The organism is Micromonospora desertarenae, assembly GCF_056150265.1.
Window position 1 is genome coordinate 1 of the sequence record NZ_JAXCFQ010000002.1, and the last position, 57671, is coordinate 57671.

The 57671-nt window shown below is 73.8% G+C and carries 46 protein-coding genes, 2 tRNA genes, 2 rRNA genes and 1 other RNA gene (1 of these 51 running past the window's edge); 28 read left to right on the forward strand and 23 right to left on the reverse strand.

Annotation, left to right across the window (positions count from 1 at the left end; translation table 11 throughout):
* The 3 genes from SM577_RS02995 to SM577_RS03005 form a co-directional block, all read left to right on the forward strand.
* Positions 1-206, forward strand: a 23S ribosomal RNA gene (locus SM577_RS02995); the annotation flags it as partial.
* An 84-nt stretch (positions 207-290) separates the two neighbouring features.
* A 5S ribosomal RNA gene (rrf, locus tag SM577_RS03000) occupies positions 291-407 on the forward strand.
* A gap of 232 nt (positions 408-639) precedes the next feature.
* Entirely contained in the window at positions 640-1266 is a 627-nt protein-coding gene (locus SM577_RS03005) for an NADPH-dependent F420 reductase (protein ID WP_474586231.1), read from the forward strand.
* 73 nt (positions 1267-1339) lie between these two features.
* Here the strand turns inward: SM577_RS03005 and SM577_RS03010 are convergent, their stop codons facing one another.
* Complete coding sequence (locus tag SM577_RS03010; protein WP_474586232.1) at positions 1340-3145, reverse strand: VanW family protein; 1806 nt, start codon at positions 3143-3145, stop codon at positions 1340-1342.
* Positions 3146-3326: 181 nt separating this feature from the next.
* Here SM577_RS03010 and nudC point away from each other — a divergent pair, with 181 nt between their 5' ends.
* The gene (gene nudC, locus SM577_RS03015; RefSeq protein WP_474586233.1) at positions 3327-4259 is read left to right on the forward strand and encodes an NAD(+) diphosphatase; all 933 of its coding nucleotides are present in this window, start codon (positions 3327-3329) and stop codon (positions 4257-4259) included.
* On the opposite strand, the gene SM577_RS03020 is transcribed toward nudC, so the two are convergent.
* Both SM577_RS03020 and SM577_RS03025 read right to left on the reverse strand, forming a co-directional pair.
* Positions 4252-6714, reverse strand: a complete 2463-nt coding sequence (locus SM577_RS03020) for a fibronectin type III domain-containing protein (RefSeq protein ID WP_474586443.1) — start codon at positions 6712-6714, stop codon at positions 4252-4254. The two genes, nudC and SM577_RS03020, sit on opposite strands and share 8 nt — an antisense overlap.
* A gap of 83 nt (positions 6715-6797) precedes the next feature.
* Complete coding sequence (locus SM577_RS03025) at positions 6798-8057, reverse strand: polysaccharide biosynthesis protein (RefSeq protein ID WP_474586234.1); 1260 nt, start codon at positions 8055-8057, stop codon at positions 6798-6800.
* Between the two features lie 85 nt (positions 8058-8142).
* Here SM577_RS03025 and SM577_RS03030 point away from each other — a divergent pair, with 85 nt between their 5' ends.
* Positions 8143-9735 (forward strand): MmpA family trehalose lipid delivery protein, encoded by a 1593-nt coding sequence (locus SM577_RS03030; protein WP_474586235.1) that lies wholly within the window; start codon positions 8143-8145, stop codon positions 9733-9735.
* A gap of 116 nt (positions 9736-9851) precedes the next feature.
* Positions 9852-10046, forward strand: a complete 195-nt coding sequence (locus tag SM577_RS03035) for a hypothetical protein (protein WP_302920520.1) — start codon at positions 9852-9854, stop codon at positions 10044-10046.
* Here SM577_RS03035 and SM577_RS03040 read toward each other — a convergent pair.
* Positions 10031-11242 (reverse strand): glycosyltransferase family 4 protein, encoded by a 1212-nt coding sequence (locus SM577_RS03040; RefSeq protein WP_474586236.1) that lies wholly within the window; start codon positions 11240-11242, stop codon positions 10031-10033. The genes SM577_RS03035 and SM577_RS03040 overlap by 16 nt on opposite strands.
* 85 nt (positions 11243-11327) lie before the next feature.
* On the opposite strand from SM577_RS03040, the gene SM577_RS03045 reads away from it, so the two are divergent.
* The gene (locus SM577_RS03045; RefSeq protein WP_474586237.1) at positions 11328-15638 is read left to right on the forward strand and encodes an alpha-(1->3)-arabinofuranosyltransferase domain-containing protein; all 4311 of its coding nucleotides are present in this window, start codon (positions 11328-11330) and stop codon (positions 15636-15638) included.
* Here SM577_RS03045 and SM577_RS03050 read toward each other — a convergent pair.
* A complete protein-coding gene (locus SM577_RS03050) occupies positions 15530-16729 on the reverse strand; it encodes an acyltransferase family protein (RefSeq protein ID WP_302920523.1) in 1200 nt (399 codons plus the stop codon). The genes SM577_RS03045 and SM577_RS03050 overlap by 109 nt on opposite strands.
* Before the next feature lie 108 nt (positions 16730-16837).
* Here SM577_RS03050 and pgfA point away from each other — a divergent pair, with 108 nt between their 5' ends.
* The 3 genes from pgfA (at position 16838) to SM577_RS03065 (ending at position 20594) form a co-directional block, all read left to right on the forward strand.
* The gene (gene pgfA, locus SM577_RS03055) at positions 16838-17962 is read left to right on the forward strand and encodes a cell envelope lipid trafficking protein PgfA (protein ID WP_474586238.1); all 1125 of its coding nucleotides are present in this window, start codon (positions 16838-16840) and stop codon (positions 17960-17962) included.
* Positions 17963-18397: 435 nt separating this feature from the next.
* Entirely contained in the window at positions 18398-19009 is a 612-nt protein-coding gene (locus tag SM577_RS03060) for a DUF6230 family protein (RefSeq protein WP_474586239.1), read from the forward strand.
* A gap of 79 nt (positions 19010-19088) precedes the next feature.
* The gene (locus SM577_RS03065) at positions 19089-20594 is read left to right on the forward strand and encodes a DUF6114 domain-containing protein (RefSeq protein WP_474586240.1); all 1506 of its coding nucleotides are present in this window, start codon (positions 19089-19091) and stop codon (positions 20592-20594) included.
* Between the two features lie 62 nt (positions 20595-20656).
* Here SM577_RS03065 and SM577_RS03070 read toward each other — a convergent pair whose 3' ends face one another.
* Positions 20657-22327 carry a DUF885 domain-containing protein gene (locus SM577_RS03070; protein WP_302920527.1) on the reverse strand — a complete coding sequence of 557 codons (1671 nt, stop codon included), beginning with the start codon at positions 22325-22327 and terminating at the stop codon, positions 20657-20659.
* A gap of 268 nt (positions 22328-22595) precedes the next feature.
* Here SM577_RS03070 and SM577_RS03075 point away from each other — a divergent pair, with 268 nt between their 5' ends.
* On the forward strand, positions 22596-23582 hold the full coding sequence (locus SM577_RS03075; protein WP_302920528.1) for a DMT family transporter: 987 nt from the start codon (positions 22596-22598) through the stop codon (positions 23580-23582).
* A 15-nt stretch (positions 23583-23597) separates the two neighbouring features.
* Here the strand turns inward: SM577_RS03075 and SM577_RS03080 are convergent, their stop codons facing one another.
* The 3 genes from SM577_RS03080 to SM577_RS03090 form a co-directional block, all read right to left on the reverse strand.
* Complete coding sequence (locus SM577_RS03080) at positions 23598-24674, reverse strand: PHP domain-containing protein (protein ID WP_474586241.1); 1077 nt, start codon at positions 24672-24674, stop codon at positions 23598-23600.
* A 60-nt stretch (positions 24675-24734) separates the two neighbouring features.
* Positions 24735-27584: a glycosyl hydrolase gene (locus SM577_RS03085; RefSeq protein WP_474586242.1), complete on the reverse strand. Its 2850-nt coding sequence runs from the start codon at positions 27582-27584 to the stop codon at positions 24735-24737.
* 346 nt (positions 27585-27930) lie between these two features.
* On the reverse strand, positions 27931-28668 hold the full coding sequence (locus SM577_RS03090; RefSeq protein ID WP_474586243.1) for a M23 family metallopeptidase: 738 nt from the start codon (positions 28666-28668) through the stop codon (positions 27931-27933).
* Positions 28669-28777: 109 nt separating this feature from the next.
* On the opposite strand from SM577_RS03090, the gene SM577_RS03095 reads away from it, so the two are divergent.
* From SM577_RS03095 to SM577_RS03110, 4 genes are all read left to right on the forward strand, one after another.
* Positions 28778-29116, forward strand: coding sequence for a hypothetical protein (locus tag SM577_RS03095; RefSeq protein ID WP_302921006.1), 339 nt, complete (start codon positions 28778-28780; stop codon positions 29114-29116).
* A gap of 89 nt (positions 29117-29205) precedes the next feature.
* Entirely contained in the window at positions 29206-29373 is a 168-nt protein-coding gene (locus tag SM577_RS03100) for a hypothetical protein (protein ID WP_302920532.1), read from the forward strand.
* 129 nt (positions 29374-29502) lie between these two features.
* On the forward strand, positions 29503-30027 hold the full coding sequence (locus SM577_RS03105; protein WP_302920533.1) for a tRNA adenosine deaminase-associated protein: 525 nt from the start codon (positions 29503-29505) through the stop codon (positions 30025-30027).
* A 160-nt stretch (positions 30028-30187) separates the two neighbouring features.
* Positions 30188-30676 carry a nucleoside deaminase gene (locus tag SM577_RS03110; RefSeq protein WP_368050930.1) on the forward strand — a complete coding sequence of 163 codons (489 nt, stop codon included), beginning with the start codon at positions 30188-30190 and terminating at the stop codon, positions 30674-30676.
* A 75-nt stretch (positions 30677-30751) separates the two neighbouring features.
* Here the strand turns inward: SM577_RS03110 and SM577_RS03115 are convergent, their stop codons facing one another.
* Positions 30752-31915 (reverse strand): sensor histidine kinase, encoded by a 1164-nt coding sequence (locus SM577_RS03115; protein ID WP_474586244.1) that lies wholly within the window; start codon positions 31913-31915, stop codon positions 30752-30754.
* Positions 31912-32568: a response regulator transcription factor gene (locus SM577_RS03120; protein ID WP_302920535.1), complete on the reverse strand. Its 657-nt coding sequence runs from the start codon at positions 32566-32568 to the stop codon at positions 31912-31914. The genes SM577_RS03115 and SM577_RS03120 overlap by 4 nt, the downstream gene beginning before the upstream one ends.
* A gap of 158 nt (positions 32569-32726) precedes the next feature.
* Between SM577_RS03120 and SM577_RS03125 the strand changes: the two genes are divergently transcribed.
* The 4 genes from SM577_RS03125 to SM577_RS03140 are packed head-to-tail and all read left to right on the forward strand — an operon-like array spanning position 32727 to position 36272.
* On the forward strand, positions 32727-33254 hold the full coding sequence (locus tag SM577_RS03125; RefSeq protein WP_474586245.1) for a hypothetical protein: 528 nt from the start codon (positions 32727-32729) through the stop codon (positions 33252-33254).
* Positions 33251-34333: an efflux RND transporter periplasmic adaptor subunit gene (locus tag SM577_RS03130; RefSeq protein WP_474586246.1), complete on the forward strand. Its 1083-nt coding sequence runs from the start codon at positions 33251-33253 to the stop codon at positions 34331-34333. Before SM577_RS03125 ends, SM577_RS03130 begins: the two co-directional genes overlap by 4 nt.
* The gene (locus SM577_RS03135; protein ID WP_474586247.1) at positions 34330-35028 is read left to right on the forward strand and encodes an ABC transporter ATP-binding protein; all 699 of its coding nucleotides are present in this window, start codon (positions 34330-34332) and stop codon (positions 35026-35028) included. The genes SM577_RS03130 and SM577_RS03135 overlap by 4 nt, the downstream gene beginning before the upstream one ends.
* A complete protein-coding gene (locus SM577_RS03140) occupies positions 35028-36272 on the forward strand; it encodes an ABC transporter permease (RefSeq protein WP_302920540.1) in 1245 nt (414 codons plus the stop codon). The genes SM577_RS03135 and SM577_RS03140 overlap by 1 nt, the downstream gene beginning before the upstream one ends.
* A 103-nt stretch (positions 36273-36375) precedes the next feature.
* Here the strand turns inward: SM577_RS03140 and SM577_RS03145 are convergent, their stop codons facing one another.
* From SM577_RS03145 to deoD, 3 genes are all read right to left on the reverse strand, one after another.
* Positions 36376-36840: an acyl-CoA thioesterase gene (locus SM577_RS03145; protein WP_302920541.1), complete on the reverse strand. Its 465-nt coding sequence runs from the start codon at positions 36838-36840 to the stop codon at positions 36376-36378.
* Positions 36837-37475 (reverse strand): TetR/AcrR family transcriptional regulator, encoded by a 639-nt coding sequence (locus SM577_RS03150; protein ID WP_302920542.1) that lies wholly within the window; start codon positions 37473-37475, stop codon positions 36837-36839. Before SM577_RS03150 ends, SM577_RS03145 begins: the two co-directional genes overlap by 4 nt.
* A 118-nt stretch (positions 37476-37593) precedes the next feature.
* Complete coding sequence (gene deoD, locus SM577_RS03155) at positions 37594-38301, reverse strand: purine-nucleoside phosphorylase (RefSeq protein ID WP_474586248.1); 708 nt, start codon at positions 38299-38301, stop codon at positions 37594-37596.
* Between the two features lie 75 nt (positions 38302-38376).
* Between deoD and SM577_RS03160 the strand changes: the two genes are divergently transcribed.
* A tRNA-Ser gene (locus tag SM577_RS03160) sits at positions 38377-38463 on the forward strand.
* Positions 38464-38527: 64 nt separating this feature from the next.
* Here the strand turns inward: SM577_RS03160 and SM577_RS03165 are convergent.
* Both SM577_RS03165 and SM577_RS03170 read right to left on the reverse strand, forming a co-directional pair.
* Positions 38528-39259 (reverse strand): hypothetical protein, encoded by a 732-nt coding sequence (locus tag SM577_RS03165; RefSeq protein ID WP_302920543.1) that lies wholly within the window; start codon positions 39257-39259, stop codon positions 38528-38530.
* The gene (locus SM577_RS03170) at positions 39256-39759 is read right to left on the reverse strand and encodes a SigE family RNA polymerase sigma factor (RefSeq protein WP_474586249.1); all 504 of its coding nucleotides are present in this window, start codon (positions 39757-39759) and stop codon (positions 39256-39258) included. Before SM577_RS03170 ends, SM577_RS03165 begins: the two co-directional genes overlap by 4 nt.
* A gap of 164 nt (positions 39760-39923) precedes the next feature.
* Between SM577_RS03170 and SM577_RS03175 the strand changes: the two genes are divergently transcribed.
* On the forward strand, positions 39924-40721 hold the full coding sequence (locus tag SM577_RS03175; protein WP_474586250.1) for a DUF3152 domain-containing protein: 798 nt from the start codon (positions 39924-39926) through the stop codon (positions 40719-40721).
* 98 nt (positions 40722-40819) lie between these two features.
* Here SM577_RS03175 and SM577_RS03180 read toward each other — a convergent pair whose 3' ends face one another.
* The 5 genes from SM577_RS03180 to SM577_RS03200 all read right to left on the reverse strand — a co-directional run bounded on the left by SM577_RS03180 (position 40820) and on the right by SM577_RS03200 (position 48003).
* A complete protein-coding gene (locus SM577_RS03180; protein ID WP_474586251.1) occupies positions 40820-43363 on the reverse strand; it encodes a hypothetical protein in 2544 nt (847 codons plus the stop codon).
* 107 nt (positions 43364-43470) lie between these two features.
* On the reverse strand, positions 43471-45612 hold the full coding sequence (locus tag SM577_RS03185) for an NACHT domain-containing protein (protein ID WP_474586252.1): 2142 nt from the start codon (positions 45610-45612) through the stop codon (positions 43471-43473).
* A gap of 144 nt (positions 45613-45756) precedes the next feature.
* Positions 45757-46248 carry a hypothetical protein gene (locus tag SM577_RS03190; protein ID WP_302920548.1) on the reverse strand — a complete coding sequence of 164 codons (492 nt, stop codon included), beginning with the start codon at positions 46246-46248 and terminating at the stop codon, positions 45757-45759.
* A gap of 81 nt (positions 46249-46329) precedes the next feature.
* Positions 46330-46896 carry a hypothetical protein gene (locus SM577_RS03195; RefSeq protein ID WP_302920549.1) on the reverse strand — a complete coding sequence of 189 codons (567 nt, stop codon included), beginning with the start codon at positions 46894-46896 and terminating at the stop codon, positions 46330-46332.
* A 150-nt stretch (positions 46897-47046) separates the two neighbouring features.
* Complete coding sequence (locus tag SM577_RS03200; RefSeq protein WP_474586253.1) at positions 47047-48003, reverse strand: helix-turn-helix domain-containing protein; 957 nt, start codon at positions 48001-48003, stop codon at positions 47047-47049.
* A 97-nt stretch (positions 48004-48100) separates the two neighbouring features.
* Between SM577_RS03200 and SM577_RS03205 the strand changes: the two genes are divergently transcribed.
* Positions 48101-49153: a saccharopine dehydrogenase family protein gene (locus tag SM577_RS03205; protein WP_474586254.1), complete on the forward strand. Its 1053-nt coding sequence runs from the start codon at positions 48101-48103 to the stop codon at positions 49151-49153.
* Between the two features lie 243 nt (positions 49154-49396).
* Here the strand turns inward: SM577_RS03205 and SM577_RS03210 are convergent, their stop codons facing one another.
* Entirely contained in the window at positions 49397-51049 is a 1653-nt protein-coding gene (locus tag SM577_RS03210) for a hypothetical protein (protein WP_474580769.1), read from the reverse strand.
* 214 nt (positions 51050-51263) lie between these two features.
* Positions 51264-51348, reverse strand: a tRNA-Ser gene (locus tag SM577_RS03215).
* Between the two features lie 81 nt (positions 51349-51429).
* Here SM577_RS03215 and ffs point away from each other — a divergent pair.
* From ffs to SM577_RS03245, 6 genes are all read left to right on the forward strand, one after another.
* An RNA gene (ffs, locus tag SM577_RS03220) (signal recognition particle sRNA small type) lies at positions 51430-51520 on the forward strand.
* Positions 51521-51703: 183 nt separating this feature from the next.
* Complete coding sequence (locus tag SM577_RS03225; RefSeq protein ID WP_474586255.1) at positions 51704-54229, forward strand: DNA polymerase III subunit gamma and tau; 2526 nt, start codon at positions 51704-51706, stop codon at positions 54227-54229.
* Between the two features lie 247 nt (positions 54230-54476).
* A complete protein-coding gene (locus SM577_RS03230) occupies positions 54477-54785 on the forward strand; it encodes a YbaB/EbfC family nucleoid-associated protein (protein ID WP_302921008.1) in 309 nt (102 codons plus the stop codon).
* A gap of 8 nt (positions 54786-54793) precedes the next feature.
* Entirely contained in the window at positions 54794-55387 is a 594-nt protein-coding gene (gene recR / locus SM577_RS03235) for a recombination mediator RecR (RefSeq protein ID WP_088996491.1), read from the forward strand.
* Positions 55388-55713: 326 nt separating this feature from the next.
* Entirely contained in the window at positions 55714-57378 is a 1665-nt protein-coding gene (locus SM577_RS03240; RefSeq protein WP_302920554.1) for an ABC transporter substrate-binding protein, read from the forward strand.
* Positions 57379-57458: 80 nt separating this feature from the next.
* A protein-coding gene (locus tag SM577_RS03245) for an ABC transporter permease (protein ID WP_302920555.1) crosses the window boundary here: on the forward strand, positions 57459-57671 show its beginning. The gene runs 792 nt beyond the window's last position; 213 of the gene's 1005 nt are visible here — the first part of the coding sequence; it begins with the start codon at positions 57459-57461; its stop codon lies off the right edge, out of view.

The window sequence follows — 57671 nt, forward strand, 5'->3', positions numbered from 1 at the left end:
GTCCCGCCAGGGGCACGGCTGGTTAGCTACGTTCGGAAGGGATAACCGCTGAAAGCATCTAAGCGGGAAGCTCGCTTCAAGATGAGGTATCCCACCACCTCCGGGTGGGTAAGGCCCCCAGCTAGACGACTGGGTTGATAGGCCGGAAATGTAAGCCCGGTAACGGGTTCAGTTGACCGGTACTAATAGGCCGAGGACTTGACTACCAAGCTGCTACGCGTCCACTGTGCAACTCCCGACAAACGAACAACACACCCGATGTGTGGTGTTGTTTGATATGTCGATAGAGTTACGGCGGTCATGGCGGAGGGGAAACGCCCGGTCACATTCCGAACCCGGAAGCTAAGCCCTCCAGCGCCGATGGTACTGCACTCGCGAGGGTGTGGGAGAGTAGGACACCGCCGGACAACCTTTCCATTCAGGGCCACCCCTACCAAGGGGGTGGCCCTGAATGCGTTCACCCCCACCTTTCTGCCGGCCGCCAACCCACCCCGCCGAACACAGCGGGGGCCGAACCCCACCCGGCGCCGGACCGACGAAGCGGGCCGGAAGGCTGCGGGATCCGGCGAATCGACCGCGGGCCGGACGGCGGTTCTCGTACCGTCGGGTCGAGGTCAGGCTCGTCGACGGGGAGCGGGTATGAAGATCGGCATCATCGGGTCCGGACACATCGGTGGCACGCTCACCCGCCGGCTGTGTTCTCTCGGGCACGACGTCACCGTCGCCAACTCGCGCGGCCCGCAGAGCCTCGGCGAACTGGCCCAGGAGACCGGGGCGACCGCCGGGACCGTCGAGCAGGCCGCCCGGGACTCGGAGGTGGTGGTCGTGGCGGTGCCGCTGAAGGCCGTACCGGACCTGCCGACGGACGCGTTCGCCGGCAAGGTGGTCGTCGACGCGGACAACTACTACCCGGAGCGGGACGGGGAGATCGCCGAACTGCGGGACCGGAGCATCTCGTCCAGCCGGTGGACCGCCGACCATCTCCAGGGCGCCCGGGTGGTGAAGGCTTTCAACACGATCATGGCGCCGCACCTGATGGAGAACGGGCGTCCGGCCGGCCAGGCGGGCCGGATCGCGCTGCCGGTGGCCGGCGACGACGCCGAGGCGAAGCGGACGGTGATGGAGCTGGTGGACGCGCTGGGCTTCGACCCGGTCGACGGCGGAACGCTGGACGAGAGCTGGCGGCAGGAGCCGGGCACCCCGGTCTACGGCGCCGACCTGGACGCGGACGGCGTACGGCAGGGTCTGGCGCAGGCGCGGCCCTGAGCGCGTACGACATGACACTGCCCCGCCGGCGACCAAGCCGGCGGGGCAGTTGTCAGCGTGCGCCCGGCGGGCGTCAGGACGGTTCGGGGCCGCAGATGTAGCGGGGCTCCGCGTCGTAGCGCCAGGTGAACTTCTCCCGCTTGACCACCTTGCCGTCCTTGCGGATGACCCGGTACGCGTCCTGCGTGAAGCCGTCGATGCCGTTCGCCGGGATACAGGACGGACCCGGCTTCAGGTAGATGGTCTTCGGCTTGGTGATGTTGCGCCGCGGGCTGTACTCGGTCTTCACGCTGTCGTAGATCTTCGTGCTCCAGATCGACACGGTGATCGAGCTGGACGTGTACGAGGTGTCGATGAGCACGCCGTACTCGGTGTTGTTGCGGAACTTGAAGTCCAGGTCGGGCCAGAAGATCGTCGACTCGATCACCGGCGGGTACCGGCTGAACCAGTAGGAGTGCGGCTTGTGCTCGACGTCCTCCAGCCCGGCGTAGTAGGTGGCGTTGAAGAGCGTGGTGGTGAACTGCGAGGTGCCGCCGCCCACGCCGGGCACCAGCTTGCCGTCGAGGATGACCGGGGCGTCCCGGTAGCCCTGCGCGTAGCCGCGCTCGCCGGTGTGGCCGTTGAGCGAGAACGTCTCGCCCGGCAGCACCACCGTGCCGTCCACGTCCTTGGCGATGGTGACGATGTTCTGGCTGCGCGGCGAGGAGAGGCCGCCGGCGAACCGGGTGGTGAAGGAGGAGACCTTCTCCTTGATCCCCAGGCTGGCCACCTTCTCCGCGGTCAGCTCCGGCTCGGCGGGCTTCAGCTCGCCGGTGACCTCCCGGCCGTCCGCCTTCGGCAGGACCGCCAGCAGGTCGCGGGCCAGCGCCGCGCTGTCCAGCTGCTGCCCCGGCCGGCCGTTGTCGACCACCTTCGGCTTGCCGCCGGAGATGGTCATCCGGGCGTCCTTCGGCGGCACCTCGATCTTCGTCAGGTCGTTGCCCAGCGCCGCGCGCAGCCGCTTCACGTCCACCTGCGGGGTCAGCGTGCCGGCCTTGTCAGCGGTGAACCGCAGGCTCTTCGCGATCGCCTTCGGGCTGATGGTGACCGAGCCCTTGTCGGTGCTGAGCTTCACCGGCGCGGCCACCGCCGGCTTCGCCAGCTCGGCGACCAGCCGGTCCACCTCCTCGGCGGTGGTCGCCGGGTGCGACTCGACCAGCGGCACGGTGACCGGCTGTCCGCTGAGCCACCCCTGGCGCACCGCCTGGGCGGAACGTTCCGGGTCGAGCGCCAGGCTCGGCTTCGGGTGGACCGCCTTGGGGGTGGTGCCGGAGAAGGTGATCGCCGGCATGGTCATCTTCCGGCCCTGGTCGCCGACGACCTTGGCGAGCGCGGCGTCGAGCCGGGTGACGTCGACAGTGACCACCGGCGCAACGCTGCGCTCGCCGACCAGCCGGTCGACCGCGTGTGCCCGCGCCTCGACCGCCGCCGACACGGTGGCGTCCACGTCGACCGCGAGGCCGACATCGGCCGGGCTGATCTCGGCGGTCCGTTCACCCACCCGTACCTGGAGCGGAGCGGCCAGCTCGGCCGCGCGGCGGTCCAGCTCGGCCCGGAGCTCCCGGGCCGCGTCCGCCCGGCTCCGGCCGCCCAGCTCGGCGCCGAGCACGGTGGTGCCGCGCGGCACGTCACCGGCGTACGCGTAGGCGCCCACGCCGCCCACCGACGCCAGCACCGCGGCGGTGACCCCGGCGGCGAGCAGCACCCGGACCCGGCGCCGTCGCGGCCGTCCGCCCGCCGGTCCGGCGGCCTCCGGCTCGTCGCCGGGCCAGCTGACCGCGGTGACCTGGACGGTCGGCCGGTCGTCGGCAGGGGGAAGTTTCTCGCCGTACAACGTCACAGCAACCTCGATCGGGACATACCACACGGGGGCCGTCGCCCCGGGAGACACCTACGGTAGCCAACGCTCGGGCGGTCGGGGAGTCTGCGCCCCGCGCCCGCCGACACCGCGTGTCGCCCGGCGTGTCGTCCGGGCGCGGGCCGGCGCCCGGGGCCGAACGGCGGCGTGGCACGGTATGGGCATGCGAGCGGACGGCGTGGTCCTGGCGTACGGCGGCGGTTGGCTGGACCGGGCGGGGCCGCTGCGCGCCGACCCGCACCGGATCACCGCTCTGCTGGCCGACCCGGGCACCGCCGTGCTGCCGCTGTGGCGGGACCGGTGCCTGGTCACCTCCGGACAGGTGCCGGTGCGGCTGGCCGCCGACCGGGCCGCGGCCGCGCTCGCCGCCGCCGACGAGACCGTCTTCCTCGGCCTGGACGGCGACACCGCCGTCTTCGCCGTGGACCTGTCCGGGCACCCGGAGCCGGCGGCCGTGCGGCTGGCCGGGGCGGCCGCGGCGATGGACGTACGGGCGCTGGTGGGTCGGCTCGGCCCCGCCGAGGCGTCCGTGCAGGCGTACGCGCGCGGCCTGCTGCACTGGCACCGGCAGCAGCGCTACTGCGGCAGCTGCGGGGCGCCGACCACGCCCCGCGACGGTGGACACGTCCGCTGTTGCACCGGCGCCGGCTGCGGGCGGCTGCTCTTCCCCCGCATCGAGCCGGCGGTCATCGTGCTGGTGGAGGCGCCCGGCGCCCCGGACCGCTGCCTGCTGGCCCGGCACCGGGGCGCGCCGGAGGGGGCGTACTCGACGCTCGCCGGGTTCGTCGAGGTCGGCGAGAGCCTGGAGGACGCGGTCCGGCGGGAGATGGCCGAGGAGGCCGGGGTGACGGTGACCGACCTGGCGTACCGGGGGTCGCAGGCGTGGCCCTTCCCGGCCGGGCTGATGGTCGGCTTCCGGGCCACCGCCGCCTCGGAGACGGTGCGGGTGGACGGCGACGAACTGGTGGAGGCGCGCTGGTTCACCCGGGAGGAGCTGCGGGCGCGGGAGGCCGCGGGGCGGCCGCTCGGCCGGCCCGACTCGATCGACCGCCACCTGCTCGGTTCCTGGCTGGCCGCCGGATCCGGCGTCAGCTGACGACCAACGAGACGGCCGCCGACGGCGCTCCCGTGTCGACGCCGTCGGTGGCGGCGACCCGGAACTCGTACCGGTGGCCGCGGGCCAGCAGCACGGCGGTGAAGTCGGTTCCCGCCACGGGGTACGGGTCGGTACGCCACGCCCCGCCGGCCGTGGCGTCTCGCAGCTGGACCCGGTAGCCGAGGCCGGGGCCGGCGGACGCCCAGCTCAGGCGGGCCTCGCCGGTGCCGCTCCCGGTCACCACCAGCCCGACCGGCGTGGGCAGTCGCGGGGTGGCCCGGACGGTCCTGCTCAGCCGACCCGGACCAGCCTGGTTGACGGCGGCGACCGCGAACTCGTACTCGTGGCCGTTGCGCAGCCGGAGGACGGCGGCCTCGTTGCCCTGCACGGCCACCTCCTCCTCGGTGAACTCCCGTTCCCTGGCGGTGAGATCGCGCCGGTAGACGCGGTGCCATCCGCCGGGGTTGGCCGAGCGCCAGGTCAGCACCACCCGGCCCGCCCCGACCTGCTTCACCCGCAGCCCGGTCGGCACCACCCTCGGCGCGGTGAAGCGCGCGTGGGCCCGCACCGGTGGCGAGATCGGGCCCTCGCCGCCGCTGTTCACGGCGCTGACCGCGAACTCGTACTCGTGGCCGTGCTCCAGGTAGCGGGCGCGGTGGCTGGCCTGGGTGTCCAACGACGGCGAGCCGAGGCTAATCTGGCCTGCCGTGATGTCGCGCCGGTAGACCCGGTAGGAGACGCCCGGCCCGAGGCCGGCCCAGGTGAGCCGGATGTCGCCGTCCGCCTCCGGGTAAGCGGTCAGCCGCGTCGGCGCCGCCGGCGGAGTGACGAACGCGGTGGCCCGGACCGGCGCGGAGGGCGGGCTGTCGCCACCTCCGCCGACCGCGACCACTGTGAACTCGTACGTCCGGGCGTGCCACAGCGAGGCGACGGTCGCGCTCGTGCCGGTGAACGTTCCGATCAGGGCCGGTTCCCGCTGCCCCGACGTGACGTCGCGCTGGTAGAGCCGGAACAGCTGAACGAACGGCAGCGGGTTCCAGCGCACCGTCACGTCGCCGGCCCGCCCGGCCTCCGCGCGCAGGCCGCCCGGCGGCGGGGGCGGCGGTACGGTGGCGGTCATCCGGGCCACGGGCGAGGGTGGGCTCTCGCCCCGACGCCCCACCGTGGTCACCCGGAACTCGTACTCGTGGCCGTTGACGAGGAAGTCGGCCGACCAGCGGGGTTCGGCGGTCGGCTCGCCGATCCGGACGAAGTGGGTGTGACCGGCGGTCACGTCCCGGCGGTGGACCAGATAGCGCAGGTCGTCGTCGGCGATGACGGGCCGCCAGCGCAGTTCGGCGTTACCGGCGCCGCGCGCGTCGGCGGTGAGCGCGGCCGGGGCGGGCGGCACGTCGGCCCTGTCCGGCCGGGGGCGGGGCCAGTCGACCTCGATGAAACGAGGCCGGTAGACGGTGGCGTCCGCGTACGTCACCGCGTCGTCGACGTTGTTGACGTTGTACGAGATCAGCAGCTTCCCCGGGCGCGCCAGGTCGGGGTGCAGGTCGGCGTCGTAGACGAGGTGCCCCGCCTCGGTCTCCGGTGCGCGATGCAGGTAGTCCGGCCCCTCGAACGGCCCGGTCGGCGCGGCGGCCGAGTAGGCGACCAGGTCGGCACTGAAAACGAGGTTGTTCTCATGGGTGACCAGGACGTAACGGCCGCCGACCCGTTGGACGCCGTACGACGTGCCGACCCCGCTGAGGATCCGGGCGGAGCGGTCGGGGTCGGCCACCCAGTCGGTGCCCGTCCAGAACTCCCACCGGCCGGCGAGGTCGTCCCCCGCGACCCGGGCCACGTGCGCGAACTTGGTCTGGCCGAACGCTTCGGTGCCGTAGACCCAGGTGTACCCGCCGTCGCGGAGCAGCGTGGAGCCCCAGGAGATCCGCTTCCCCAGCGGTAGCGGCCGGATCCCGGTCGGCGTGAGCTCGGGCAGCGTGAAGGTCGCCAGCGCGGTGCCGAGCAGGGCGTGGTCGAGTGGGCCACTGCCGGTTCGGCGGTATCTGTTGACCAGCACCTGGAGGGTGTCGCCGACGACCTGGGCGTCGCCGATCCAGTGGAACTGGTCGGCGGCCGGTGGTGGCACGAGCGAGGCGGGCTCCTCAGCGGAGCCGCCGTGCACGGTCTCCCGCAGTTCGTCGCCGTGCTGCACCACGGCGGAGTTGTTGATGAACGCCGCGCTACGGGGCCGGGAGCGGTCGGGGTTGACCGGGCCGAGGAAGGTGTCGGAGAAGAGCCAGAGCAGGCGACCGTCGGGAAGCCGGACCGAGGTCGTCCGGTCGCCGCCGCTCCATCGGCCGGAGGTGTCGCCGTAGTGCTCGAAGAGGGCGGTGAGGCGGTCGGCCGACATGCCGCCCGTGGCCTGCGCCGGACGCGGAACGCCGGCGGCCAGGGTGACCAGCAGGGCGGCGGCGTAGAGCACGAGCAACCAGCGCGCGTGCCGGTGGGGGTCTCGCCGTCGCGCTGGGTTCGTGCTGACGCCCACCAGAAACCCCCGTCTCCTGGTTATCCGTCCCGCACTGTGACATGTGCTCCCGGTGCGACGGTAGGGTCCGTACGGGTGGGATTCGACCTGCTGCGCCGCTCCTGGGCCATTGTCAGGAGACCGGTGGCGACGGCGGTGAGCGCCGCGGTCGCCAGGGCCGCCCCGGCGATCCCGGCGACGGTCCGCGGCACGACGGTCGCGACGGCGACCGCGAAGACCACCGTCGACGTCCACAGCGGTGCGGCGGGCCACCGGTGTGAACCGGCGACCCGGGCATTGACCAGGATGAAGACGATCGCGTACAGCGCGCCGGTGCCGGCGAAGAGGGCGGCGTACCGGCCGGAGGCGGCGTAGCCGGGGCCGCCGGCCAGCCGGAAGGCGAGCCCGCCGGCGACGGCCGAGGCGAGCACCAGCGCCGCTCCCGCGCCGGCCACCAGGGCCAGCGCGGTGACCAGGGTGCGCCGGTCACCCTTGGCCAGCCGGGGTAGCGCGATCACGGTGACCACCTGGGGCGCCCAGAGCGCCCCCTTGGTCAGCACCGTGCCGACGGCATAGACGCCGGATGCGTCCGGCGGCAGGAAACGGCGGGCGAGCAGGAGATCCGCGTACGAGACGACGAGCATCGCCAGCGTGGCACCGCTGGCGGTGAGCACGGTCCGGGTGGCCAGCGAGGGCGCGATCGGGTCGATGCCGGCACCCCGGTTGAGACGTACCAGCAGGGCGAGCACCAGGACCGAGGTGACCGCACCGGCCAGCAGGGACCCGTTGAGCCCGCCGCCGAGCGAGAGGCCGACCACCATGCCCCCGTACCGGCCGGCGGCGAGCAGCGCCATGCCGCCGGCCAGCCGGAGGAATCGCTGGTCGCCCTGCAACTCCCCGAGCCACCGCCCGGCGGCGACGACCGCCAGGGTGAGCACGCCGAGCAGCAGCACCGCCGGGGCGTCCAGGCGCAGCAGTCCGGCGGCCACGGGCAGCGTCACGGCGAGCAGCGCGGCGGTGACGGCGACCGTGAGGAGGGTCGGCCGGGCGGTGGCGGCGCGGCCGTACCTGGCCCGGTGCACGGCGACCGCGATCTGCAGGCCGGTACTGGCCACGCCGCCGATCGCGCCGAGCGCCAGCAGCGTCGCCAGCGCGCTCAGCTGCGCCGGATCGAGGTGCCGCGCGCCGAGGACCGGAACCACGTAGGCCAGTCCGTTGACGAAGACACCGGCCAGGGTCACCGCGACGCCGGCCCTGCCGAGCCCGGCCATCGGGCCGCGTCGGTCCGAGTCTGTTCCCATCACCGCCCCGTGTGGCCGGCACTCCCGCTGGTGCCACGGGCGCGCGTACAGTGGCGCCACGCCGGTGCCACGCCCGGTCAGCGTAATGAGGAGGTCAACCCTGCGGGAGAGGTCACTGCTCGTCGGGCTCGGGCTGGCCGTCACCCTGCTGGTGCTGGCTCCGCTGGCGGCGCCGGGCTACGTGCTCAGCTACGACATGGTCTTCGTGCCGCACCAGCCGTGGCGTACCGAACTCGTCGCGCCGTCCGACTCGCTGCCCCGGGCGGTCCCGCTGGACGCCGTGGTCTCGCTGGCCAGCCAGTTGGTGCCCGGGTGGCTGGTGCAGCGGCTGGCGCTGGTCGCGATGCTGCTGCTCGCCACGATCGGGGCCGGGCTGCTGGTGCCGGCGCGGCATCCGGCCACCCGGCTGGTGGCCGCCCTCGGGTACGCGTGGACGCCCTATCTGGCGGAGCGACTGCTCATCGGGCACTGGGGTCTGCTGCTGGCGTACGCGTCGCTGCCCTGGCTGGTGGCGGCGGTGATCCGGCTGCGGGAAGGCGGGCGGTGGTCCCTGCCGCTGCTCGCGCTCGCCGCCGCACCCGCCGCGGTGACTCCGACCGGCGGGCTCATCGCCCTGGCGACCACCGCCGTGCTGGCGCCGCGCCGGGCCGGCGGTCGGGTCGCGGCGTTCGCGGTCGGGCTGGTGCTGCTCCTGAACGCGCCCTGGTTGGTGGCGGCCGCCCTCACCCGGGCGGACGCGCGAACCGACCCCGACGGGGTGGCGGCGTTCGCGGCCCGGGCGGAGAACTGGAGTGGAGCGCTCGGCGCACTGGCCGGCACCGGCGGTATCTGGAACGCGCAGACCACGCCGACGAGCCGGTCGTCGCCGCTGGCTCCGGTGGCCACCGCCGTGGTGCTCGCCCTGGCTGTGTACGGCTACCGGAGGCTGCGCCGCCGGTGGCCGGTCGGGTTCGCGGACCGACTCGCCGGGTTGGCGGCGGGCGGCTTCCTGGCGGCCGCGCTGGGTGTGCTGCCCGGTGCCGGGGCGCTGCTGGAATGGCTGGTCGCCGCGGTGCCGGGCGCGGGCGTCCTGCGGGACGGGCAGAAGTTTCTCGTCCCGTACGCCCTGCTGGTCGCCCTGGGGGCGGCGCTCGGCGCGGAACGGTTGGCTGCGGTGGCCGCTGGCCGGGCAGGTCGGGTCGGGGCCGGCGCCGTGCTCGCGGGGGCGCTGGCGCTTCCCGTGGTGGTCCTGCCGGACCTGGCGTTCGGCGTGGCCGGCCGGTTGCGCCCGGTGAGTTATCCGGCGGACTGGGACGCCGTCGCCGCCCGTCTCGACGGCCAGCCGGGCGAGGTGCTCTCGTTGCCGTTCGGCTCCTACCGGGCGTACCGGTGGAACGGCGGCCGGACGGCGCTCGACCCGTTGCCCCGGTACGTCGACGCCGACGTCCTCGTCGACGACACGCTCTGGGTCGGGACGACCGAGGTGAGCGGGGAGAACCGGCGGGCGGCGGAGGTGCGGCGGGTGCTGGCCAGCGGCGCCCCGGTGACCGCCACCGGGGCCCGCTGGGTGGTGGTCCAGCGGCTGGCCGGCGGCCATCGGGTGGATCCGGCGGTGCTGGTCGGGCTCCGCGAGGTGTACGCCGGCGAGGAGTTGACCCTGTACGAGAACCCAGCCAAGGGCGGCTCCGGCGTGTCGTGAACCGCCGTCGGCCCCCCGCCCGCCGGCCGGTATCGATCGTCCTCGCGGCCCTCCCCAGCACCGCTACTTGGTGGTAACGTCCCGCGCACGCAGCTCACGAGGAGGAAGTCAGCAGCATGCGCAGTGCTCTCTCGTTGGTTCTCGCCGGGGTGATCGCGGTCGCCCTCGGCGTCTTCGGGTCGGTGGCGCTGGCCACCACCCTCACCGGTACCTCGTCGTCCGAGGCCGCGAAGGCCGAGCAGGCCGCACGTAGTGGTTCGGGCGGCGGCAACGGCGGCGCCAACCAGCCGCTGGTCTACGGCACGAGGTAGGACGGCTCGACCGGCTCCATCTGCTCCGCCGACACCACAGCCTGAGCGTTCGCGGCCCTCGCCACGAGGGCCGCGAATTTTTCACCCGACACCGGCCAGGTGAAGCGGGCCGCGTGCGCCCGCGCCGCCGAGCCCATCGCGACCCGGCGGGCGTCGTCGGTGAGCAGCAGCCGCACCTTGGCCACGAAATCGTCGAGGTCGTCCGCGAGCAGGCCGCTCTCGCCGTCGACGAGCGCCTCCTCGACCCCGCCGGCGCCGCGGAAGGCCACGGTCGGCGTGCCCACCGCCCCGGCCTCCACGATCGTCAGTCCCCAACCCTCCTTCAGCGAGGGGGTGAGGGCGACCCAGGCGCTGGCCAACAGTTCGCGCTTCTCCACGTCGCTGACGAAGCCGGTGAACCGGACCCGGTCGGTGACACCCAACTCGGCGGCGAGCTGGCGCAGCTGCGGTTCCCACCAGCCCTGACCGGCCACCACGAGGGTGAGCCCGGGCAACTCGCCGGCGAGCCCGGCGACCGCGCGCAGGGCCAGCTCCACCTGCTTGTGTGGCACCAGCCGGCCGAGCACCACCAGGGACGGGTGCGGGGTGCGGGGCACCGGTCCGATGTTCATGTCCGGCGTCCCGTTGTGCACGATGGCGATCCGGGCCGGGTCGATGCCGAGGGTGGCCAGCTCGCGCCGGGTGGCCGCGGAGACTGTCACGTACTGGCAGCGGCGGTAGACGCGCGGGGCGAGCCAGGACTCCACCCACCAGCCGAACCGGGCCAGCCACCGGCCCAGCACCACGGGCCACTGCTCTCGGTGGACGTGGTGCACCAGCGCGATCACCGGTCGGCGGGCGTACAGGGCGGACAGGAAGGGCAGGCCGTTGCCCACGTCCACGATCAGATCCGGCCGGCCGCCGCGACGCCGGGTCAACGGCCCGAGACCCAGCGCGCCGGCCAGGTAGACCAGGGCGGCCCGCAGGTAGACGGTGTGGCGGCCACCTCGGCGTAGCACTCGCACACCCGCGGCGGTAACCTCCTCGGCCGGGCCGGCGGAGTGGGTGGCGCAGAGCAGCGTGGCCCGGTGGCCTCGGCGTACGAGCTCTCCGGCGATCCGCTCGACGTAGACCTCCGAGCCGCCGCCTTCCGGGTTCCGGGTGTCACGCCAGTTGAGGAACAGTACGTGCCGGTTCGCGGCAGCCGGTGCTTCCACACTTACTCCTACTGCCGAGTAGTCTTCGCGTCGCGTCACACTATGGGCTTCGTCACGCCCCCCGCAATGCCCGATCGGAGGCGAAATGCAGCAGGCGCCGGGCCGCCCGGAGCTGGCCGACCGGCCGGACGACACATCCAGACGGGTGTGGCGTCTGCGCTTGGTCGCGGTCTGTCTCGGTTTGTCGGCTCTGGCGTTCCTCCAGGAGCCGGGCATGATCGTCATCGACACCAAGGTGGACCTGGCGGTCGATCCGGCCGGATGGCTGAACCGGGCGCTGCACGTCTGGGATCCCGACGGGACCTTCGGCCAGCTGCAGAATCAGGCGTACGGCTACCTGTGGCCGATGGGCCCGTTCTTCCTCCTCGGCAAGCTGCTCGCCCTGCCGGCCTGGGTGGTGCAGCGGCTCTGGTGGGCGCTGGTCCTGACGGTGGCCTGCACCGGCGTGGTCCGGCTGGCGGAACGGCTGCACATCGGCACGCCCGGGGCCCGGCTGCTCGCCGGGGTCGCGTTCGCGCTCTCCCCGCGGCTGGTCACCGAGCTGGGGCCGATCTCGGTCGAGGCCTGGCCCAGCGCGCTCGCGCCCTGGGTGCTGGTACCCCTGGTCGGGCTGGCCCGGGGCGGGTCGGTGCGCCACGCGGTCACCCGGTCCGCGCTGGTGGTGGCGTGCGCCGGTGGGGTCAACGCGACCGCCGTGCTGGCCGTCGTGCCGCTGGCCGGGCTCTGGCTGCTCGGCCTGCACCCGGCTCGGCTACGGATCCGGGCGTTGCTCGCCTGGGGTCTCGCGGTGGCCGCGGCCACCGCCTGGTGGCTGGTGCCGCTGCTGCTGCTCGGCCGGTACAGTCCGCCGTTCCTCGACTACATCGAGACGGCGCCGGTCACCACGGCGCCGACCGACATGACGACGGTGCTGCGCGGGGCCTCGCACTGGCACGCGTACCTCAACGGCGCGTACGGGCCGCCCTGGTCCGCCGGCTGGCGACTGGCCACCGAACAGCCGCTGGTGGTGGCCACCCTGGTCGTCGCCGGCCTGGGCCTCGCCGGGCTGGCCCGCCGCGGTATACCGCAGCGGCGCTTCCTCATCACCGGCCTGCTGGTCGGGCTGGCCCTGGTCGGGCTCGGTCACGTCGGGACGATCGACGGGCTGGGCGCACAGACGCAGCGGGACTTCCTGGACGCGGCCGGCGCACCGCTGCGCAACGTGCACAAGTTCGACGTGGTGTTGCGGCTGCCGCTCATCCTCGGCCTGGCGCACCTGGCCGGGCTGCTGGCTCGGGCGGCCCGGGCCGCTGACCGGCCCGACCTGAATCCGGGCCTGCCCCGCCTGCTCCAGCCGGTTCGGCTGCGCGCCACCCTGGTCACCGGCACCGCCCTCGTCGCGGTCACCGCGGTGGCCACGCCAGCGCTGGCCGGCGGGTTGCCCGCCCAGGGCAGCTTCCGGGAGGTGCCGGGTTACTGGCACGAGGCGACCTCCTGGCTGGACCGGAACCTCGGTGAGGACCGGGTGCTGGTGGTGCCCGCCGCCCGCTTCCCCCGATACCTCTGGGGCAGCCCGAGCGACGAGGTCACCCAGCCGCTGCTGGAGAGCCCGTGGGCGGTGCGCAGTTCGGTGCCGCTCACTCCGCCGGGCACGATCCGGCTGCTCGACGCGGTGGAGTCGGCGCTGGCCAACGGCGAGGGCTCGGCCGGGTTGGCCGATCTGCTCGCCCGGTCCGGCGTGCGCTACCTGCTGCTGCGCTCCGATCTCGACTACGGCCGCTCCGGGGCCACCCAGCCCGTGGTGGTCCGGCAGGCGTTGCGCCGCTCACCCGGCATCACCCCGGTGCGGGCCTTCGGGCCCGAGGTCGGCGGTGGCCAGCTACCCGGCAACTTCGTCGACCACGGACTGGACGTCAAGGTCCGGGCGCTGGAGGTGTACGAGGTCGAGCGGCCGGTCAGCCAGGTGGTCGCGTACGACGCCGAGGGGCTGACCACCGTGGTGGGCGGGCCGGAGTCCCTGCTCCAGATCGCCGCCGCCGGCGAACTCTCCGATGCGCCGACCGTGCTCGCCGGGGACCGGCCGGAAGGGCTGACCGGCGGCCAGGTGGTGCTCACCGATGGGATGCGCCGACGGGAGGTCGCCTTCGGGCAGCCACACGACAACGCCTCGGCGACCATGGCGTCGGACGACCCGGCCCAGCTCGGCGCGCCGGCCCGGGACTACCTGCCGCCCTGGGGCGACGACCAGGCGACCACGGCGCGCTACCTGGGCATCGAATCAGTCACCGCGTCGAGTTCCTGGTCCGACGCCCAACCGCTGGTCGGTGGCCGGCCGGCGCACCAGCCGTTCGCGGCGGTGGACGGCAACCTCGCCACGTCGTGGCGCTCGGCGCCCGGAACGGCCGCCACCGCGCAGTGGTTGCAGGTGGAGCTGACCGAGGTGCAGGTCGTCCGCGAGGTCAGCCTCACCTTCGACACCGGCGCGGACTCGCTGCCCACCCGGATCACTGTCAGCACCGGCGCCCAGCAGACGGTGGTGGAGAATCCCGGCCAGAGCGTGCGGGTCACCCTTCCCGCCGGCCACCCGACCCGCCGGGTCCGGATCTCCGTCAACCAGGTCTTCGACATCCGCGCCGGGTTCGGCGGCGTCGGCATCGCTGAGCTGTCCATCCCCGGCGTACGCGCGGAGCGCACCCTGGCGGTGCCGGCGCCGCCGGACACCGCCGCCCCCGCCTCCGTCGTGCTCACCGCCGCACCCGGCGCCTCCCCGTGCGTCTTCCACGAGGGCCGGCCGATCTGCGACGGCGGCCTGACCCGGGAGTCGGAGGACGGCGATCGGATCGACCGGACGCTGAGCCTGCCCATCGCTGCCGGCTACGACGTGGCGCTGCGGGTCCGCCCGCGCGCCGGGGGTGCCCTCAACGCACTGCTCGACGGCGGTGGCGACGCGGCGGTCGCCCGCGGCGTGAGCCCGACGGTCGCCGCCTCCAGCGTCGGCGTCACCCACCCGGCGGCCCGCCCGGGTGCGGTCGTCGACGGTGACCCGGCCACGACCTGGTACGCCGCCGAGTCCGACCAGCAGCCGTGGCTGCGGTTGACCTGGCCCAAGGCGCGCAGGATGGCGGGGATCAAGCTGGCCCTGCCGCCGACCGCGGCGGCTGCGCGACCCTGGCAGGTCACCGTGATCGGAGACGGCGGGATGCGCGGTGGCGTCCTCGACGACGGCGGCAGCCTGGTCTTCGACCGGCCGCTGACGACTGACGAGATCACCGTGTTGATCTCGGATGTCGTGCCGGCCAACTCCTTCGACCCCTACCGGCGGTTGTCCCGGAGCCTGCCCGTCGGGGTGGGCGAGTTGACCGTGCTGCCGGACGGTCCCGTGCTGCGCAACGACCCGGACGAGCGGATCACGCTGCCCTGCGGAACCGGGCCCACCATCGAGGTCGGCGACCTCCGCCGCCGGACGTCGCTGGTCGCCAGCCGGCGGGACCTCGTGCAGTTGCGCGAGGTCGACGCCGTGCTGTGCGGCGCCGGCGCCAAGGACCCGCTGCCGCTGGCCGGCGGTGAGGTACGGGTGGTGGCGGCGGCCAGCCGGTTGGCGACGCCGACCCGGTTGGTCCTCACGCCGGACGCGGTGGTGCCGGGCTCGGCCGACGGCAGCGCGGCGGGTGCGGCGGGCACGGCCGGCACGGCGGGCGCCCCCTCCGCCATCCAGACCTCGGTCCGGGTGGACGGCTGGGCGGCGACCCGGCGGTGGCTGCACCTGGATCCGTACCCGGGCCAGCGGGTGCTGGCCCTGCGGGAGAACGCGAACGCCGGATGGGAGGCCGTCGCGGACGGCAAGCGCCTGACGCCCTTCGTGGTCGACGGCTGGCAGCAGGGTTGGCTGGTGCCGGCCGGCTACTCGGGCGAGGTGGTGCTCCGGTTCGCCCCGGACGACGGGTACGCGGTGGCCCTCGGGGTCGGCGCGCTGCTGCTGGCCGGGATCACGGCAGCGGCCGTGCTGCCGGCCCGGGGTACCGCCGGGCCGGTCGTGGCGCTGGTGCGCCGGCCCCGGCGCCGGCTGCTCGCCGTGGTCTTCGGCGGGACGGCGTTGCTGCTGGTCGGTGGCCTGGCCGCGGTGGCGGTGGCGGTGCTGGCGGCGGCCGCCGTGGTGGCCGGCCGGGCGCTGGAGCCCCATCTGCACCCGCCGGACCGGCGGGGCCTGCACCGGTTGCGCCGGGCGGTCGGGCGGTGGCTACCGGTCGCCTGCTTCGCCGTTGCCGGTTGGTACGCGGTGACGGTGGGTGGGCACACCGCCCCGGCCGCTCAGTTGGCCGCCGTGGCGGCGGTAACGGCGCTCTGGGTCTCGCTGCTGCGCCGGCGCCGGCGCACCGGCGGCCCGTTCCAGCGCTGGAAGGGGCGCTCGACGACGTAGTAGCTGAGCGCCGCGAGGACCAGTCCCCCGGCGACGGTGAGCAGGAATATCTCGCCCGGATCACCGGTGAAGGTCGGCCGGTCGCCGACGAGGTAGATGCCCTCCAGCACGAAGGGATGCCAGAGGAATAGGCCGTAGGACACGCGGCCGAGCCACCGGCCGACGACGCCGCCGAGCACGGCCTTGGTCCGGGTGGCCGGCCCGAACGCCACCGGGAGCACCACCATCACCGCCACCACGGCGTAGAGCAGCATCTTCAGGCCGAACTGGGCGGCCGTCGGCTCGGCCAGGTCCCGCGGGCCGAGGATCGGCGTGGTGGCCACGGCCAGCGCGGCCAGCGCGATCGACCAGCACGCCAACGGCGCGGCACCCAGGTCGTCCAGCCACCGCCAGCGGTTCCCGGAGTCACCGGTGCGCAGCGAGACGTGAACGGTGGCCAGTGCCATGCCGGCCCCGAACCAGCCGGCGTACGAGGGCAGCCACATGGTGTGCAGACCGAGGTCGAGCACCCCGAGGCCCATCAGCACCACCCAGCCGACGGTGATGCCCACCCCGGCGACGATGATGAGCGAGGCCCGACCGGGCCGCCAGCGCCGGCCGAGCAGCAGTGCGGCCAGCAACGGGAGCAGCAGGTAGAAGGTGGCCTCGGTGGCCAGGCTCCAGGTCTGGCTGAGCCCGTGCCGCAACTGCCGGGGCTCGTAGATCTGGGTCAACGTCAGGTGCCGCCACCAGTCGCCGGCGGGCGCCGGCCGGTTCTGTGGCAGCACCAGCAGGCAGACCACCACGGTGACCCAGTACGCGGGCAGGATGCGGGTCGCCCGCCGCCACAGGTACCGCCCGGTGGAGGGTCGCGGCTGGTAGGTGGCCAACGAGTGCGCGTACGGCCGGAAGAGCAGGAAGCCCGAGAGCACGAAGAAGATCGCCACCCCCACGTCCAGCCGAGACAACCAGCTGCCCAGTCCCGAGTCGTTGGTGTTCGCGCCGGTGGCGAACCCGACATGGTGCCCGACGACGGCGAGCGCCCCGATCACCCGTACGGCGTCGAGCGCGGGGAGCCGCCGGAGGACTTGATTCGGAATTGGAACAGACATCAGCCGTCCAGAGGGTCGCGTGGATATGTAACCCGGGAGTAACGTGCGGCCCAGTTTAGGGACAGGACCGCTCGCCGGACACCGGCTGACTGTCTTTTGGGAGGATCAGTGAAGGCTCGCCTGGGCGCCGTGCTGTTCGGGATAGGCGTCTTGTGTCTCGTGCTCGCCGCGGGAGCGGCGTTCTTCGTGGCACCGACGGTGACGAAGCTGCCGTACGACCTGGCGTTGTGCAACGCGGAGGGCGAGCCCGACGGGTGCCTGAAGCCGAGCGTGGCGGTCGCGGAGAACGCGAAGTTCCTGCAGCTGAAGAAGGATGCTCCGCCGACGGTGCAGTCCGGCACCCTGGAGGCCACCACGGAGGTGGCACCGCAGGCCGGCGTCACCGAGGCGGAGATGACCGGCGACCTGGAGGGCGACGCGGTCGTCTGGGCCGTGTACGGCACGGTGAAGTGGACCCAGACCAGCGAGGTGATCAGTCAGTACTCCGCGGAGCTGGCGCTGGACCGGGAGACCGCCGCGGCGGTCGACTGGGACAAGCAGTTCCTCCAGGCCGACGGCCCGGAGGGGCCGGCCGAGGTCAACTTCGCCGGACAGACCTACAAGTTCCCGTTCAACACCGAGCGCAAGGACTACGAGTACTTCGACCGTGACCTGCGCAAGGCGCTGCCGATCAGGTTCGACGGCACCGAGGAGATCAACGGCACCGAGGCGTACCGGTTCCAGCAGGTGATCGAGCAGACCGACCTGGGCATGCCGGCGGACCGGGTGAGCGGACTGCTGGGCGCGTTCGCGCCGGAGGCGACCAGCGGCAAGGTGGTGTACAGCAACACCCGCACCATCTGGGTCGAGCCGGTCAGCGGCAACTTCGTCAAGGTGCAGGAGCAGCAGAAGAAGATGCTGGTTCCGGACCAGGGCCTGGCCACCACGCTGCTGGACGTCAACTTCGTCTACACCGACGACACCATCGCCAACAGCGTGAAGTCGGCCGGGGAGACGAGCGACAAGCTGAAGCTGATCGGGCGGACCATCCCGCTCGCGCTGGCGGTCGTCGGCGCGCTCGCGCTGATCGTCGGGCTCTGGCTGGTGCTCACCGGCCGCCGGGCCGCCGCCGCCCGGCACCGGGTGGGCGACAGCGACGACACCTCGGCCGCCGGGCGGGAGACGCCCGCCGAGCAGCAGGAGGTCACCTCCGGGGCGGCCACCCGCGGCCAGGGAGAACCGGAGCGCCGGTAGCGCCGGTGCCCGCCGCGGTAGGTGAGCGGCGGCCATCCGGCACGAAGTGACGAGCAGCCACCGTCGAAACCCGGGTCACGCCGGGTGCCGGCGGTGGCTGCCGTCGTAGGTACGGGACCCTCGCTTTACAAGCGTTACATTATTGTAATCGGTCGATTGTCCATGACCGAGCGTGGTCGCGCCCCGGGACTATGCCGGCTTTGCGGTCGTAATCACTGATCCTCCGGTGGTGCAGGTTGACGTTGCGTCACTACGACGTTGCCGTTCGTCTCCCCCGTGTTACCGGCAGGTAGCTGGGGCCTTGTGACCTACGCCTCCGTAGGTGCACCATCATCGGCACGCTCGTTACCCGCCGGTAGCAGAGCCTGGGGCCCGGTGCGGGGCCCGCACCTCCGCCGACCGGCCACCGCCGCGACACCCCCCGAGGAGGAGCACGTGCAGGATCGGATCGAGAACCGGGGTCATACCCGGTGGCGGCGCTTCGCCGCCCTGATGGTGCCCGCGACGGCCGTCGCCGGCGCGATCGTCGCCGGCATGGCCAACGGCGCGATCGCCGCCTCGTTCGCCGTCTCCGGCCAGACGTTCAAGGTCTCCGCCTCGGAACTGCGCGGCGAGGGCTTCGTCCAGTACGGCGGCATCGCCGAGGAGTCGGACGGCACCAAGCACCCGGTGGCCGTCTCCGGCATCCGCAACGCCAAGCTCTACGACCTCTGCCAGTCGGTGAAGGTGCCGGGCGCGCCGGTGGTGCTCACCATCAACGCCGGTGGCGGCGGCAAACCGGCGGTGGCCAGCGGGCTGCTCATCGACATGGACTCGCTGCAGGGCGACGCCGAGTTCAAGAACATCAACATCGGGCAGGACGCCGCCACGCTCACCGGGGGACCGGAGGGCGCCAGGGGCGACAAGAAGGCCTTCGGGCAGCAGTCCGACACCGTCGTCATCAAGGACCTCAAGCAGGTGGCCCGCTCCACCCACGCCGGCACCTTCACCCTGACCGGGCTCGACCTGCGGGTGAACGTGGGCGCGGACGCCAAGGAATGTTTCTGAGCTGAACCCGGGCCCGCGGAGGGCGTCCTCCGCGGGCCCGTGCCCTGCCCCGTCCCCTCAGCCCTGGCAGGAGGCGTACGTGACAACCGCCGACCCGCAGCACGCCCGGCCCGGCCGGATCAGCGCGGCGTGGCGCCGGTTCCGCCGGTGGCGGCGGACCCGACCGTTCTGGGGCGGCCTGCTGACCGTGCTGGCCGGCCTGGAGATCTTCGGCACCACCCAGATGTCGCTGGGCGGTCTCTCCTTCCAGATGGGACCGACCGGGTTCCTCTCCTGGCTGATCCCCACCATCCTGGTCGCCTGTGGCCTGCTGATGTGGTTCACCCCGCAGCAGCGGATCTTCTACGCGGTGGTGGCCGCGGTGACCGCTGTCTTCTCGCTGATCGGGGTCAACCTGGGCGGCTTCTTCGTCGGCCTGCTGCTCGGCATGGTCGGTGCCGCCCTCGGCTTCGCCTGGGTACCCGGCACGGCCGGCGGCACCCCGCCCGTACCCGCGGCCGAGGAGCCGCCCGCGGACCAGCCGGCCGCGCCCGCGGACGAGACCGCGGCGGTGCCGGCGGACGGCGGTGCGGCCGGGGCGACCCGGGTCGACGACCCGGTGCCGGGCGACGCCGGGCCCCGACCGGCGGCGTACGACGAGACCGGCGCGACGACCCGGCTGGCCGACGACACCCCGACGCTGCCGGGACAGCGGGACCCCCGCCTCTACGCGGTGCTGCCGGTGCTGCTCGGGCTCTCCGCCGCGGCGGCGCTCGCCGTGCCCGCGCCCGGGCCGGCCCAGGCCGCCCCGGCGCCGCTCGCGGTGGCCGGCGCGGCACCGGCGCCCTCGCCGGCCTGCCCGACCCGGCCGGCGCCGAGTGGGTCGCCGGGCGGGGCGAAGCCGACCCCGAGCGCGTCCGGCGCGTCGCCGTCACCCAGCCCGGAGAAGAGCTCCGGTGGCAACATCATCACCGACATCCTGGACGGGCTCGGCGACCTGTTCGGCGGCCGCGACGACGACGAGGACGAGCCCGCGCCGAGCCCGACCGCGACGCCCACCGCCCGGCCGAGCGCCACCCCCCGGCCGACCGCCCCCGGCCGGAGTTGCGCGACGCCGAAGCCGGGCACCACCGGCAAGGTCGAGGAGGGCAAGCCGCTGCCGCGGATCGCGGCCGAGCCGGGACAGCCGGTGGTGGCGGCGACGCCGTCGAAGCTGACCGGCTCCAAGGTGACCATGACCGGCCTGCGGTTCGAGGGCATCGTCGACCTGCCCACCGACGACGGCACCCTCCGCGCGCTGAAGTTCAGCATGAAGCAGGCAGTCACCGACGACTTCCTGCTCCGCTCACCCGGGCCGGCGGGGCGGACCATGCGGTTCGCCACCAACCAGCTGACCGTCCGCGGCGACGTCGCCTTCTACGCCACCCGGTTCGCCGGGAAGATTCTCGGCATCAAGGTGACGCTCACCCCGGACCTGCCGCTGCCCGACGGCATCCCGATCACCTCGCCGATCCCGCTCACCTTCACCGAACCGGTGATGGACCTGGCCTTCGTCACCTGCGACACGCTGACCGCGCGGCCGACGTTGAAGCTCACCCTGGACTGACCTTCCCCCACCACCGGCCCGGGAGCCGGCGGCACCCGCTCGTGTGCCGCCGGCTCCCGACCTCAGAGCCGGGCGAGCGCCTTGCGCAGCGGGTCGAGCCCGAGCGAGCCCAGGTCGAGCGCCTGCCGGTGGAACTCCCTGAGGTCGAAGTCGGCACCCTTGCGGGCCTTCGCGTCCTCCCGGGCCTGCAACCAGATCCGCTCGCCCACCTTGTACGAGGGGGCCTGCCCCGGCCAGCCCAGGTACCGGTTCAGCTCGAAGCGCAGGTTCTCGTCCGGCACCCGGCAGTGCGCCCGCATGAACTCCCAGCCCAGCTCCGGCGTCCAGCGCTCGCCGGGGTGGAAGCCGAACGGGTTGTCCCGGGGGATCTCCAGCTCCAGGTGCATGCCGATGTCGACGATCACCCGGGCCGCGCGGAACGCCTGCCCGTCGAGCATGCCGAGCTTGTCGCCCGGGTCCTCCAGGTAGCCCAGTTCGTCCATCAGGCGCTCGGAGTAGAGCGCCCAGCCCTCGCCGTGCCCGGAGACCCAGCAGAGCAGCCGCTGCCACCGGTTGAGCAGCTCGGCCCGGACGGCGGTCTGGGCGACCTGGAGGTGGTGGCCCGGCACGCCCTCGTGGTAGACGGTGGTCACCTCGCGCCAGGTGGAGAAGTCGGTGATGCCCTGCGGCACCGCCCACCACATCCGGCCCGGCCGGGAGAAGTCCTCGCTCGGCCCGGTGTAGTAGATGGCGCCGTCGCTGGTCGGGGCGAGGCAGCACTCGATCCGGCGGACCTGCTCCGGGATGTCGAAGTGGGTGCCGTGCAGCTCGCTGATCGCCTTGTCGGCGAGCGCCTGCATCCAGTCCCGGAACGCCTCCTTGCCCTGGATGGTGCGGGCCGGGTCGGCGTCCAGCGCCCGTACGGCGTCGTCGATGCTCGCGCCGGGGCCGACGATGCGGGCCGCCACGTCGCGCATCTCGGCCTCCAGCCGGGCCAGCTCGGCGAAGCCCCAGGCGTACGTCTCGTCCAGGTCGACCTTGGCGCCGAGGAAGTACTGCGAGGCCAGCTCGTAGCGTTCCCGCCCGGCGGCCTGCTTGTCCCGCCCGTGCGGGGCCAGCTCGGTGCGGAGGAACTGCCCGAACTCGGCGGTCGCCGCGGTGGCCGCCGCCGCGCCCCGGCGCAGCTCGGCGCCGACGCTGCCGTCGGCGCCCAACCGCTCGACCAGGCCGTGGAAGAAGTTGTCGCCGTTCGGGTCGACCCAGGTGTCGCACTGCTTGGCCACCTCGACCAGCTGCACCGTGGAGCTGACCTGCCCGGCGGCGGCCGCCTCGCGCAGGGTGGTCTTGTAGCCCTCCAGCGCCGCGGCGAAGCCGTTCAGCCGGGCCGCGATGTTGGCCTTGGCGTCCTCGCCCTCGGTGGGCATCAGGTCGAAGACCATCCGCACGTCGTGCAGACCACTGGCGATCACGTTGACCTCGCTGGTCGACTCGCCCGCCTCGTACCGGGCGAGGTCGAGGCCGAGCCGCTCCTGCATGGCCTCCTTGGCGGTCCGCTCCGCCTCGGTGTCCGGCTCGGTGACGTCCAGCTCGGCCAGCGTCCGGCGGGTCAGCTCGGCCCGGGCGGCGTAGCCCTCGGGCGACAGGTCGTCGAGCTTGTCGTCATAGCCGGAGATGCCGACGTAGGTGGCGCCGGTCGGGCTCAGCGGCGCCCAGTCGGCCACGTACCGGTTCGCGAGGTCATCGATTCGTCCCACGGCCTCGACCCTACGTGACCGGACGGTGCCGTTGTCGAGCCTGCTGCCCGTGTTCCCGGGGCGACCGGTCCGCCCGGTGCCGCCGGTTGTCGGCCGGCACGTGGACCGCCGGACGGAGCGCCGTCAGCGGGGTGAACCGGCTGCGACACCAGCCGCACAGCGCCCGGTGTCGACGGCTCGGCCGGCGTCCGTCCCGGCGGCTGTGGTCATCGCCACGACGTCCGAAAGTCGCGGGACTTTGTCGTACCCCTGCGGCAGAGTGTCAGGAGTGACCACGGACTTTGCTCCTGACAGGGCGGCGCTGCGCAGCTGGCTGCCCGGTTTCGTCGCCCTCGCCGCGATCTGGGGGTCCAGCTTCCTGTTCATCAAGGTCGGGGTCGAGGAGCTGCACCCGCTGCACCTCACCCTCTACCGGGTCGCCACCGGCGCGGTGACCCTGCTGGTGGTGCTGGCCGTGCTGCGTGACCGGCTGCCCCGCGAGCCCCGGGTGTGGGCGCACCTCACCGTGGTCGCCGCGTTCGGCGTGGCCATCCCGTTCACCCTGTTCGGCTACGGCGAGCAGCGGGTCGAGTCGATGCTGGCCGGCATCTGGAACGCCACCACCCCGCTGATCGTGCTGCCGCTGGCGGTGCTGGTCTTCCGCACCGAGCGGCTGACCGTACGCCGGGCGGTCGGGCTCGCGCTCGGCTTCGTCGGGGTGCTCGTGGTGCTCGGCGTGTGGCAGGGCGTCGGCGGGGCGCACTTCCTCGGGCAGCTGATGTGCTTCGGCGCGGCGGCCTGCTACGGCGTGGCCATCCCGTACCAGAAGAAGTTCGTGGCCGGCACCGCGCACTCGGGCGTGTCGCTCTCCGCGGCCCAGCTGCTGCTCGCCGTGGCCCAGCTCGCGGTGGTCGCGCCGCTGGCGGCCGGTGCGCCGCCGGTGCCGACCGACCTCTCCGTCGAGGTGGTGGCGAGCGTGCTGGCGCTCGGCGCGCTCGGCACCGGGATCGCCTTCGTCATCAACATGCGCAACATCCGGGTCGCCGGGGCGAGCACCGCCTCGACGGTCACCTACCTGATCCCGGTCTTCGCGGTGCTGATCGGCGCCCTGGTGCTCGGCGAGCGGCTCACCTGGCACCAGCCGGTGGGCGCGCTGGTCGTGCTCCTCGGCGTCGCCGTGTCGCAGGGCCTGGTCGGGCGGCGCCGCCCGACCGTGCCGGTCGGTGTCGGCGCCCCGGCGGCGGTTCCGGCCGCCGAGCCGGCCGCCCGCCGCTGAGGCCGGACCGGCCGGTCAGCGGGCCGGACGGTCCACGGCCCAGGCCACCAGCTCCTCCGCCGACCAGGTGTTGACCACGCGGTCGGCGGGCATGCCGCACCGGGCCGCCCGCTCGCAGCCGAACCGCTGCCAGTCCAGCTGACCCGGGGCGTGCGCGTCGGTGTTGATGGCGAACACGCAACCGGCCTCCAGGGCGCGGCGGATCAGCCGCTTCGGCGGGTCCTGCCGCTCCGGCCGGGAGTTGATCTCGACCGCGACGCCGTGCTCGGCGCAGGCCGCGAAGACCGCGTCGGCGTCGAAGTCGCTCTCCTTGCGGGTCCGCGCCCGGTGCCCGCGGTCGCCCGGCCCGGTCACCCCGGCCGGGCGGGAGGAGACCATCCGGCCGGTGCAGTGGCCGAGGATGTCCAGGTGCGGGTTGGCGATGGCGGTGAGCATCCGCCGCGTCATCTTCGACCGCTCGTCGTTCAGGCCGCTGTGCACCGAACCGACCACCACGTCGAGCCGGGCCAGCAGCTCCTCGTCCTGATCGAGGGAACCGTCGGCGAGGATGTCCACCTCGATGCCGGTGAGGATCCGGAAGCCCTCCGGCAGCGCCGCGTTCACCTGCTCGACGTGGTCGAGCTGGCGGCGCAGCCGGTCCGCGGTCAGCCCCCGGGCGACCTTCAGCCGGGGCGAGTGGTCGGTCAGCACCAGGTACTCGTGGCCCAGTTCGACGGCCGCCAGCGCCATCTCCTCGATCGGCGAGCCGCCGTCGGACCAGTCGGAGTGGGTGTGGCAGTCGCCGCGCAGCGCGGTGCGCAGGTCCGTCGCCGCCGCGTCCAGGTCGCTGCCCTCGGTGGCGACCAGCCGGCGCAGGTAGACCGGCTCCTCGCCGGCGAGTGACTCGGCCACGCAGCGGGCAGTCACGTCACCCACGCCGGCCAGCTCGGTGAGCTTGCCCGTCCGGGCCCGCTCGGCCACCTCGGCGGCGGGCAGCGCGGCGAGCGCCTTGGCGGCCGAGCGGAAGGCGCGCACCCGGTAGGTGGCCTCGTTCGCCCGTTCCAGCAGGAACGCGATCCGGCGCAGGTCGGCGATGGGGTCCCGGGCGCTCATTCTGTGCAACCTACCCGCGCGCCGCCGGTCGCGGGACGACCGGCGGCGCGGCGGGTGGGATCAGGAGTACGGCAGCCGGACGACCGACCGGTCGCCGATGCCCAGCGTGCTCGGGTGGGTGCCGATCGCCGACCAGACCTCGACCCGTACCCGGCCGTCGACCAGGTTGCCGAGCGTGCCGGTGGCGGAGTGCAGGCCAACCTGCTGGGTGTAGCGCTCGTAGCCGGGGACCGGGTCGGTGGCGAAGTAGCGGTACGTCTCCACCCGTTCCCAGCCACCGTCGCCGGTCAGGTCGTAGGAGATCCGCAGCTGCACCCCGTTGCCGACCGCCGTGCCCGCGTCGAGGAACAGGTCGAAGGCGGTCTGCCCGCCGGCGTAGGTCAGGTCGAGGCCGGTGGCGGTGAACACCTGCGGGTTGCTCGGCGTGCCGTCGTGGTTGGCGCCGTTGGCGCTGGCCACCGTGGCGGTCGCCGCGGCGCCGGCCGCCGCCAGGCCGCCGCCGGGGAGCAGGTACCGGACGGGTGAGTCCGGCGTGCCGGGCGGAGGAGTCGTCGGCGGCGGCGTGGTCGGCGGCGGGCTGGTCGGCGGTACGCCACCGTTGGCGCTGCCGCCGCTCCAGGTGTGCGCGCCGGTGGTGGCCGTCCGGCCGGCCGGCACGACCAGCGTGGTGCCGGTGGAGAACGTCACGGTCAGCGGCGACGCGCTCGGGTTGGCCGCCACGTACGTCCGCGCCCCGTTGCGGGTGAAGACGGCGGCCAGCGGGTGGTTCGCCCGGACGGAGGTGTCCACCGTGCCGAGCGCGGCCAGGTTGCGGATCCAGTGGAAGGTGTGCGCCCGGCTCTCCCCCTCCTCCGGGGGGTAACCCGGGTTGGCCCGCAGGTTGGCCAGCGCGGCGTCGCCGTCGCCGAGCGCCTGGAACTGCCAGAGGATGTCCTGCCACACCGTCGGCGGCCCGTTGTTGTTGCGCACCAGCTCGGCGTAGTTGGCCCGGACGTAGGCCGGGTGGTGGCCGAGGTAGAGGTGCCCGCCGGTGACCGGCAGCAGGTTGATGCCCTGGATCATCTCCGGCTCGGCGCTGAACCAGGTGGCGTACGCGCCGCCGTCGCCCCAGACCATGCCCACCGTCGAGTGCCCGAAGGCGGCCGGGAAGTTCTGGTCGCTGACGTCGAACCAGTACTCCTGGATCGCCGCGGCCTGGGTGGTCCAGAGGAAGACGCCGGCGTCCCGCACCGCGGTGTCACCGGTGACCTGACCCCACTGGATCAGCGCGTTGGCGAAGTTCATCCCCTCCGACGACGACTCCTGGTTGTTGCCCGCGCCGAACGAGCCGTGCCCGGAGGCCCAGTCGTGGCCGGCGTAGATGTCGAAGTCCCGCAGGTAGGGGAAGCGGGTGTCGGCCCGGTCGTAGTTGTCGGCGTCCCGGATGAGCAGGTCGACCATGCCGCCGTACTGGTCGTCGGCGGCCCACCGGGGGTCGAACTTGGCCAGCGTGGCGGCCGCCGCGACGAAGTAGCCGTAGTGGAAGTGGTGGTCGTTGAGCTCCTGGTCGGAGCCGTACGAGGCGGGGTAGCCGATCAGCGTGCCCCAGTTCCGGTCGTAGTAGAAGACCCGCGCGGTCTTGCCGGCGGGCGCGGTGAACCAGTCGGTGAGCGTGCTCCGGATGGCGTTGAGCGCGGCGTCCCGGGTGGCGGTGTCGCCGACCAGGTCGGCGACCTCGGCGATCCGGGCGGCCCGGCCCAGCCCCTTGCCGGTCCAGTAGGTGTCGCCACCGCGCTGGTCCATCGGGTTGCCCCGGACGGCGGCCAGGTGGCCGCGCAGCGTCTCCAGGTCGGCGCCGCTGCCGTCGCCGACGGCCGGCAGTTCCGGCAGCACCCCGTGGAAGGTCATCGCGGTGCGGAACTCGCCGACGCCGGTCAGCACCTTCATCCGGCCCCGGGCCGACGGGTAGCTCTGGGCGATCGGGGTGGAGCCGGTCAGCGACTTCCACTGGTGCGGGTAGAGGCTCACCACCGTCCGGGTGGCGGTGCCCTCCCGGGGCGCGGTGGTGAACGCGTACGTGGTGGTGACCGTGCTGGTCGCCGGGGTGTAGGCGTACGACAGGCGGGTGCCGGTGACGTGGGCGTGCGCGTACCCGCCGAAGGTGGCGGCGAGCGCGGAGCGCTCCGCCGCGGCGGTCTGCGGGGTGGTGGGCAGCAGGGCCACCGAGAAGTAGCCGCGCCCGGCCAGGGTGGACGAGATCCGGCCGCCGCTGACCGTCCAGCTCGCGCCGGTCGGGGCGTAGCCGACATAGTCGTGCTCGTTGACGGTGAACCCGATGGTCGCACCGCTGTTGGACCAGACCGTCGGGGTGCCGGTCGTGCTGATCACCGCGTCGCCGCCGCTGGCCTGGAAGTAGGCGAACGGCAGACCGTGCCCGATGGTGGCCCGCAGGCTCCGGGCGCCGTCGCTCCAGTACGGGGTGACCGTCCAGTCGGACCAGTTGGCGACCCGGACCACCGGCGCGGCGAGCCCGGCCACCCCGACCCGGATGTCCTGCACGTAGGGGTAGTGGAACTCGCCCACGCCGGTGGCGGTGCCGCTGGTGGCGGGGGTGGAGTTGGCCGAGAAGCCGAGCCCGTCGGTGAACGTGTCGTACGACAGCGGGTGGGCGTGCAGCGGCTCGCTGAACGCGCAGTCGGTGCGCTTGAACAGCAGCGACGACCACCAGTCGTTGGTGGGGACGGCCCCGGCGGGCGCGTCGGCGGTGACGAACTGCCGGGGGTTGGTGGCGAGCTGGCCGCAGCCGGCGGGGAGCGGGCCGACCGGGGTGGTGGTGTAGCTGCCGGCGCCGACGGTGGCGGCCTCGGCGGAGCCGGTGGCGACGACGGTCAGGCCGCCGACGACGAGGGCCAGGGCGGTGGTGGCCGCCAAGGCCCAGGGACGGTGTGGCGCAGGAGGTGTCACGGTGCCTCCCATCGCGCCGCGCCGGTGGCCCGGGCCGCGGCGCTGAGTCGGAATTGTGAAGAAAGGTAATTGGGAGAGCGCTCTCTTGACGCGGGACGTTAACCGAACGGCAAGACTTGCGTCAATGTTTCCGAGCGATGGCGCACGGATGCCGCCAATCCGGCGGGTGCCCGATCGCCGGTCGCCGACCAGCGAGGGCGCCCGGCAGCCGGCAAGGGGTGCCCGGCAGCCGGCAAGGGGCGCCGGCCAGTTGGTGAGGGCGGTTGCGGCGGCGAGGCGGTCGCGGCCAGCGAGGGCGGTCGGCGGCCCGGGGTCAGCGGCCGGCGGGCGCCTTCGGGCAGCCGTGCTTGCGGTGCCAGGCGGCCACCTCGGCGGCCGGTTCCCGGTTGCCGCCGCGCCGCCACGAGTCGAGGTAGCGGGCCGGCCAGACCACGCCCCGGCGGATCCACCAGCCGTCCCGGCCGGTGCACGGCGGCGAGATGCCGAAGTGCAGGTGGCAGACGTTGTTCGCGTTGCCGGTGCGGCCCACCTCGCCGAGGCGCTGGCCGGCGCGGACCCGCACCCCCGGGTCGATGCCGCCGGCCACCACGCTCAGGTGCGAGCCGTAGTAGCGCACCCCGTCGTCGCCGAGCAGCGACACCGACAGCCCGCCGTTGGACGGCCCGAGCGGCCCCCGCCTGTCGAACCGGTCAACCCGGCTGACCTCCAGGATCGTGCCGTCGGTGACCGCCACGACCGGCTCGCCGCAGTCGGCGAAGATGTCCGTCCCCGGGTAACCGGAGTGGGTGGGGTGGTAGGCGACGTTCTTCGCCCGTACCGGGAAGACGTGCCGCAGCCCGGCGCGGGTCGGCGCGGTCGACGGCCCGGCAGTGGTCGGCGCCGCGCTGGCCGACGGCGCCGCCGGCTGCCCGGCGGTGGCCCAGCTGGCACCGGGGGTGGGCGGGCTGCCACCGGGCACCGGACGGCTGGTCGCGCAGCCGGCGGCCAGCGCCGGCGCGAGCAGCAGCAGGACCGCGTACGCCCGGCGGCGCCCGATCGTCGACGAGGACATCCGGTCATCCTGGCAGAGTGGGTACGGTGAGGACGAACCGTCGCCGGGGAGGTACGTCGTGACGACTCCACCCGCCTACCCGCCCGGCCCGGACGCCGGGCACCGCGCGCTGGCGCGTACCCCGTCGGGGCTCTTCCCGGCCGGGCCGCCGTCCCGGCCCACCTACCGCGAACCGCACCCGGTCACCGGCGCGGGCGTCGCCGCCGGCGGCGCCGTGGCGGCCGCCTGGCTGCTGCTGTTCGGGCTGCTCGGCACGAGCGTCGGCAGCTACGCCTGGTGGACCCTGGTGGCCGGCGGGCTGGCCTGGCTGACCGCGCTGGCCCTGCTGCGGTTCGGCGACCGGGGGGTGGCCACCGGCATCGCGATCGTCACCGCCGGCGGGTGGAGCATCGCCGCCGCGATCGTGGCGGTGCGCTGGGCGACCACCGGTGACTGGCCGCTGTGGTGACCGCCCGGCCGGCTGCGCTGCGTCGTGGACCGGCTGCGCAGCGAATCCCGGCTTGACGTGGCCGCCGTCACTGGAGCACGCTCGGCGTTATGGCCTGGACCACTCCGCGGCTCGATCCTGAGCGAAGCCGCCGTCGCCTCCAGCTGCTCGCCGAGTTGGCGGGCGCCCGGGCGGTACGCCAGCGCGAGCGGCCGCAGCGGGCCCGCACCGAACAGCTCCGCCAGCTGATCGCCACCCGCCGTCGCGTCGCCGGCTGACCTGCCGACGCCGAGTTTCCGAGGATTGGCCGGCCCGTCGGGGCGTTGACCGGTCGCCCGCCGACCCGACCGGCTAACGTGCACGCGTAACGAGTCGGCGTGCTGTGCCGAGGCAACTTGGGGGGACCGTTGTCGTACTTCGCTGCGGCCGTGGTGCGAGACGAGAGTGGCTGGACGGCCGAAGAGGTGAGCCTGCGCGGGGTCACCGACGTCGAGGAGGTCGCCGACCGGCTGCGCGACGTGGACCCCGACGCGGACCTGTCGCTGCTCTTCGTCGAGGCGGACGACACCTACCTGGTGATCCTGCGCCTGGACGAGGGGGAGGACCTGCGGGTCTTCGGCTCCGACTCGGCCTACGCCGAGGAGTCGCGGCTGGGCGCGCTGCTGGTGGGGGACCTGAAGGCGTCGGTCACCGGGCTGGACGAGCCCGAGGAGGCGCGCCCCGCCGGCGGCGACGACGAGACCGAACAGCCCGCCGTCGACCCGGAGGCCGACCCGGTGGGCGACGCCGACCTCCTCGCCGACCTGGGCATCTCCGCGCAGAAGCTGCTCGCGCTCTGCGCGCACGAGGGCATGATGCCGGCCGACGTCACCGCCGAGGTGTGCCAGGTGCTGGGCTGCGCCGACGAGGTCGAGGAACTGCGTGAGGTCTGATCCGTCCGGGCCGTGGCCGGTGCCGGCGGGCGGCGGGGAGCCGATCCTGCCGCACGGCGGCGAGCCGTCCGACGCCACCGACCCGGCCCTGGAGACCGTACGGCCGGGGCAGCCGACGCCCGGTCGTACCGGGCGGGTCGGGCCGGGCGCGGACGAGGGGCTGGCCGATCCGGACGGGGCCGGCCGGCGGCAGCGGCACGAGGTGTGGATGCGCCGGGCCCTGGAGGTGGCGGTCACCGGCCCCGACTCGACCGGCGACGGCGACGCCGACGACATCCCGGTCGGCGCGGTGCTCTACGGGCCGGACGGCACCGAGCTGGCGATCGGCCGCAACGAGCGGGAGCTGACCGGCGACCCGACCGGGCACGCCGAGGTGCTGGCGCTGCGCCGGGCCGCACAGCGGTTGGGCCGCTGGCGGCTCGACGGCTGCACCCTGGTGGTCACCCTGGAACCCTGCACCATGTGCGCGGGCGCGCTGGTGCTGGCCCGGGTCGGCACCGTCGTCTTCGGGGCCTGGGAGCCGAAGACCGGCGCGGCCGGTTCGCTCTGGGACGTGCTGCGCGACCGCCGGCTCAACCACCGGCCGGAGGTCTACGGCGGGGTCCTGGAGACCGAGAGCGCCGCGCTGCTGCGCGCCTTCTTCCGCTGAGCGCCGGCCGGCCGGCGAGCGTCAGGCGGCCGGCGAGGATCGGGCGGCCGGCGAGGATCGGGCGGCCGGCGAGCGTCAGGTGGCCGGCAGCTCGACCGTGACGTCCAGGCCGCCGCCGTCGCGGGGCCGGGCGGTCACCGTGCCGCCGTGCGCCCGGGCCACCGCCCGGACGATCGACAGCCCCAGCCCGAACCCGCGCCCGCTGCCCACCCGCTCCCCGGAGAGCCGGCGGAACGGCTCGAAGATGGTCTCCACGTCGTAGCCCGGCACCAGCGGACCGGTGTTGCTGACGGTCAGCGTCGCCCGGCCGTCCCGTACGCCGGTGCCGACCCCGATCCAGCCGCCGGCCGGCACGTTGTGCCGCACCGCGTTTTCCACCAGGTTGGTGGTGAGCCGTTCCAGCAGCACCGGGTCGCCGAGCACCGGCGCCGGCGCCAGCTCCCGGGCCACCACCGGCCCGTCGCCCTCCTTGACGGTCAGGTCGACCACGTGGTCGACCACGTCGGCCAGGTCCACCCGGGAGCGGGCGGTCAGTTCGTTCTCCGAGTCGGCCAGGGTGAGCAGCCCGTCGATCAGCCGCTCGTGCCGCTCGTTCACCGCGAGCAGCGACTCGCCCAGCCGGCGGACGTCCTCGGACGCGCCCGGCCGGGTGACGGCCAGCTCGATCAGCGAGCGGTTCAGCGCCAGCGGGGTGCGCAGCTCGTGGGAGGCGTTCGCGACGAACCGGCGCTGCCCGTCGAACGAGCGGTCCAGCCGTTCCACCATCTCGTCGAAGGTGTCCGCCAGCTCCCGCACCTCGTCCCGGGGCCCGGAGAGCGAGAGGCGTTCGTGCAGCCCCCGCCCGGCCACGTCGGCGCCGGCGATCCGCCGGGCCGTCCCGGTGATCTGGTGCAGCGGTTGCAGTGCCCGCCCGGCCACCAGCCAGCCGAACGCGATGGCCACCACGGAGACCAGCACCAGGGCGATCCCGCCCTGGGTGAGCAGCGAGTAGAGCGTCTGGTCGCGGGCGTCGTCCTGGGCCTTGTTGACCAGCAGCCGCAGCTGTTCGGCCTGCACGCCGTTGAGCTTGGTCTCCGTCGCCTGGACCACCGGCTTGACGTCGCGCAGCGCCACTCCGAACGGCTGGGCCGTGCGCTGCTCCACCAGCACGTAGGTGACCGCGAGCAGGACCAGCCCGGCCACCAGGAAGAGGCCGCCGTAGATCAGGGTCAGCCGGGCGCGGAGGGAGAGGCGCTTCACGGTATCCGGTATCCCACACCGGGCACTGTCTCGACCACCGGCGGTTCGCCCAGCTTGCGGCGCAGCTTCATGACGGTGACCCGGACCACGTTGGTGAACGGGTCGATGTGCTCGTCCCAGGCCCGTTCCAGCAGTTCCTCGGCGGAGACCACCGCGCCCTCGGCCCGCAGCAGCTCGACCAGCACGGCGAACTCCTTGCGGGACAGCGGCACGTACCGGCCGTCCCGGTGCACCTCCCGGCGGCCCGGGTCGAGCACGATGCCGGCCCGGGCCAGCGTGGGCGGCGCGGCGCGGCGGGCCCGCCGGCTCAGCGCGTGCACCCGGGCGGAGAGTTCGACCAGGGCGAACGGCTTGGTCAGGTAGTCGTCGGCGCCGAGCGCCAGGCCGGCCACCCGCTCCCGTACGGCCGCCGCCGCGGTGAGCATCAGCACCCGGGTCTCGCCGCCGCTGTCCACGATCGCCCGGCACACCTCGTCGCCGTGCACCACCGGCAGGTCCCGGTCGAGGACGACCACGTCGTAGTCGTTGACGCCGAGGCGTTCCAGCGCCGCGTCGCCGTCGTACGCGACGTCCACCGCGAACGCCTCCCGGCGCAGCCACTCGGCGATGCTCTCCGCGAGCAGGCTCTCGTCCTCCACCACCAGCACCCTCACCCGCCAATGGTGCCCCGCCCCGGATAACGCCGGCGTTAACGCCGACGGTTACGCCCGGGATACGCCCCTTGGCGTCGACTGACCGGGACGCCCGGCGACCGCCGGGCGGATCGGGGGATGCCCGGCGGTCGCCGTCGGGCCCGGAGAGGAAGCGTGTCATGCGACGAGGACTACTCGCGGTGCCGCTGCTGCTCGCCCTGGCCGTCGCCGGTTGCGGCGGGTCGGGCGAGGAGCCGGCGGTGGCCACGGCGGGCGGTGGCGGCGGGGCGTCACCCGTGCCCGCCTCCGCCGCCGCCCAGCTGAGCGACGAGGAACGGCAGCTGAAGTTCACCGAGTGCATGCGGGAGAACGGGATCGAGGTGCCGGACCCGGAGCCCGGCGGCGGCCGGCTGTTCCGGTTCGACGGGAAGACCGACCCGGCCAAGGTGCAGGCGGCCATGGAGAAGTGCCGCCAGCACCTGCCCAACGGCGGCGAGAAGCGCAAGCTCGACCCCGAGCAGGTGGAGCGGCTGCGGAAGTTCGCCGCCTGCATGCGGGAGAACGGCGTGCCCGAGTTCCCGGACCCGTCCGCGGAGGGCGGCATCCAGCTCCGGCTCGACGTGGTGAACGTCAAGGACCCGAAGGTGAAGGCCGCGATGGAGAAGTGCCGGGAGTACGCGCCGAAGATCGCGGGAGCCGCGCGGTGAGCGTTCGCCGGCTCCGGGTCCGGACGGTCGCGCTGGCCGCCGCCGTCGTGGTCGCGGCGGGTGCCGGGGTCGCCGCGGCGGTCGGCTTCGGCGGGACCGACCGGAGCACCGCCGCCGCCGACACCGCCCCGCCGGCCACCGCCACCGTCACCCGGCAGACGCTGACCGACGCCGAGACCGTCGACGGTGAGCTGGGCTACGGCACCACCCGCACCGCCACCGCCCGACTGGCCGGGACGATCACCGCCCTGCCGGACACCGGTACGACGGTGAAGCGGGGCGGGCGGCTCTACGCCGTGGACAACGATCCCGTGGTGCTGCTGCACGGGTCGCTGCCCGCGTACCGGGTGCTCCAACCCGGGGTGGAGGGGGCCGACGTCAAGCAGTTCGAGCGGAACCTGCGGGCGCTCGGCTACGACGGCTTCACGGTCGACGACGAGTACACCGGCAGCACCGCCGACGCGGTCCGTCAGTGGCAGGACGACCTGGGGCTGGCCGAGACCGGGCGGGTCGAGCCGGGCCGGATCGTCTACGCCCCCGGCGCGGTGCGGGTGGAGAGCCACCAGGCGGCGACCGGGGACGCGGCGCAGCCGGGCCAGGCGGTGCTCACGTACACCGGCACCAGTCGGCTGGTCACCGTCGAGCTGGACGTGGACGACCAGCGGCTGGCCAAGAAGGGCGGCGCGGTCGAGGTGAGCCTGCCCGACGGCGCGCCGGTCGCCGGGAAGGTCGAGACGGTGCAGACGGTGATCGACGCCGGCAGCGGCGGCGCGCCCGGACAGTCCGCGGAGGCGGAGACGAAGATCGAGGTCACCGTGTCGGTGACCGACCCGGCGAAGCTGGCCGGGTACGACCAGGCCTCGGTGGAGGTCACCTTCACCGCCGCCGAACGCCCCGACGTGCTCACCGTGCCGGTGGCGGCGCTGCTGGCGCTCGCCGAGGGCGGCTACGGCATCGAGGTCGTCGACGCCGGCCGGAGCCGGATCGTCGCGGTCACCACCGGGCTCTTCGCCGCCGGCCGGGTCGAGATCAGCGGCCCGGACGTGGCCGAGGGGATGACCGTGGGGATGCCCGCATGACCGCCGACGCCGTGGTGCTGGACGGGGTGAGCCGGACCTATCCGGGCGGGGTCACCGCGCTGCGCGAGGTGTCGCTGCGGATCCGCCACGGCGAGCTGCTGGCGATCGTCGGGCCGTCCGGGTCGGGCAAGTCCACCATGCTGCACCTGATCGGCACGCTGGACCGCCCCTCCGCCGGCCGGGTCCGGATCGACGGGTACGACGTGGCGGCCCTGCCGGACCGCCAGCTGGCCGCCCTGCGGGCCCGCCGGATCGGCTTCGTCTTCCAGCAGTTCCACCTCGCCGCCGGCACACCCGTGCTGGACAACGTGGCGGACGGGCTGCTCTACGCCGGTGTATCCCGGTCGGAGCGGCGGCGGCGCGCCGAGGCGGCGCTCGACCGGGTCGGGCTCGGCCACCGGCTGACCCACCGCCCGCACCAGCTCTCCGGCGGCGAGCGGCAGCGGGTCGCGGTGGCCCGCGCGGTGGTCGGGGAACCGGCGGTGCTGCTCGCCGACGAGCCGACCGGCAACCTCGACTCGGTGGCCGGCGCCGGGGTGCTGACGCTGCTGCGCGACCTGCACGCGGCGGGCACCACGGTCGTGGTGATCACCCATGACCGGGAGATCGCCGACGGGCTGCCCCGGCAGGTGCGGATGCGGGACGGCCAGGTGGTGGCCGACTCGGCGGCGCCGCTGCCCGAGGGGGTGCGCTGATGGCGGTGGACACCCGGCGCGACCGGCGTGGGCTGACCGTGGTGGAGGACCGGCCGCGACTGGCGCCGGCCCGGCTGCGGCCGGCCGACGTGCTGCGGGTCGGCGGGGTCGGGCTGCGTACCCGGCCGCTGCGCGCGTTCCTCTCCGCACTGGGCATCGCGATCGGCATCGCGGCGATGGTGGCGGTGGTCGGCATCTCGTCGTCGTCCCGCGCCGACCTGGCCCGCACGCTGGACCGGCTCGGCACCAACCTGCTCACCGTGGCCCCGGGCAGCACGCTCTTCGGCGACCAGGCCCGGCTGCCGGTGGAGTCGGTCGCCATGATCGGCCGGATCGGGCCGGTGACCGGGGTGGCCGCCACCGGCCAGGTGCCGGACGCCCCGGTCTACCGCTCGGACCGCATCCCGGCCGGCGAGACGGGCGGGATCGCCACCCGGGCCGCCCAGCTCGGGCTGCTCGACACCGTCGGCGCGACGGTACGCAGCGGCACCTGGCTGAACCAGGCGACCGAGCGGTACCCGGCCGTGGTGCTCGGCGACGCCGCGGCCCGCCGGCTGGGCCTCGGGGCGGCCGGCCCGGACGTGCAGGTGCACCTGGGCGGGCGCTGGTTCACAGTGGTCGGCATCCTGGCGCCGGCCCCGCTCGCCCCCGAGCTGGACGGCTCGGCGCTGGTCGGCTGGCCGGCCGCCGAGGCGTACCTGGGCTTCGACGGGCACCCGACCACCGTCTACACCCGGTCCCGGGAGGCGTCGGTGGAGGCGGTCCGGTCGGTGCTCGGCGCGACCGCGAACCCGGAGGCGCCGAACGAGGTGGAGGTGTCCCGGCCGTCCGACGCGCTGGCCGCCGCGGCGGCCACCGACGAGGCGTTCACCGGGCTGCTGCTCGGTCTCGGCGCGGTGGCGCTGCTGGTCGGCGGCGTCGGGGTGGCGAACACCATGGTCATCTCGGTGCTGGAACGGCGGGCCGAGATCGGGCTGCGCCGCTCGCTGGGCGCCACCCGGGGGCAGGTCCGCACCCAGTTCCTGGCCGAGTCGCTGCTGCTCTCCGCGCTCGGCGGGGCGGGCGGGGTGCTGCTCGGCATCCTGGTCACCGCCGGGTACGCGCTCTCCCAGGGGTGGCCGACGGTGGTGCCGGCCTGGGCGATGGTCGGCGGCGTGGCGGCGACCCTGGTGATCGGCGGCTGCGCCGGGCTCTACCCGGCCGTTCGGGCCGCGCGGCTCGCCCCCACCGAGGCCCTGGCCTGACCGTCCTCCCGGCTGCCGGGCGGTGCCCGCTCTTCGGGTGCATCTGTTGTCGCTCCAGCGACAACAGATGCACCCGGACGGGCTGGGGCCCTCCTCGGGTGGGTCAGGCCGGGGTGGCGGGGCGGAGCAGAGTGGCGCCCACCGCCCGGGCGGCCTCGGTCCACGGGGCCGGGCGCATGGTGGCCGGATCGAGCCGGACGATCGCCCGGCGGCCCTCGGCGTGCAGGGTGTGGCCGTCGACCGAGCGGAACTGGTACGCGTACTCGGCGCTGGTGGTGCCGAAGTGCTCCAGCCAGAAGTGCACGGCCACCGGCCCGGTGCCGACGATCGGGGCGCGGTAGGTGATGGTGAACTCGCGGACCGCGTGGAAGACGTCGGGCGGGGTGTCCCGGCTACCCCGGTAGGCCACCCCCCGCTCGGCCCAGTACGGGGTGAGCGCCCGTTCCAGCAGCACGGCGTACCGGGCGTTGTGCAGGATGCCCATGGCGTCGAGGTCGTCGAAGTGCACCGGGACGTGCTCGACGTGACCGAACTCGACGGTGGGCTGGTCGGCGATGGCGTGACTCATGACGGGCCTTCCGGTAGCAGGGTGGGATCGGGGCACAGGGCCCGCAGGCGGATCAGCAGGCCGTGGCGGGCGTGCCGGTAGGCGGCGTCGGGGTCGAGCAGCCGGGAGTGCATCGCGGCGCTCATCCCGAGCGCGTCGATCTCGTACGCCAGTTGCGCGACGTCGGTGTCGGCGGCCAGTTCGCCGGCGTCGACCGCCTGCTGGACGAGCTCTTCGAGGAACGCGGTCCAGCGGGCGAACGCGTCGGCGAGCCGCTCCCGGACCGGGCCGGGGCGGGCGTTGTACTCGAACTGGGTGTTGGCGAAGAAGCAGCCGCCGGGGAGCACCCGGGCGGCGTAGAAGTCGATCCGGGCCTCGTGCAGCGCCAGCAGGCGGCGTACGCCCCGCGGGGCGTGCAGCGCGGGGGCCACGATCCGCTCCCGCCACTGCTCCACCGCCCGGTCGATGGCGGCGAGCTGGAGCGCCTCCTTCGACCGCCAGTGCGCGAAGAGGCCCGACTTGCTCACCCCGAGGGTGTCGGCGAGCTGGGCCAGGCTGAGCCCGTGCAGTCCGGCCTCGGTGGCCAGCACCACTGCCGCGTCCAGCGCCGCGGTGCGGGTCCGGTCGCCCCGGGCGACCCGTCCGTCGACTGTCATGCCGGTCAGCGTACGAAAGAAGCACGACCGGTCGTATAGTTTTCTGGGGTGACGGTGGTCACGGAAACGACGCCGCCCCGCCGTCGATCGACGGCGGGGCGGCGGAGGTGCGGAAACGTCAGGCGATGATCGTGTCGAGGGCGATCTCCACCATCTCGCTGAAGGTCTGCTCGCGCTCGGCGGAGGTGGTCTTCTCGCCGGTCTTGATGTGGTCGCTGACCGTGAGCACGGTCAGCGCGCGGGCCTTGAACCGGGCCGCGATCGTGTAGAGCGCCGCGGACTCCATCTCCACCGCGAGCACGCCGTAGTCGGCCAGGGTGTCGTAGAGGTCCGGCCGGTCGGTGTAGAAGGCGTCCGCGGCCAGGATCGGCCCGACCCGCATGGTGATGCCGCGCCGCTCGGCCACCTCGACCGAGGTACGCAACAGCCCGAAGTCGGCCACCGGGGCGTAGTCGATCAGCCCGTCGAAGCGCATCCGGTTCATGTTCGAGTCGGTGGACGAGCCGATCGCCGCGATCACGTCGCGCAGCCGGAGGTCCTCGCTCAGCGCGCCGCACGAGCCGACCCGGATCAGCGTCTTCACGCCGTACTCGTTGACCAGCTCGTGGGCGTAGATCGAGGCCGACGGCATGCCCATGCCGGAGCCCTGGACGGACACCTCCACGCCGCTCCAGCGGCCGGTGAAGCCCAGCATGCCCCGGACCGTCGAGTAGCACGTGGCGTCCTCGAGGTAGGTCTCCGCGATCCACTTGGCCCGCAGCGGGTCGCCCGGCATCAGGACCCGCTCGGCGATCTCTCCCGGCTTCGCGCCGATGTGCGTACTCATGGCGAAGATCCTGCCAGGCCGCCGGCCGGCATACCGGTTCGGCGTCCGAACCCGGGGTCCTGTACCCTACTCGGCGGTGGTGTGTCCGAGTGGCCTAAGGAGCACGCCTCGAAAGCGTGTGAGGGTTCACGCCCTCCGCGGGTTCAAATCCCGCCGCCACCGCTCGTGAACAGCGAGAACGCCCGGCAGATCCGCGAGGACGGCCGGGCGTTCCGCTTGTCGGCCCTCAGAGCTTCCGGCCCTGCGCGTCGCGGGCGATGATGCCGTCCAGGGGTACGCCGGGGGCCAGCCGCTGCGGGTCGAACCAGAAGATCACCACCCGCGGGTCCTCGCTCCACCTCGCCAGCCGGGCGTCGACCTGCCGGCCCTTCACCGTGCCGACGATCCGGCTCGCCGGCCCGACGAAGTACCCGAAGGTGGGCATCGGGGGGCCGTCCGCGCCGGCTCCGTAGGAGTCATAGCCGATCTGGTGGAATCCCGGCCGCCGGTCGCTGCCCTCGACGTCGTTGGCCAGGAAGTCCGAGGTCAGCGTGCCGTCGGCGGCGCGCCGGCCGGCGACCAGGCCGATCGTCACCCGGGGTTCGTGGGGCAGGTCGACGGCGACGAAGTAGAAGACCCGCGCGTCGGTGCCGTACCGGATCCCGCTGTCCACCACGTCACCGAGCGGGACCGGTCGCGGCTCCACCGGGGTCGGCGCGGGCTCCGTCGAGGGGCGGCCGGCCGGCGCGGTGACGGCCGGCGCGGCCGACCGCTCGGGTTCCGGCGGGGCGGCCTGCCGCACGGTGACCGTGACGCCCGCGACCACCGCGAGCAGCACCGCCGCCGCGCCGGTGCCGGCGAGCCGCCGGCGGTGCCGCAGGCGGCGACCCTCGCGCATGATCGTGGTCAGGTCGAGTGGGTCGTGCCCGGTCCGTTCGGTCGCCCGCATCGCCTGCCGGAGCTGGTCCACCTCGTTCATCGGCCCGCCCCGTGGGTCGCCGGGGTTCCGGTGCCAACCTTGCGCAGCTTCTCCAGGGCCCGGGAACTCGTGCTCTTCACCGTCCCGAGCGAGACGTCGAGTTCGTGGGCCACCTGGGCCTCCGGCAGGTCGAAGTAGTAGCGCAGCACGACGATGGCGCGCTCGCGCGGGCTGAGCGTGCCGAGGATGGCGAGCAGCCAACGCCGGGTGGCGACCTCCTCGGCGACGTCGCCCCGACGCTGCTCCGGCAGGTCCGCGCTGGGGTACTCGCGGATCGGCCGGCGCCAGCTGTCGACCAGGTGGTTGACCATCACGGTCCGCGCGTACCCGTAGGCGTCCCGGTCCCGCACCCGCGACCACGAGGCGTACGTGCGCACCAGGGCGGTCTGCGCCGCGTCCTCGGCCTGGTGGTGGTCGCCGGTGATCAGGAAGGCGGCGTGCACCAGCCGCCCGGACGCCGACCGGGCGAACTCGACGAACTCCGCGTCACCCCGCGCCATGCCGGCCCCGCCCGCGTCGCCCGCCGTTCGCGCATCCCACGACGGACAGGACGAGTGGGGCTGGCGGAAGGTTGAGTCCGCACGAGATCAACTTTCCGGCCCGGTCACCCGTCCTCCCCGCTACGCACCACCGGCGACCGGCGCTGCGTGGCGAGGGGAGACGCATGACGACGAAGACTACGGGGCGGGCCCGGGCGGCCGGCGCGGCGCTGCTGCTGGGCGCGCTGCTGGCCGGTTGCGGGCTGCCGGCGGCCGGGCAGCCGCCCGCCCCGGCCGCTCCACCCGCCCCGGCCGTCGAGACCGGGACCGCCGCGCCGCCACCGGTGACCGTCCGGCCGACGGCCGCCGCCGTCAGCTACCCGGCCGACGGCGGCAACCGGTGGTACGGCGCCGCCGGCGAAACCCCGGCGCCGGGCGGGACCGGCCGGCTGTGGCGCTACCGGGTGGCGGTGGAGCGGGACATCCGTGGCATCCCGGTGGCGGAGTTCGCCGGGGAGGTGACCCGCACGCTGAACGACCCGCGCGGGTGGACCGCGGGCGGGACCCTGCGGCTGCGCCGGGTCGGCTGGGGCCAGCCCGCCGACTTCACCATCTACCTGGTCACTCCCGGCACCCGGGACGAGCTGTGCGGGGACGTGCCGGACGGCTACACCTCCTGCCGCAACGGCGGCCGGGTGGTGCTCAACGTGGCCCGCTGGGTGAAGGGGGTGCCGCGCTACGGCGCGAGCCTCGTTACCTACCGGCAGTACATGGTCAACCACGAGGTCGGGCACCGGCTCGGCATGGGGCACGAGCGGTGCCCCGGTCGCGGCCGGCCGGCGCCGGTGATGCAGCAGCAGACGCTGGGCCTGCACGGCTGCACCGCGAACGCCTGGCCGTACCTCGACGGGAAGCGCTACACGGGCCCGTCCGGGGCGTACGACGACCCGATCCCGCCGCGCGAGCGCGGCCGGACGGGCTGACCGGGCCCGTGGTGAGACGCGAGAACGCCCGGCCGGTCCGTGCGGACCGACCGGGCGCTTCCGGTGTACGCGGTGGGCGGGCCGCACCGGCCCGAGGGTCAGCCGCCCGCGGCCGCGTCCCGCCGGCCCACCTGGTACGCCGCGTCCCTCGCGTCAGTCTCCAGCAGCACGGTGAGCGGGCCGGCCGGCAGGTCGCACGTGACACTGCCCTGGGCCGCGGCGTCGGCACCGCACTCCCACCAGCCGGCGCTGTTGAAGACCGTCAGCCGGGCGCGTCCGCTGCCGGACGTGCGGGCCCAGGTGAGGGCCTCCCGGGCGGCGTGCTGGTCGGCCGGGATCGAGTAGCAGACCGCGAACCGGTCCGGCCCGGTGGCCACGACGCTGCCGGTCGCGTCCGTTGGCAGCACCGGGCAGGCCGGCCCGTCGGTGCGGGTGAAGCCCAGCACGTAGTCCAGGCTGGTGACCCAGTCCCGGCCGGTGAGCAGCACGGAGTACGGCGCCGGGCCGGTCAGTTCGCAGTTGTACCGGTTCAGCGGGGAGAAGTCGCACTCCGGCTCGCCGTTGGCGTCCACCACCCGGATGTCCGGGGTGGCCGGCCAGGTCGCGTCGACCGGCAGCAGCACGCCGAGGTGTGCCCCAGCGGGGGTGGGCAACTGGAGGCAGTTGACCTGACCGGAGGTCTGGATCCGGCCGCGGTGCGGCGCGTCCCGCCAGCCGGTGTCGCCGGCCGGCGTGCATCCCTCCGGTCGGAGCGGCAGCAGCGAGACCTCGATCTCGACGTCGACGGCCACCAGCGCGTCGGTGGCGAGCAGCGTGTACCGGCCTGTGGGCAGCTCACACCGGATCTCGGCGCAGAGGGTGCGGCCGGCGGTGTCGAGAACCCGGGCGTACGACCGCAGGTTCTCCCCGTGCAGCGCCTTCACCCGGTACTCACCGGTGGACGGGATGTCCAGGATCCGGCACGGGATGGTGCTCGGGGCTCCGGAGGGCGGCGCGTTGTACGCCCCGGGGCGGACCGTCGGGCAGCCGACCGGGTCGGAGATCCGGCGCAGAGTCATCGGGTACGTCTCGCCGGCGTTGCCGGAGTTCCATACGCTCCGGTGCGACAGGACCCGGTAGGTGCCGTCGGCCGGGACCACGCAGCCCACCTCGTTCGACGAGCTGGTGCACGTCCGGGCGCCGCTCTGGTCGACCAGCCAGTACGTGCCGGCGACGGACGCCAGGATGCGGTCCCCGGCTCTGCCCTGGAACGGCTGGCAGTTGGTCTGCACCGGCGAGGTCTGCCGCACCTGCTGGACCGGCTGGTCCCAGGCGAGGTTGTCGCTGGCCGGTGCGCATCCGTCGAGCCGGTCGAGCGGGGTGACCGCCACCTCGTAGTTCAACTCGCCGCCCAGCGGGTTACCGACCACCAGGGTGTACGCGCCGGCGGCGGGCAGGGTGCAGTATCGCTCGTCGGACGTGGAGCAGATTTCCTGTCCGGTGTTGTCGAGCATCGTCCACCCGAACGTCCCGTCGAGGCTCGCGGCGCGTACCAGGACCGGCCGGGGCGTGCCGGTGGTCAGGGTGTGGCAGGTGATGTCGTCCGGCTGCATCGAGCCACTGCCGACCGCGGCGCCGGGGTCGCCGAACGGCGCCAGCGGCAGGGCCGCACAGCCGGCCGGGTCCGACAACCGCCGCATCCTGATCGGGTAGCTGCTCTCCGTGCCGTAGGTCTCCCAGGTCAGCAGCCGGTACGGCCCGGGCCGGCCGAGCCGGCAGTCACCGCCGCCGTACGGGAACTCGCAGATGGGCTGGTGCTGGCCGTCCAGGATCCGGCCGCGGATGTCGGTGGGCCCGCCGGGTACGGCCATCCGCACCAGCGCGTTCAGCGGCTGGTCGAACTCGTGGCACTGCGCCGCGGCGCCGGCGGGGAGCGTCCGGGTGACCCCCGGCGATCCGAAGTGGAACAGCTCCGCCGGGAGGCGCTCGCAGGTCGACGGGGTGCGGGTCGACTCGACGGCGATGGTGTAGTCGCCGCGCCCGGTGGGATACGACAGGGTCAGCGCGATCGTGTACGTGCCGGCGGCGCCGAGCTGGCAGCTGCCCGCATCGATCCCGAACCGGCAGACGTCGCGGCCGGCGGCGTCGGTGACCCGCGCGTTCACGTGGTCCGGGCCGGCGGTGCTGCGGCCGAGCTGGGTGAGCAGCACGTCCTGGTCGGCGGTGGTGGTGACCCGCCAGCGGTGTTCCTGCTGGTCGACGATCGACGGGCAGGTCTCGACCTCGCCGAAGGCCAGCTCGCCACCGCAGGTGGCGGCGCGGCTGTTCCACGGTCGCTGGCTCACCTTGGCCGTCCGGGTACGGGTCGGCTCCGCCGTCGGCTCGACCGCCGGGGCCGGCGTGGGCGTCGGGGCGCCGGCCGGGCTCGACGCGGTCGGTGCCGGAGCGACGGCGCTGCTGGCGGCCGGTGACCCGGCTCCGGTGGACGCGGTTCCGATGGACGACGTGGCGGTGGTCGCGGCCGGTGTCGTCCCGCCGGGACTCGCGGCGGACGGCCCGACCAGGAACGCCGGGACGGTCAGCACGGCCGTGGCGACCAGCGCGAGCCGTGGGATTCTCCTGCCGGTTCGGTCGTCCGGGCAGGCGGGCAGGGTTGCTCTCAAGCCAAACTCCCCCATGGAATGCCACGCGACGGCTGCGCGGGCGTGGAGATGATTCCACGGAGGATGATCTTCGGCAATCCGTCGGTCATCCGGGTGGCGCAGGCGTTTCAGCCGGTCGTCCTGCCCTCCGCGACCGGCTCGGTCGCCGGGCCCACCGGCTCGGTCGCCGCGGCATCAGGCCGGCCCGCCGGCTCGGTCGCCGCCTGGTGGGGGACCGGCTCCGGCCCGGTCGCGAAGTGCTCCAGCAGTTCCCGGTGCACGAAGATGTAGCCGTCGCCGACCTGGCGCAGGAAAAGGCACTGCACCGCGTGGCCGAGGAAGGGCAGCACCGGGTACGGCACCACCTGTCGCCGGTGCAGTCGCCGGCGGACCAGCCACTGCTCCGCGATCGGGGTCAGTGCCACCAGCGACAGCACCACCAGCATCACGCCGACGCCGAGCAGCGCCCCGAACCGGAACGCGTCGGCGACGCCGCCGCCCGGCATGGTGACGGCGGCCGCGACGAGAGCGCCGGTGGTCGCCCCGAGTGGCAGCAGTCGACGGAGGACGAAGCGGAGCCGGTGGCGCAGCAGTGGGCTGGGCACCTCGTGCCGGTCCGCGGCGAGCGAGGGCCGGCGCTCGAAGAGCAGCATCTCGGCGCTGTCCATGGCGACGAAGGTGACGAAGGCGGCGAGGAAGAAGCCGCTGCCGTAGCCGATGCCCGCGGTCCAGGGGGCATCCGGATCGCCCGCCACGGCGGAGAGGACCCCGACGGCGGTGGAGAGCCCTGCGATGGTGGCCACGGTGGATCGTTCGAAGCGCACCGCGTAAACGGTGCTCAGCATCGAACCCACCAACCAGCTGAAACCGCCCAGGTCCTCGCGCTCCCGGCGCAGCGCGTAGACCAGCAGTCGCAGGTCCAGGTAGTGCGTGGCGTACAGGATTGCCGCCAGGACCACCATGCCGCCGGCGGCGAACCGGCCCGGTGGGTCGGACAGCCACCACGCGATGACGCCCAGCACCGCGCCCACCACGACGAGGTTGGCGAACCGGGCGAGCAGCGACGCGACGGCGACCCGGCCGCGCCGCGGCGACCAGGTCTCGTCGATCAGGTCGAGCACGAAGACGGTCTGCCCGCGGTCCCGCAGTTCGCGGGCGAGGGTGGTCAGCCAGGCGGTGATCCGCGCGGGCGGGTAGTGCGGGTGCGGCCGCCGGTGCAGCATCGTCTCGACGTACCGGGCGAAGAGCCGTTGTCGTCCGGAGCCGGGCGCGTCCGGTAGGGACGCCGCGCCGTCGGCGTACGCGAGGGCCATGATGCTGAGCAGCAGCGGCGAGTCCGCCAGGTCCCACAGCTCCGGGTCGGCGGCGAGCGCGGCCCGCAGGCCGGCCAGCTCGGTCGCCTCGACGTACCGCTCGATCTGCGCCCGGTCCAGCGGCTGGATGGTGACCGTGCCGTAGACCGGCAGCGGGGTGCCGAGCCGGTCGTACTCGGCACTGCGGCAGCAGACGGCCAGCGGGGTGAGCGGCTGGCCGGCGTGGAAGTCGGCGATGGCCCGGGCGCACGCGTCCCGGTGCTCCCCGGTCACCTCGTCCAGGCCGTCGAGCAGGGGCAGGATCTCACCGGCGTCGACCCAGGCCGACCCCTGCTCGGGTGGGATGCCGTACCGCTCGGTGAGCTGTTCGACCAGCCAGCGGGCGAGCGGCCGGCGGTGGGTGGCCCAGGAGGCGAGGTTGAGCACCACCGGGATCGGCGCCTCCGGGTCGGCCTCGGCCCGGTCCAGCAGGTCCCGGGCGAGTTCCAGCAGCGTCGTCGTCTTGCCGGCGCCCGGCGCGCCGAGGATCACCACCGCCCGGTCGAGCCGGTCGAAGAGCGCCGCCATGGACGTCCGCGCGTCGAGGACGCCGTCGAACCCGTTCCGGTGGCTGGCCCGTACCGTCCACGGGTGCCGGCGGTCGTCGGCGGTCGCGGTGACGCCCAGCTCGATCCGGATCTCCTCGTGCAGCGACCGGTCCAGCACGCTGGTCACCCAGTAGCGCCGTACCCGTTCCAGCAGCACCCGGCGGGCCCGCGCGGCCCCGGCCGGCGCCGCCCCGCGCGGCTCGCGCGCCCCGAGGACCTCCACCGCGACCAGGACCAGCACCAGGAGGATGAGCAGGGGCCAGGCCAGCCACAGGTACGGCGACCACCCCTCCGGCAACGCCCCGGTAGCGACATTGGTGACGACCCCCACCAACGCCAGGCAGATCACCGACAGGACAACCCTGCTCACCCCACGCATGCGTCGTCTCTACCGTCCGCCGGCCGGCCACACAATGGTGATCATGAGGTTGGCGGCGATGTCGATCTCTTCGACCGCCGTCAACCTCATGATCAACCCGCGTGGCCCAGGGGGGCGGGTGGGTGGGTGGGTGGGTCAGCAGGGGGCGTGGCCTTCGGTGAAGAGGCGTTGGGCCCAGTCGGCGTAGCCGGTGATTATCTTGCGGACCGTCCGGCCGTCGTGCAGGAAGAGGTACGCGCGGTCGCCGCGGCGGGCGAGCAGCCCGTCGAACCGGTACGTCCCCTGTGGAGCGCGCAGCCGGGTGGCCGCCGGGTAGTGGGCCCGGACCCGCTCGACCGGGGTGCCGACGGTGATGCCGTCGGGGGTGCGTACCGGGTCGCCGAGCCAGAGCAGCACCAGCCGGTCCTCGACGAACACCGGGCTGACCGTCTCGTGCCCGGCCAGCGTCGGGCCGCAGGCCACCACATCGGTACGCAGGATGCCCCGCCGGGTCAGCTCGCTCTCGGTGTCGCCGAACTCGATGTCGGGCAACCCGTCCAAGCCGACGACCTGCAGCGTGCCCGCCGGCCGCCCGGTGACCGGCGCATGTGGATGCACCCCGCTGCCCGCCACGGAGGCAGCCGTCATCAGCGCCGCGATAAAGGCGAATTGTCGCAATTTCATGGAATCCCCCGGGTCTCCAACGGGCCCGGGGCGTTCAGGTTGCTGCTATCCGGAAGATTGCCGCTCCTCCCACTCCTCGGCCAGCTCGTCCCAGTAGTCGGCGCTCAGCCGGCGGCGCCCGTGCGCCAGCCAACCCTCGGTGCTCCGCTCCACGTGCAGCCCCAGTTCGGCGAACGGGTCGATCCACGCGCCGGGCTCCGCGCCCAGCCGGGCCAGCGCCGCGTTGAGCGGCCACTGCGCGCGGGGCCCGTCGAAGACGGTGTCGACCCGCGGACCCCAGCTCAGCGTGCCACCGAGCCAGACCGCCGCCGACTGGTAACCGGCGCCCCCGGCGAACTCCGCCTCCAGGTAGGCCACCGGCCCCTGCCGCGACCAGCGCGCCAGCACCTCCCGCAGCGCCGGCGAGAGCACCAGCTGGAAGGGGTGCTCGGCGTCGCGTTCGGCGACCGAGAAGTCCGGCAGCGCGCCGGTCAGTTCCTCCACCAGTTGCGGCGTGACCGGCAGCAGCGCGAAGTCCTGGCGCAACTCGCCGAGGACCGCGTGGTCCAGCTCGGCGGTCTGCTCACCGAGCAACGCCGCGTCCGCCACCACGGCGCTGAGCTGGTAACTCATCCGCATCCTCCGGCATCCACAGGCTGTGGATGGAACATGTGTACGACGGATCCGCACCCGGGCGCGCAGCGCGGGCCGGCGACGTGTCGGTGCCTCGGGACATCATCGACCCGGCGGTCCGCCGACGCGTAACCGGCGGCCGGATGGCGATCACGACCCTGCCGCGGGCCCGGTGTTGCGGAAGGTGCGGCGGTAGGCGTCCGGCGGTACGCCAACCGTGCGGTTGAAGTGCCGGCGCAGGGTCGTGGCGGTGCCCATGCCAGCCGCCTCGGCGATGGCGTCGATGCTGTCCTCGGTGTTCTCCAGCAGCTCCTGGGCCCGGCGGATCCGCTGCGTCGCCAGCCACTGCAGCGGGGTGGTGCCGGTTGCCGACCGGAAGTGCCGGGCCAGGTTGCGCGAACTCATGTTCGCCTGGCGGGCCAGGTCCTCCACCGTCAGCGGCAGGTTCAACCGTTCCATCGCCCAGGGGAGGAGGTTGGCCAGGGGATGGTCGTCGCGGGCGGGCACCGGGGTGGTGACGAACTGGGCCTGACCGCCGGCGCGGTGCGGTGGCACGACCAGGCGGCGGGCGACGGCGTTGGCGACCGTCGAGCCGTGGTCGCGGCGGATCAGGTGCAGGCACAGGTCGATCGCGGCGGCCTTGCCGGCCGAGGCGAGCACGTTGCCGTTGTCCACGTAGAGCACGTCCGGGTCGACCCGCACCCGGGGATAGCGGGCGGCCAGTGCCTCGGTGTGGGCCCAGTGCGTGGTCGCCCGCAGCCCGTCCAGCACCCCGGCGGCGGCCAGCACGAACGCGCCCGTGCACAGCGAGACCATCCGGGCGCCCGCCCGGTGGGCCGCGCGGACGGCGTCGACCAGGCCGGGTGGTAGGTCCGCGTCGATGTCCGCGATCGACGGGACGATCACGGTGTCGGCGCGGGCGAGCCGGTCCAACCCGTCGTCGGGTTCCATCCGGAACCTGCCGATCCGGACCGGGCCCGGACCGCACACCACCAGCTCGTACCACGGGTCGGCCAGGCCCGAGGGGTCGCGGACGAAGACCTCGCACGCCATGGCGAGCTCGAAGTGCAGCATCCCGTCGGTGGCGGCGAGCGCGACAGTGGTCATGTCCGAAACTGTACGGGGCATGGCGTTCCAGACACTGGTCGGGGTCGGCCGCCGCTGAGAGGCTCTCCTCATTCGATCTTCGGAGAGGAAACAGCTCATGGGTACGGGTCAGACCGTGGCGGTGTTCGGGGCGTACGGGCACACCGGGCGCTTCGTGGTGTCGGAGTTGCGCGACCGCGGGTTCGTCCCGCTCCTCCTCGGCCGCGACGCGGACAAGCTCCAGGCGGTGGCGTCCGGGCTCGACTACCGGGTGGCCTCGGTCGACGATCCGGCCTCGCTCGACCGGGCGTTGACCGGCGCGGCAGCGGTCGTCAACTGCGCCGGCCCGTTCGCCTCCACCGCGGGCCCCGTGATCGAGGCCGCGCTGCGCGCCCGGATCCCGTACGTGGACGTGGCGGCCGAGATCGAGGCCAACGTCGACACCTTCACGCACTTCGCCGACCGGGCCCGGGCCGCTGGCGTCGCGGTGATCCCGGCGATGGCGTTCTACGGCGGGCTCGGCGACCTGCTGGTCACCACGGCGATGGGTGACTGGACGGCGGCCGACGAGGCGCACGTCGCGTACGGCCTGAGCAGCTGGCACCCGACGGCCGGGACCGTCGCCTCCGGCACGGTCTCGCGCGACCGGCGCGACGGCCGACGGGTCCGCTACACCGGTGGGCGGCTGGAGTACTACGTCGCCGAGAGCGACCTGCCGACCCTGGAGTGGGAGTTCCCCGCTCCGCTGGGCCGCCGGAGCGTCCTCGGCGAGTTCACCATGGCCGACGTCGTCACCGTCCCCAGCCACCTGGCCATCCCCGAGGTGACCACGTACATGACCACCGGCGCGGCCGCGGACCTGGCCGCCCCGGACGCGTCCGCACCGACCGCTGTCGACGACCTCGGCCGCTCGGCGCAGACGTTCACCGTCGACGTCGTGGTGCGCTCCGGCGACACGCGTCGCCGGGTGGTCGCCAGCGGGCAGGACATCTACGCGATCAGCGCGCCGCTGGCGGTCGAGGCGGTCCAGCGCATCCTCGGCGGCCGGACGCGGACGAGCGGCGTCGCCTCCGCCGGCGAGATCTTCGACGCGCCCGACTTCCTCCGCGCCCTCTCCGCGCACATCTCCGTCGAACAGGTCCAGGAGTCCCGGGCGCCACAGCCCGTCTGATCGCCCGGCAACCGGTCCCGCAGCTCGCCGTCTCCAGCCGGCGGGATCCGGCAGGCGCACTTGGACTGCCGCTCCGGCTGCGGCGAAGCAGCCCGTACCGCGCCGAAGGGCCGGTCCCCACGCGAGGGGGACCGGCCCTTCGGCGACGTTCCGGCGCCTGACCCTCGGTCCGGTCGGCGGGGCCCGCGGCGGCTGGTGCGGCGCGCCGGCCGGGGCCCGGACGCGACCCGGCCAGCCTCACAGTCAGAACAGTGGGCCGCCGCTCTGCGGCCCGGCGATCCGGAGCCCGTACCGCATGTGCCAGGTGAACTCGGTGCGCATGGTCTGGCCGCTCCACGAGGTGTTCTCCGGAGTGAGCGCGCCGGGCGAGCCGGGGAGCGGGACGCCGTGGAACGGGACGAGGGACCCGGCCTCGTATCCCGGGAAGTCGCCGCTCACCTCCTCGCCGACGGACCCGACGAGGGCGTCGAGCCCGCCGGTGCCGTCGAGGTTCAGCAGGGCGACGGAGGAGCCGAACCGGTCGCCGCGCTCGGCGGTGTCCGGCACGACGGCGTGGTTCTGGTCGAACCCCTGCGCCCCGGTCCCGGTCAGCCCGGTGGCGGAGCCCTTGAGCAGGGTGACCATGCCCGCCTCCGCCTGCGAGCCGATGCTCTCGCCGGGGGCGCCGATCAGCACGTCCGCCTTGCCGTCGCGGGTCACGTCGCCGATCGCGAGCGACCCACCGAAGCGGTCGTCGTTCTCGGGGTCGCCCGGCACTCCGGCCGTGCGCTGGGTGATGATCCGCACCGCGCCGGCCGACAGGCCCCCGGTGCGGCCGGTGAAGACCGCGACGAGCCCGCCGTTGAGGTGCGGGGTCTGGGCGCCCGGTGCCCCGGCGACGACCTCGCCCAGCCCGTCGCCGTTCACGTCGCCGATCGCGAGCACCTCGCCCAGGAGCCAGGGGATGATGTCGCTGTCGCCGGTCGCGGGGCCGGCGGCCGCACCGGTGACCGAGGTGGCGCCGGTGGACGACACCCCTGCCGGCCCGCCCCACATCAGGGTGACCATGCCGGTGCCGTCCCAGGACGCGCCGTTGTTCTCCAGGGGGGCGCCGATGACCAGGTCCTGGTACCGGTTGCCGTCCACCTTCCCGATCGCCAGCGAGTAGCCGAAGTAGTCGTTGCTCTCGGCCGCGCCGGGCACCGCGGCCAGGTCCTGCTGGAGGTGCTGGGCGCCGGTGGCCGTGAGGCCGGTCGATCCGCCGAAGAGGATGGTGACCGCGCCGGCGTACGCCTTGCTCCCGACCGACTCCCCGTACGCGCCGATCGCGAGGTCGTCGCGGGCGTCGCCGTTGATGTCACCGGCCGCCAGCGCGGCACCGAACCAGTCGTAGTTCTCCGCGGTGTCGGGAATCCCCGGCGAACTCTGGTTGATGTGGATCGCCGAGTCCACCACCAGGCCGGCCCTGCTGCCCGGGATGACCCAGACCCCGCCGGCGTGGGCCCTGTTCCCGCGGTCCACCTCCTCCGGGACGCCGATCGCCAGGTCGTCGTAGCGGTCGCCGTCGAAGTCCCCCGCCACCAGGGCCTGGCCGAAGCAGACGCAGCCACCTTCGGTCAACGGCACGATGCCGATCAGGTAGTCGACCTGCGGTGCGGACGAGTAGCGCACGGAGACAATACCTGTCGGGCTGTCGGCCAGGTTGTAGTTGAGCGGGTCACTCATTGCCGCCACGTCGTCGACGCCGTCGCCGTCGAAGTCGGATCGGGTGCCGCCGAACCCCCGCATCGGGGTGGTCGGCTTCGCCACCCGGTGGTGTAGGAGGTCGAAGCCGTCCCGGGTGATGGTCCGGATGTCCTCCGCGGCGCGCGCCGGGACACCGAATGGCAGACCGGCCAGAACGGCCAGCACGGACACGCTCGCGATGCTTCGTCGCACCAGAACCCCCGCTCGTGATGGATGCCCCGACACCGTAGAGGCGCGGGTCGATCGCGGGAACCGGGCGAACGGGCAGGACGGGCGACGACCGGGCACAGCCGAGCGCCAACGGGACGGTGGGGCCGGAGCGTACCCGAGAGACGACGAAGGGCCGGCCCCGCGCGGGACCGGCCCTTCGTGCTGCTCTGGCGAGCGGAGGATACGAGATTCGAACTCGTGAGGGTGTTAACCCAACACGCTTTCCAAGCGTGCGCCCTAGGCCTCTAGGCGAATCCTCCGCCGAACAGGATACAGGTCCCGGCCGGATCGCCCACCCCACCACCCCCGGTGCACCGCCCCGCGGTCGGGTACGCTGGACGCACCCCCCGTGCGGCGTGCATCTCGTGAACCTCCCCAGGGCCGGAAGGCAGCAAGGATAAGCGGGCTCTGACGGGTGCACGGGGGGCCTTTCTGTCTGCCGGCCCCGCTACCCTCGCCGCGTCGGCGATCTGGCGGTGTCCCGGGCGCTGCGAAACCGCCATGTCCCCGGCATCGTGTCGATCAAGCCGCGACGGCGGTCCCCGCGCCGGCGGGGTGGGTGGTCAGCCGGGACGGACCGGCGCAGAATGGCTCGGTCGAGAGGAGGCGGGACGGGTGGCACTGGCGCTCTACCGCAAGTACCGGCCGCGCACCTTCGCCGAGATGATCGGCCAGGAGCAGGTCACCGAGCCGCTGTCGCAGGCGCTGCGCAGCGGGCGGCTCAACCACGCCTACCTCTTCTCCGGCCCGCGGGGCTGCGGCAAGACCTCCAGCGCCCGGATCCTGGCCCGCTCGCTCAACTGTGAGCAGGGCCCCACCCCCGAGCCGTGCGGGCAGTGCGAGTCCTGCCGGGGGCTGGCCCCCGACGGCGGCGGGACGATCGACGTCATCGAGATCGACGCGGCCAGCCACGGCGGCGTCGACGACGCCCGCGAGCTGCGCGAGAAGGCGTTCTTCGCGCCGGCCCGCAGCCGCTTCAAGATCTATATCATCGACGAGGCGCACATGGTCTCGTCGGCCGGCTTCAACGCCCTGCTCAAGCTGGTCGAGGAGCCACCGGAGTACGTCAAGTTCATCTTCGCCACCACCGAGCCGGAGAAGGTCCTCGGCACGATCAAGTCGCGGACCCACCACTATCCGTTCCGGCTGTTCCCGCCGAAGGTGCTCCGGCCGTACCTCGAACAGCTCACCGAGGCCGAGGGCGTCACGGTCGAGCCGGCGGTCTTCCCCCTGGTGGTGCGCGCCGGTGGCGGCAGCATGCGGGACAGCCTCTCCGTGCTCGACCAGCTCATCGCGGGCGCCGGTCCGGAGGGCGTCACCTACTCCCGGGCCGCCGCGCTGCTGGGCGTCACCGACTCGGCGTTGATCGACGAGATGTGCGACGCGCTCGCCGCCGGTGACGGCGCCGCCGCGTACGCCACCGTCGACCGGGTCGCCGAGGCCGGCCACGACCTGCGCCGCTTCGCCTCCGACCTGCTGGAGCGGCTGCGCGACCTGATCGTGCTCCAGCAGGTGCCGGACGCCGCCGCCAAGGGGCTGATCGACGGCCCGGCCGACCAGATCGAGCGGATGACCGCGCAGGCCCAGCGGCTCGGCCCGGGCACGCTGTCGCGCTGCGCCGACATCGTGCACAACGGGCTGGTGGAGATGCGCGGCACCACCGCGCCCCGGCTGCTGCTGGAGCTGATCTGCGCCCGGATGCTGCTGCCCGGCGCCGACGACTCGACCGGCGGCCTGCTCCAGCGCCTGGAGCGGATGGAGCGCCGGCTCACCCTCGGCGGTGCCGACCTGCCCCCGGCCGCCACCAGCGCCGCGCCGGCCGCCAGCGCCGCGCCGGTCACCGACCCCCCGGCCGTACGCCCGGCGCCCTCCGCCCCGTCCGCGGCTGGCGCCGCGCCGCACCCGGAGACCGCCGGCACGCCGGCGGCTGCCGCCCCGGAAACCTCGGCGACCGCCCCGCACCCGGTTCCCGGTGCCGGCGCGGCCGGCGCCCCGGTCCCCGGTCCGGCGGTGAGGCAGCCCGCCGACGCGCCGGTCGAGGCCGCGACCCCACCCGCCGCTCCCCGGCGGGCGGTGCGCCCGGAGGCGGTGATGCCCGACCCGGCCACCCCCGCCCCGCCCCGCCCCGGCGCGTCGGCGCCCGGCGCGCTCGACGCGGTCGCGGTGCGCCGGGTCTGGCCCGAGGTGGTCGGCAAGGTCAACCGGACCAACAAGCGGATCGCGGCGCTGATGCGCGACGCGGTGGTGCGCGACCTCGACGACGACACGCTGGTGCTGACCGTGAAGTCGGCGGTGCTGGCCAAGATGATGTCCGACCACGCGGCGGTGCTCACCGACGCGCTCTACGAGGAACTGGGCGGGCGCTGGCAGATCCGCTGCGAGGTGGCCGGCGAGCGGGGCGGCGTGTCGCTCTCCGGTCCGCGCGCCGCGCCGCCACCCGCTTCCGCGCCCGACCCGGCCCGGCCGGCCGCCCAGCCGAGCGCGCCGCCGCCGGCGGTTCCCCGGTCGGGTGCCGGCGGCGGACGGTCCGGCGGTGCGGGTGCCGCCCCGAGCGCGTCGGGCGACGACGAGGAGTGGCCCGAGCCGGCCCGACCCGGCGGGTCCGGCGCGACACCGGCCGTGCGGAATGCCGAGCGTGAGGACGACTGGCCCGAGGCGGCCCGCCCCGGCGGTGCCTCGTCCGGCGGCGGGTCTCCGGCCGGCCCCGGTGGCGCCCCGTCCGGCGGGTCCGCTGCCGCGGTCCCGTCGACCGCCGCGGGCCCGGCGAGCGCGCCCCGGCAGCCCACCGCCGGTCAGCCGGCGAACGCCGGCGGCGCCCCGGTGAGCAGCGCCATCGCGGCGGCCCGGGCGGCGGCGGCCGGGCGCGGTCCGCGTACCGACAAGGGGGCCCGGCAGACCGCGGACGCCGACTGGGCGGGCGAGCCGCCCTACGACCCGGACTACGACGGGCCGGTGCGGCCCGGTGCGGCCCGGCCGGCGGCTCCGGCGACCCCGGTCTACGAGGGGTTCGACCCGGGGGACGAGCCGCTGGACGAGGTCATCGACGAGAAGACCGCCCGGGAGTCGAGCGAGGAGCAGGCGGTCCGGCTGCTCCGCGAGGCGTTCGGGGCCGAGAAGATCGACGAGTTCGACGCCCGCTAGCCGGCCGGAAACACGGGCCCGGCGCCCCGGACCAACTGGTCGCGGCGGCGGGCGGCCGGGTGGGGGCGGCCGTTCCGGGCGGGCCGGACCGTCCCGGGACCGGCGCCGTGACCGTGCGCCGGGACCCGCCGCCGGCGGAAGGGGCGCGCGGGGCGGGGCTGGTCACACCCGGCGACTAGGCTTGGCGGCGGCCGAGCAGACGAGTGCGAGAAGGAGCCATCCCGTGCGCCCAGGTGGACAGCCGAACATGCAGCAGATGCTGAAGCAGGCGCAGAAGATGCAGCAGCAGATCGCCAAGGCGCAGGCCGAGCTCGCCGAGGCCGAGCTGACCGGCACCGCCGGCGGCGGGCTGGTGACCGCGACGGTGGCCGGCACCGGCGAGGTCAAGAGCATCAAGATCGACCCGAAGGCGGTCGACCCGGAGGACGTGGAGACCCTGGAGGACCTGGTCGTCGCGGCCCTGCACAACGCCGCCGAGGCGGCCCGCGAGCTGACCGAGAAGAAGATGGGCCCGGTCGCGGGCGGCATGGGCGGCCTCGGCCTGCCCGGGTTCTGAGCCGGCAGATGTACGAAGGTGCCATCCAGGACCTGATCGACGAGCTGGGCCGGCTGCCGGGCGTCGGCCCGAAGAGCGCCCAGCGGATCGCCTTCCACGTCCTGTCCGCCGATCCGGCCGACGTCAACCGGCTGGCCGGCGCGTTGCGCAAGGTCAAGGAGCTGGTGCGGTTCTGCACCACCTGCTACAACGTCGCCGAGAGCGAGCAGTGCCGGATCTGCCGCGACCCGCGCCGCAGCGACGAGGTGCTCTGCGTGGTCGAGGAGCCCAAGGACGTGGTGGCGATCGAGCGGACCGGTGAGTTCCGCGGCCGCTACCACGTGCTCGGCGGGGCGATCAACCCGCTGGAGGGGATCGGGCCCGACAACCTGCGCATCCGGGAGCTGATGACCCGGCTCGGCGGTGGCGCGGTGCGCGAGCTGATCCTCGCCACCGACCCGAACACCGAGGGCGAGGCGACCGCGACGTACCTCGCGCTGATGGTCAAGCCGATGGGCATCGCGGTGACCCGGCTCGCCAGCGGCCTGCCGGTCGGTGGCGACCTGGAGTACGCCGACGAGATCACCCTGGGCCGGGCCTTCGAGGGCCGCCGGGCCGTCTGAAGCCCCACGATGGCCGGTGCCGGGAAGCCGGTGCCGGCCGTCGGCGTACCCGGCGTACCCGACCGTCCGGTCCACTGTGTGTTCTGACATGTGGGCGAACGCGGCGACGATCGATGTAACAAATTTGCATCGCTGAACCCGGACAAAGCGCCCCTTTGATGGCGGTCCGGCACGCCCTCCGGCGCGGGGCGCATCGGTTAAGACACGATCCGGTACCAACCGCTTCGTCAAGAGTTTCCCGCAGTCCCGGACGGAAGCTAAGGTCACCGCCATCGGTGACCCCTGTCACCACGTTGTCCGTACCCCCAAGGACGAGGTGAAGCACCATGCGTGCATCCAGGCCGAAGGCCGCGATAGCGGCCGTCGCGGTGGCGGCCCTCGCGGTAGCAGGCTGCGCCGAGAGTGACCGTGACGACAGTTCCGGCGGTAGCAAGAAGGACACCCTCGTCTTCGGCGTAGCCGGAGACCCGAAGGTGCTCGACCCGAGCATGGCCAGCGACGGCGAGTCGCTGCGCGTCGCGCGTCAGGTCTTCGAGACGCTGGTCCGTCCCGAGGAGGGTGGCACCAAGGTCTCGCCCGGGCTCGCCGAGTCCTGGACCCCGGACGCCGCCGGCACGACGTGGACCTTCAAGCTCCGCTCCGGGGTGAAGTTCCACGACGGCACCGACTTCAACGCCGAGGCCGTCTGCAAGAACTTCGACCGCTGGTACAACGCCAAGGGCCTCATGCAGAGCCCGGACGTGACCGCGTACTGGCAGGACGTCATGGGCGGCTTCGCCAAGAACGAGGACCCGGAGCTGCCGCCGAGCCTCTTCAAGTCCTGCACCGCCAAGGACGCCACCACCGTCGACCTGGCCTTCACCCGGGTGTCCAGCAAGATCCCGGCCGCGCTGATGCTGCCGTCGTTCTCCATCCACAGCCCGACGGCCCTGGAGAAGTACGACGCCAGCAACGTCACCGGCACCGCCGAGGACATCAAGTACCCGTCGTACGCGATGGAGCACCCGACCGGCACCGGTCCGTTCAAGTTCAAGTCCTGGGACGTCGCCAACAAGACGCTGACCCTGGAGCGGAACGACGACTACGCCGGCAGCAAGGCCAAGCTGAAGACCCTGATCTTCAAGACCATCTCCGACGAGAACGCGCGCAAGCAGGCGCTGCGCTCCGGCGACATCCAGGGGTACGACCTGGTCGGCCCGGCCGACGTCGAGCCGCTGAAGAACGAGGGCTTCAACGTCCTGACCCGCCCGGCGTTCAACATCCTCTACCTGGCGATCAACCAGAAGGGGAACCCGAAGCTGGCCGACATCAAGGTCCGGCAGGCCATCGCGCACGCCCTGAACCGGCAGGCGCTGGTCGACTCGAAGCTGCCCCCGGGCGCCAAGGTCGCCGAGAACTTCATGCCGGACACCGTCGAGGGCTGGAACGGCGACGTCACCAAGTACGACTACAACCCGGAGAAGGCCAAGCAGTTGCTGGCCGAGGCCGGCGCGACGAACCTGACCCTGCGGTTCCACTACCCGACCGAGGTCACCCGGCCGTACATGCCGAACCCGAAGGACATCTTCGAGCTGCTGTCGGCGGACCTGAAGGCGGTCGGCATCAACGTCCAGGGCATCCCGCTGAAGTGGAGCCCGGACTACCTGAACGCCACCACCTCCGGCAACAAGCACGACATCCACTTCCTCGGCTGGACCGGTGACTACGGCGACGGCTACAACTTCATCGGCACCTTCTTCGACCGGCCGAAGGACGAGTGGGGCTTCAACAACAAGGCCCTGTTCGACCAGTTCAAGGACGCCGACACCACGGCCGACATCGCGGCCCGGACCGAGAAGTACAAGGCCCTGAACAAGGCCATCATGGACTTCCTGCCGGGTGTCCCGGTGTCGCACTCGCCGCCGGCGATCGTGTTCGGCAAGGACGTGACCGGGGTCAAGGCGAGCCCGCTCACCGACGAGCGGTACGCCAACGCCGAGTTCAAGTCCTGACCTGACGCAAGGAACGCGGGCGGGCGCTGGATCCTTCAGCGCCCGCCCGCGACCCTCCGCACACCCCTTTCGAGGCCACCGTGTTCCGGTTCATCGTCAGACGCCTGCTCCAGCTGATACCGACGCTGTTCGGGCTCTCCCTCCTGCTGTTCATCTGGCTCCGCCGGCTGCCCGGTGGTCCCGAGACCGCCATCCTCGGTGAGCGCGGCACGCCCGAGATGCGGGCCGCCATCCGCCGCAACATGGGCCTCGACGAGCCGATCCTGGTGCAGTACGGCCGGTTCGTACGGCGG

Coding starts and splice junctions, on each gene's coding strand:
- SM577_RS03005 (WP_474586231.1), top strand. CDS start 640: ATGAAGATCGGCATCATCGGGTCCGGACACATCGGTGGCACGCTCACC.
- nudC (WP_474586233.1), top strand. CDS start 3,327: ATGCGAGCGGACGGCGTGGTCCTGGCGTACGGCGGCGGTTGGCTGGAC.
- SM577_RS03025 (WP_474586234.1), bottom strand. CDS start 8,057: ATGGGAACAGACTCGGACCGACGCGGCCCGATGGCCGGGCTCGGCAGG.
- SM577_RS03030 (WP_474586235.1), top strand. CDS start 8,143: ATGAGGAGGTCAACCCTGCGGGAGAGGTCACTGCTCGTCGGGCTCGGG.
- SM577_RS03035 (WP_302920520.1), top strand. CDS start 9,852: ATGCGCAGTGCTCTCTCGTTGGTTCTCGCCGGGGTGATCGCGGTCGCC.
- SM577_RS03045 (WP_474586237.1), top strand. CDS start 11,328: ATGCAGCAGGCGCCGGGCCGCCCGGAGCTGGCCGACCGGCCGGACGAC.
- SM577_RS03050 (WP_302920523.1), bottom strand. CDS start 16,729: ATGTCTGTTCCAATTCCGAATCAAGTCCTCCGGCGGCTCCCCGCGCTC.
- SM577_RS03080 (WP_474586241.1), bottom strand. CDS start 24,674: ATGAGCGCCCGGGACCCCATCGCCGACCTGCGCCGGATCGCGTTCCTG.
- SM577_RS03090 (WP_474586243.1), bottom strand. CDS start 28,668: ATGTCCTCGTCGACGATCGGGCGCCGCCGGGCGTACGCGGTCCTGCTG.
- SM577_RS03100 (WP_302920532.1), top strand. CDS start 29,206: ATGGCCTGGACCACTCCGCGGCTCGATCCTGAGCGAAGCCGCCGTCGC.
- SM577_RS03125 (WP_474586245.1), top strand. CDS start 32,727: ATGCGACGAGGACTACTCGCGGTGCCGCTGCTGCTCGCCCTGGCCGTC.
- SM577_RS03135 (WP_474586247.1), top strand. CDS start 34,330: ATGACCGCCGACGCCGTGGTGCTGGACGGGGTGAGCCGGACCTATCCG.
- SM577_RS03140 (WP_302920540.1), top strand. CDS start 35,028: ATGGCGGTGGACACCCGGCGCGACCGGCGTGGGCTGACCGTGGTGGAG.
- SM577_RS03145 (WP_302920541.1), bottom strand. CDS start 36,840: ATGAGTCACGCCATCGCCGACCAGCCCACCGTCGAGTTCGGTCACGTC.
- SM577_RS03150 (WP_302920542.1), bottom strand. CDS start 37,475: ATGACAGTCGACGGACGGGTCGCCCGGGGCGACCGGACCCGCACCGCG.
- deoD (WP_474586248.1), bottom strand. CDS start 38,301: ATGAGTACGCACATCGGCGCGAAGCCGGGAGAGATCGCCGAGCGGGTC.
- SM577_RS03165 (WP_302920543.1), bottom strand. CDS start 39,259: ATGAACGAGGTGGACCAGCTCCGGCAGGCGATGCGGGCGACCGAACGG.
- SM577_RS03170 (WP_474586249.1), bottom strand. CDS start 39,759: ATGGCGCGGGGTGACGCGGAGTTCGTCGAGTTCGCCCGGTCGGCGTCC.
- SM577_RS03175 (WP_474586250.1), top strand. CDS start 39,924: ATGACGACGAAGACTACGGGGCGGGCCCGGGCGGCCGGCGCGGCGCTG.
- SM577_RS03190 (WP_302920548.1), bottom strand. CDS start 46,248: ATGACGGCTGCCTCCGTGGCGGGCAGCGGGGTGCATCCACATGCGCCG.
- SM577_RS03195 (WP_302920549.1), bottom strand. CDS start 46,896: ATGAGTTACCAGCTCAGCGCCGTGGTGGCGGACGCGGCGTTGCTCGGT.
- SM577_RS03200 (WP_474586253.1), bottom strand. CDS start 48,003: ATGACCACTGTCGCGCTCGCCGCCACCGACGGGATGCTGCACTTCGAG.
- SM577_RS03205 (WP_474586254.1), top strand. CDS start 48,101: ATGGGTACGGGTCAGACCGTGGCGGTGTTCGGGGCGTACGGGCACACC.
- SM577_RS03230 (WP_302921008.1), top strand. CDS start 54,477: ATGCAGCAGATGCTGAAGCAGGCGCAGAAGATGCAGCAGCAGATCGCC.
- recR (WP_088996491.1), top strand. CDS start 54,794: ATGTACGAAGGTGCCATCCAGGACCTGATCGACGAGCTGGGCCGGCTG.
- SM577_RS03240 (WP_302920554.1), top strand. CDS start 55,714: ATGCGTGCATCCAGGCCGAAGGCCGCGATAGCGGCCGTCGCGGTGGCG.